This is a genomic window from Aeromonas sp. s4 (genome assembly GCF_040907855.1).
Classification (GTDB): Bacteria; Pseudomonadota; Gammaproteobacteria; order Enterobacterales; family Aeromonadaceae; genus Aeromonas; species Aeromonas caviae.
Map to the genome: position 1 here is coordinate 1 of NZ_JBFOCP010000001.1, position 55982 is coordinate 55982.

Below are 55982 nucleotides of genomic sequence, written 5' to 3' on the forward strand. Positions count from 1 at the left end.
GCGGTAGTTCAGTCGGTTAGAATACCGGCCTGTCACGCCGGGGGTCGCGGGTTCGAGTCCCGTCCGCTCCGCCACTAAATTGAAAGGCCTTCCCTGACGGGAAGGCCTTTTTGCTTTCTGACGTCTGGATAAGAGCTCAGAGCACAAGAAGCAACCACCAGGGCTGCGACTTGCCACTGACAACTCGATCCCGCTCTGTTGTCCCTTGTGCTTGAGCCGGACTTTGTCCGTCTCTGCGTCCGTTATGCCACTAACAAGAAGCCCAGTCGACAGACTGGGCTTTTTTTCGTCTCCACGGTCTCCTCTTCGATCTTCGCAGCAGAAGCATTGCCTTCTTGAGCCGTGAGCTTGCTAGTAATAGACGCAGAGCCAGACGGTTGTCTCGGTCGGATGGGTCCACTCCACCCGGTGCTGAAGGTGCGCCGGGATGTTGATGTAATCCCCCGGCCCCAGATGGACGCGTTCCTGTACCCCGGTATCCGGTGTGATGAAGACCAGGATGGCCTCTCCCTGCACCAGCAATACCCATTCGTGTTCATCCTGATCGAACCACTCTCCGGTAGGGGTCTGCTGCCCCTGGGAGAGAATGCGCTCGATACGAACATTGTTGGTACTGACCAGATCCGCGAACACTTCACTGGGCAGGGGGGAGGGGATCTGGCCAAGCAGGTTGCCTGTGTGCATGGGCTTCTCTCCGGTAGATGGGAACGTGGCTAGCTAAGAGTGTAGAAGCTTGGGATGGGCCGCTCTCATGGAAAATGAGGTCTCCATCGAGCCCCCTTATGAAAAACTTCGGGGAAATGGGGGCTTATCCGCTGCAATCTCGTCAAATTCTTGCTATTTTGCGCGCCAGCAAGCAAACGATTTCCTTCACACTTTCAGGATGAACTATGGCAACGCAACAAACGACGGCCCGCGCCGGCAATGGCGGGTTTCTGGATTCCTATTTCTCCATCAGCCAGCGTGGCAGCACGGTGCGACAGGAGCTGCTGGCCGGGTTGACCACCTTCCTGGCGATGGTCTACAGCATCATCGTCGTGCCGAACATGCTGGGCGCAGCCGGTTTTGAGCAGGGCCCGGTGTTTGTGGCGACCTGTCTGATCGCCGCCTTCGGCTCCCTGCTGATGGGGCTCTGGGCCAAGCTGCCGATGGCCATCGGTTGTGCCATCTCTCTCACCGCCTTTACCGCCTTCAGCCTGGTGCTGGGTCAGGGGCTGAGCATTCCGGTCGCGCTGGGCGCCATCTTCCTGATGGGGGTGCTGTTCACCCTGATCAGTGTCACCGGCGTGCGCCAGTGGATCCTGGACAACCTTCCCTCCGGCATCGCCCACGGTACCGGCATCGGTATCGGCCTATTCCTGCTGCTGATCGCCACCAACGGGGTCGGCATGGTGATCAAGAATGAAGGGGCTGGCCTGCCGGTGCAGCTCGGCGAGATCACTGCCTTCCCGGTCATCATGACGGTGCTGGGTCTGGCTGCCATCTTCGGCCTGGAGCGCCGCAAGGTGCCGGGCGGCATCCTGATGGTGATCATCGCCATCTCCATCCTCGGCCTCATCTTCGATCCGAAAGTGACCTGGCAAGGCTTCTTCGCCATGCCTAGCCTGAGTGGCGAGAATGGCTCCCTGGTGGGCAGCATGGATCTGCTGGGCGCCCTCAATCCGGTGGTGATTCCGACCGTGTTGGCGCTGGTGATGACAGCCGTGTTTGACGCCACCGGCACCATCCGTGCCGTGGCCGGTCAGGCTGGCCTCATCAACGAGCGTGGTCACATCATCAGCGGTGGCAAGGCCCTGACTGCGGACTCCGTCAGCAGCATGGTGGCGGGCGTGGTAGGTGGTGCTCCGGCAGCCGTCTACATCGAATCTGCCGCAGGGACCGCTGCCGGCGGCAAGACAGGTCTGACCGCCACCCTGGTCGGCGTGCTCTTCCTGCTGATGATCTTCCTCTCCCCGCTGAGCTATCTGGTACCGGCCTACGCCACCGCACCGGCCCTGATGTATGTGGGCCTGCTGATGCTGGGCAACGTCACCAAGCTGGACTTCAACGACTCGGTCGATGCCCTTTCCGGCATGCTGTGCGCCGTCTTCATCGTGCTCACCTGCAACATCGTCACCGGCATCATGCTGGGCTTCGTGGCCCTGGTGGTCGGCCGCCTGTTTGCCGCCGAGTGGAAGAAGCTCAACATCGGCACCGTCATCATCGCTGTGGCCCTGGTGATCTTCTACGCCGGTGGCTGGGCCATCTAATCCTCACGCTATCGAGAAGGGCCCTGCGGGGCCCTTTTTCATGGCTGTGAGGCGGCTAACACTTTCCCGGATCTTCCCCATCCGCTCGTTTCAGATTGAAACGTCAGGCTTCGTTTGTTGTTTCAGATCCGAACCGAAATCCCTGTCATTTTTATCCCCCTATGGCTCGCTAGACTGGCTGCATCAACCATCTGTCCACCCGTATGGTGGCAAGCCAAGGAGTGAGCCATGAAGAAGCTGATCAATGCTGTCGATGCCGTGGTCCGTGAACAACTGATGGGGATGGCTGCTGCCCACCCCGAGCTCAAGGTGCGAATCGAACCCCACTACATCACCCGCGCCGACGCCCCCGTGGCGGGCAAGGTGGCGCTGGTCTCCGGCGGCGGCAGCGGCCACGAGCCCATGCACGGTGGCCTGGTGGGCAAAGGAATGCTGGATGGTGCCTGCCCCGGCGAGATCTTCACGTCCCCGACCCCGGATCAGATGTACGAGTGCGGTCAGGCCGTCGACGGCGGCGCGGGCGTGCTGTTTCTGGTGAAGAACTATACCGGCGACGTGCTCAACTTCGAGACCGCGGTCGAGCTGCTTCACGGTGACGGGGTCAAGGTGGGCTTCGCCCTCATTGATGACGACGTGGCGGTGAAGGACAGCCTCTACACCGCTGGCCGCCGTGGGGTTGCCACGACAGTGCTGTGCGAGAAGCTGGTCGGTGCCGCCGCCGAGGCGGGCTACGATCTGGCGCGTTGTGAGGCGCTGGCCCGCCGGATCAACAACCAGAGCCGCACCATAGGCGTGGCCATGCACGCCTGCACCGTCCCTGCTGCGGGCAAGCCCTCCTTCACCCTGGCGGACAACGAGGTGGAGTTCGGCGTGGGCATTCACGGTGAACCCGGCATTGAGCGCCGTCCCTTCACCGACCTCAACGCCCTGGTGGACGACATGTTCAAGGAGCTGACCGACAACAGCCCCTATGGCCGCACCCTGCGCCACTGGGACAGAGCCACCGGCAGCTGGCAGGAAGAACACACCTTTATCGAACCGCTCAATGGGGGTGACCGGGTCATCGTCCTGGTCAACAGCCTCGGCGGCACCCCCATCTCCGAGCTCTACGGCGTCTATGGTCGCCTCGCCACCCTGTGTGAAGAGGCGGGCATCCACCTGGTGCGCAACCTCATCGGCCCCTACTGCACCTCTCTCGACATGACCGGCATCTCCATCACCCTGCTCAAGGTGGATGACGAGCTGATGACTCTGTGGGATGCCCCCGTTCACACCCCCGCCCTGCGGCGCGGCTGCTGAGGAATATTCATGTTAAGCAAGCATCAGATCGTCAACTGGCTGCTCGACTGCGAGCACATCTTCACCGAGCAGCGTGACTACCTCACGGCGCTGGATACCGACATCGGCGACGGCGACCACGGCCTCAACATGCAGCGCGGCTTTGCCAAGGTGGCGGAGAAGCTGCCCGCGGTGGCGGACAAGGACATCGGCCAGGTGCTCAAAACCACCGGCATGACGTTGCTTTCCTCGGTCGGCGGCGCCAGCGGACCCCTCTACGGCACCTTCTTCATCCGGGCGGCCGCCAGCAGCGATGCCTGCCAGAGTCTGACCCTCGGCCAGCTCGGCAAGATGCTGAGCGACGGGGTGGAGGGGATCGTCTCCCGCGGCCGCGCCGAGCCGGGTGACAAGACCATGTGCGACGCCTGGTGGCCCGCTCTGGCCGCCCTGCAGCAGGCGGAACAACAGGGCCTGCCGCTCCCCGAGGCGCTGGACAAGGCGGTGGCTGCCGCCGCAGCCGGCACCGAGGCCACCATCCAGATGCAGGCTCGCAAGGGGCGCGCCAGCTATCTTGGTGAGCGCAGCATCGGCCATCAGGATGCGGGGGCCACCTCGACCCTGCTGCTGCTGACCGCCCTGCGTGACAGAGCGAGGTTGTGACATGATCGGCATCGTAGTGGTCTCTCACAGCGCCATGCTTGCGGCCGGTTTGAAAGCCCTGGCCGATCAGCTGGGCAGCCCGGCGAAACTGTTGCTGGCGGCCGGGGTCGATGACCCCGCCCATCCCATCGGCACCGACGCCATCGCCGTGATGAGTGCGATGGAAGAGGCGGACGACGGCAGCGGGGTGCTGGTGCTGATGGACTTGGGCAGCGCCCTCCTGAGCGCCGAGACCGCCCTCGAGCTGCTGCCCCCCGAGCTGAGCGCCCGGGTGCGGCTCAGCCCCGCCCCGCTGGTCGAGGGCACTCTGGCCGCCGTGGTGGCCGCTGGCGCAGGCCTGACGCTGGACGAGGTCGCCGCCGAGGCGCTTGGCGCCCTGGGTCCGAAACAGGGAATGCTGCCTGCCAGTGCGGCGCAGGCCACCACGGAGGCAGCCCCTGTTGCCGATGACGGCTGGCTGCGCAGCGAGGTGGTGGTGGAGAATCCCCACGGCCTGCATGTGCGCCCCGCCGCCCGGCTGGTCGCGGCACTCAAGCCCTTTGCCGCTGAACTCAAGCTGCAAAAGGGGGACAAAGAGGCGAATCCCCGCAGCCTGAGCCGGCTCGCCATGCTCGATGTGCGCCAGGGGGACAGGCTCATCCTGCTGGCGCGAGGGGAGGATGCCGGGGCGGCGCTGAGCTGCTTCCAGCAACTGGCGCGGGATCGCTTCGGCGACTGAAACATTCCCCCATCCGGGCCCCGTCAAGACGGGGCCCGCTTTTTTGAGGGGCGTTCTGGTCAGTGGTGGTAGTCGGCGGGATCGATGTCGAGCAGTTTGAGCCGCCGCCAGAGGGTGGTGCGGCTGATCCCGAGCTGGCGCGCCATCTGGCTGACCTGGCCCTTGCTGGCACGGGCGGCCCGCAGGATCGCCTGATGCTCCAGCTCCGCCAGGGTGAGCAGCGGCTGTCCCACCACCTCGTCCGCCAGCAGGCAATGACCCTGGCGGATGGCGGCCGGGAGCGCCCGGGGCGGGATCTGTGCCTCACTGCAATGCAGCAGGGCGTACTCGATGGCGCTGCGCAGCTCCCCCAGGTTGCCGGGCCAGGGGTAGGCCAGCAGGCAGTCGAGGGCGTCAGGGGTGAACTGACGCCCCGGTTCGCCCCCCTGCACCGTCAGGTGCTGGCGGATGAGTCCGGGCAGATCGGCGCTGCGTTCCCGCAGGCTCGGCAGCCAGAGTTCGCACCCTTGCAGCGCATAGAGCAGCTGGCGGCCGAATCCCCCCTCCTGCACCCGCTGCTCCAGCGGGGCGCTGCTGGTCGCGATGATCCTCACCCTGAGGGGGAGGATGCGGGCGGAGTCGAAGCGCTGGATGCGCCCCGTCTTGAGCAGTTGCAGCAGGGCGGCCTGCATGGGGGCGGGCAGGCACTCCACCTGCTCCAGCACTAGCGTGCCACCGTGAGCCAGCTCGAACTTGCCTGCCCGCTCCTGCCCCGCCTCGTCGGACCCCATGAGTTCCAGCGCCATCCGCTCTCTCGGCCATGCCTGGCAGTTGAAGATGACCAGGGGGCCGGCGGCTCGCTCGCTGCCAAAGTGGATGGCCTCCGCCAGCTGGGCCTTGCCCACCTCCTCCTCCCCCCGCAGCAGGACGGGGCCCTGTCCCCTGGCCGCCTGGCGGGCGTGGCGCAGCAGTTTGCGCATGGCGCTCGACTCCCCCACCAGGGCGGAGAGCTCGGGCACCGTCTGGCGCAGTTGATGAATGGCGCGCAGCCGATCGGTGGGATGGAGCAGGACGATGAAGCTGACCCCGTCCGGCCCCGGCAGGGGCTTGAGGCTCACCAGGGCGTCGATGAAGGCCTCGCCCCGGGTCTCCCGCCGCTCCAGCGTCACCTCCACATGGCTCAGGGGGGTCATCTCCGCGATGGCCAGACGCAGGCGCTGGGGCAACAGCAGATGGTGATCGAGGGGCTGACCCAGACAGACAGCCGGGTCGAGTTGCAGCCGACTGGCCGCCAGGGCGTTGAGGTAGCGCAGCCGCCCCTGGGGATCCCAGGCCAGCACGCCGTCTTCCATGCCATCCAGCAGGGCATAGAGCTCGCTCAAATGGTGCTGGGACTCCTGCATCAGGCGCTCCATCTGCAGCAGATTGGCCAGCTCGCGGCCGGCGCTGACGGTGAGCGCGAGATCTCCCGGCGCGGCCTCCTCCACCCGGCAGATCAGGGCCACGATCGCCACCTGGCGACCGGTGCTGTTGTAGACGGGGCTGGCACAGCAGTGCCAGGGGTGGAGACGCTGGTTGAAGTGCTGGGGGCCGCTGACGCAGAGCGGTACCCCCTCCAGGGCCGCGAGGTTGACGGCATTGGTGCCGATGCGTCCCTCGCTGAAAAATGCGCCTGGGCCAAAACCGAGGGTCGCCAGCGCCTGCAGGGTATCGGGGTGGCCGGTCCGGGCCAGCAGGCAACCGCTCTCATCGGTGAGCAGCAGGGCGCAGGGGCGCCCCTCCATGAACTCGTAGAGATCCTCCAGCGCCATCTCGCCGGTGGTGAGCAGGTCCCGTTTGCGCTGGCGCAGGCTCTCCAGGGTCTGCCCTCTGGCGCAGTGGGGAGGATGCCAGAGGGACGCGCTGGTCTGGTGGGCACAGCGCAGCCAGGAGGCCTGCAGGTGCTCGGGCCAGGACGAGAGGGGCTGGGGAACGGATGGCATGGTCACGGCGATATCCGGCAAGAGGGAAGGGGCCATTTAATCACCCTTGCCGCCCCGATTCAGTGACCGCTCTCAGAGTGTCGCGTCCTGGTCCCGGGTGGCAGCCTCTGCGGCAAACTGCTGCTGGAGCCATTGGCTCACCGCGCGGCACTGGGGGCTGCCTTCGCTCTCCTGATGGGTCAGCATGTTCCAGTTCGGCCCGGCCACCCGGTGGGACGAGAGGGGCAGCAGCCACCCCTGTCGGCGTGCGTCGCGAGAGAGCAGCTCGCTCGCCAGCGCCACCCCGAGCCCGGCGCTGGCCGCATCCTGCAACAAGCCGGGATCGGAGAAGTTGAGCCCCTGGGTCTGCAGGTGCAGATCGTCGCCGCCCTTGAGGGTCCAGTGGTGCCAGTCCATCTCCCGCTCCCCGTGCAGGGTGGTGCGCTCATGCGCGGGCTGTGCCAGCACGGCCGGGCTCGCCACCGGCAGCAGCCGATCCGCCAGCAGCGGCTGATGGCGGCATTCCGCCTGGGGGGCCAGGCCCCAGCGCAGCGAAATGTCGATGGTCTGTTCGGCCATGTTCGGCGTGTCGTCGCTGGTGAACAGCCAGAGATCGATGCCCGGATGCTGACGGTGAAGGTCGGCCAGCCGGGGCAGCAGCCAGAGGCGGGCGATGGCGGTACTGGTGTTGAGCACAAGCTGGTTCGGCTTGCGGTACTGCTCGAGGCGCTGTATTCCCACCGCCAGTTGCAGCAGCACCTGCTGGGTCGTCTCCAGCAGATCCTGGCCCGCGTCGGTCAGGGCGACGGAACGTCCCTGGCGGTGAAACAGAGGCTGGCCAAGCAGCTCCTCCAGCGAGCGGATCTGCTGACTGATGGCAGACTGGGTGAGGTGCAGCTCCTGGGCCGCCTGATGAAAGCTGCCGAGCCTGGCCGCCGCCTCGAAGCCGCGCAGCACGTTGAGAGGGGGCCAGTGTTTGAACATCATTGATTAGCTCCGCTTATCACTTTTATCGAAAATCGATCGTTTGTTACCCATCAACGGGGAGAATAGTCTATTCCCATCGTCAATAACCTTAATAGTACCTAATCAGAGAGGCTGAGATGCGCGAGCAGGGAATGAGGGCTGTGGGCTGGCTCATGCCAGCGGAGTGGTGCCGGCACGCGGCGACCTGGATGGTCTGGCCGCACAACAAGGCGCTGTGGGAAAACGGCTGGGGCGTAACCCTGTCCCAGGTCCAGCAGGACTTCGCCCGGGTGGTCAATGCCATCGCCCGCTTCGAACCGGTGAACCTGGTGGTGGATCCCGCCGCACAGGCGGAGGCTCGCGCCCTGTGCGGCGACGGGGTGCGCTTCATTCCCCTGCCGGTGGATGACAGCTGGTGCCGTGACTCCGGCCCCACCTTCATCTGCCATCCCGAGCTTGGCACCGCCGGGATCAGCTGGCGTTTCAACGCCTGGGGCGGCAAGTCGGCCCACGGTCTGGATGAGGGGCTGGCGCGACGCGTTCTCAACAGCCTGGAGCTGGAGTGCATCGGCAGCTTCCTCGCCAACGAAGGGGGCGCCATCCATGTGGATGGGGAGGGCACCCTGATCACCACGGAGTCGGTGCTGCTCAACAGCAACCGCAACCCCGGCATGACCAAAGTGGAGATCGAACGGATCTTCAGCCGCCTGCTCGGCATCGAGAAGACTATCTGGCTGCCGGGGGATCCGGACCACGTCACCGGCGACATGACGGACGGTCATGTGGACGGGGTCTGCGCCTTCAGCCGCCCCGGCCACCTGCTGGTGGATGCCACCCTGGACGGGAACTCCACCTATGGCCGCGTGGTGCGGGAGAACCGCCGAGCCCTGGCCCTGGCCACCGATGCGAGAGGTCGCTCCTTCGAGTGCCTCGAGCTGTTCGAGGCGAGCGAGGCGGTGGACGCCGAGGCGGAAGTGTTCTGCGCCTCCTACACCAACTTCTACCTCGCCAACGGCGCCATCATCATGCCCGCCTACGGCGTAGGCGCGGACGAGGCGGCTGGGGAAGTGCTGAGGCGCGCCTTCCCGAACCGGCAGCTGGTGCCGGTGCGCATCAACCAGTTGGCCCACGGCGGGGGCGGCATTCACTGCATCACCCAGCAGCAGCCGGTCTGGCCGGTGCAGGGGTAAGCGTTTGGAGCGGCCTCGTCAGGCGTCTGCGAGGCCTCATGACGGGATCAGGGAGGAGAGATTCATGAACAAGGTCGTCGCAACCATGCAGTCTGCCTGTCAGGGGGAACGCGTGTCAGGGAGGGTATCCGGATGAGCAAGATCGTTGTCGCCACCACACAATTCGCTTGCAGCTGGGAGCTGGAGCGCAATCTGGACACAGCGGAGAGCCTGGTACGGGAAGCCGCCGCCAGGGGGGCCAACCTGGTGCTGTTGCAGGAGCTCTTCGCCACCCCCTATTTCTGCATCGAGCAATACCACGGCCATCTGGCGCTGGCGGAGTCGTTCGAGCAGAGCCGGGTGCTGCGCCGCTTCTCGGCGCTGGCGCGGGAACTGGGGGTGGTGCTGCCCATCAGCTGGTTTGAGCGCGCGGGCAACGCCTGCTTCAACTCCCTGGCGATGGCGGATGCGGATGGTCGCCTGCTCGGGGTCTATCGCAAGACCCATATCCCGAACGCCATCGGCTATCAGGAGAAGGAGTATTTCAGCCCGGGGGATACGGGGTTTCGGGTCTGGGACACGGCCGCTGGCCGCATCGGGGTCGGCATCTGCTGGGATCAGTGGTTCCCGGAGGCGGCCCGCGCCATGGCGCTGCAGGGGGCCGAGCTGCTGCTCTATCCCACCGCCATCGGCTCGGAGCCGGGGGCAGAGGGGCTCGATTCCCGGGATCACTGGCAGCTGACCCAGCGCGGCCACGCCGCCGCCAACATCATGCCGGTGATCGTCGCCAACCGCATCGGACGCGAGGTGGCGACCCGGGATCCCGAGTTGCAGATGCGCTTCTATGGCTCCTCCTTCATCACGGATCACAAGGGGGCCCTGCTGGCCGAGGCGGACAGGGATACCCCGGGCGTGCTGGTGCGGGAGCTGGATCTCGCCGCCATGGCCGAGGAGCGGCTGACCTGGGGCATCTACCGGGATCGTCGCCCCGAGATGTATGGCGCCTTGCTGAGCCTGGACGGACGCAGCCATCGGGGAGGGCGTCCATCATGAGCGCCTTGACCAAGATAGCCACGGCACTGGCCCTGCTGCTGGGTCTGGGGGCCCAGGCCGCAGAAGGGGCGGGGGAGGCGACAGAGGAGAAGGTGCTGCGCCTCTACAACTGGTCCGATTATTTCGCCCCCGATACCCTGAGCGAATTCACCCGGGAGACCGGGATCCTGGTCATCTACGACGTGATGGACAGCAGCGAGACCCTGGAGGCCAAGCTGATGGCGGGTCGCAGCGGGTATGACCTCATCTTCCCGGGGGACACGGTGGCAGAGCGGCTGATGCGGGCGGGCAGTTTACAGCCGCTCGACAAGGGCAAGCTGCAACACCTGGGGGACATAGACCCCGGCCTGGCGCGGTTGCAGCAGGCCTACCCCCATGCGAAGGAGGCCGTGGTGCCCTACACCTGGGGCACCATAGGGCTCACCTACAACGCGGACGCCATCCGGCAGAGGATGCCGGATGCCCCGGTCAGCAGCCTGGACATGCTGTTCAAGCCCGAGCTGGCGGCGAAATTTGCAGATTGCGGCATCTCGGTCATCGACTCCCCGGACGAGGTGCTGGCGGTGGTGCTGCACTATCTTGGGCGGGATCCCCGCAGCGGCAAGGCGGACGATCTGGAGGCGGCCCTGGCCCTGCTCAAGGGGATCAAGCCCTATATCCGCAAGTTCCAGTCCCAGCCGGTAACCCAGCTGGTGAACGGGGATCTCTGCCTCTCCCTGGGCTACAGCGGCGACATGACCCAGGCCAGGCGCGCCGCCGCCGAGGCGGGCAAGCGGGTCGACTTCGAATACCGATTGCCGAAGGAGGGGAGCACCATCTGGATGGACACCATGGCGATCCCGGCGGATGCCCCCCATCCTGACTATGCCTATGCCTTTATCAACTTCGTGATGCGCCCGGCCAACATGGCAGCCATCACCAACAGCACCGGTTATCCGACTGCCAGTGCCAAGGCCAGACCCATGGTGGATGCCACCATGACGGCCAACCCGGATATCTACCTGGACGAGGCCAGCTACCAGCGGCTCATTCCGGGTCAGGATATAGCACAATCCCAGATGCGTGCCCGCATGCGAGCCTGGACTCGCTTCAAGAGCAGCCTCTGAACCCAGGAGTAGAACGATGTTTTCCCGACGCCACGTATTGAAACAGCTGGTTGCCCTTGGCGCCATTGCCGGGTTTGGCAGCCTGCCCGGTGCCCGCGCGGCCTTCGCCGCCGGCGAGCCCGGCGCCGCCGCTCGCTACCACATGCCGGAGGAGTCCTCCCCCCAGGCCCTGGTGTGGGTGGCCTTCGGGGCCACCAGCGAGATCTGGGGTCGCCACTACAAGGAGGTGCAGGCCACCATAGGGCGGCTGGTGCAGGCCATGGTGCCCTACACCCGGGTCAACGTGCTCTGCCATGAGGATGACGAGGCGCTGGCGCGCCAGTTGTGCGGCGAGCGCAACACCCACTTCGTCCACGCCGAGATGGATGACATCTGGCTGCGGGATACCGGCGGCGTCTTCGTGCAGGACGAGCAGGGAGGGCTCGGTCTGATGGACTTCAACTTCAACGGCTGGGGTGACAAGCAGGAGCACAGCCATGACGCCAGGGTCGCCGCCCTGGTGGGCCGGCAGACGGATGCCTATTACCTGCAGAGCGAGCTCATCGGTGAGGGGGGCGGCATCGAGGTGGATGGCAACGGCACCGCCATCATGACCGAGAGCAGCTGGATCAACAGCAACCGCAACCCCGGCCTCACCAAGGCGCAGGTGGAGGCGGAGCTCAAGGCCAACCTGGGGCTGCGCAAGATCATCTGGCTGCCGGGGATCAAGGGCCGTGACATCACGGATGCCCACGTGGACTTCTACGCCCGCTTCGTGCGCCCCGGGGTGGTGGTGATCAACATGGACAACGATCCCGACTCCTACGACTACAAGGTGACCCGCCAGCACCTCGCCATCCTGCAGCAGGCGACGGACGCCGACGGCAACAAGCTGGAGCTGCATCAGCTGCCGCCGCCCCTGGGCGGGCGGGACAACAAGTTCAGCCGCAGCCCGGACTTTGCCGCCGGTTACATCAACTACCTGCCCATCAACGGCGCCGTCATCGCTCCCCAGTTCGGGGATGCCAGGGCCGACCGCCATTGCCGGGATCTGCTGGCCAGCCTCTATCCGGGGCGCAAGATAGTGCAGATAGACATAGACCCGGTGGCGGCCGGGGGCGGCGGCATCCACTGCATCACCCTCCATCAACCTGCCTGAACTTACGCGCAGGCCGCTCTGGCGGAGTGACGCAGGACAAGGGGCGCTTCGGCGCCCCTTGTCCTTGCTGGCGTTCCATGGCGCCTCGCTCAGATCCCCGTCATGCCGATCTCGTCGAGCTGGACGTGAGCGGGTTGGCGCAGGGTGTAGAGCACGGCCTCGGCCAGATCCTCCACCTGGAGCCAGCCGGGCTTGCGATCAGCGGCGCAAGCCGGGGGCGGCACCTGCACCAGGCCTGGGCAGAGGGTGTGGACCCGGACGCCCTGGTGTTGCACCTCTTCCCGCAGTGCCCGGGCGAACCCCAGCACCGCAAACTTGGCGGCGCAGTAGACGCTGGCCCTGGCATAGCCGTGCCTGGCGGCCTGGGAGGCGATGTTGATGACGGTGCCGTGGCGGTTTGCCAGCATGTCCGGCAGGCAGGCCCGGGTCAGCAGGAAGGTGCCCTTGGCACAGGTATCCATCACCCTGTCCCACTCCGATTCCGGCAGGTCCTGTACCAGGTGGTCGCTGCCGACCCCGCTGTTGTTGATGAGCAGATCGACGGGGCCGAGCCGCTCCCGGATCCGGGCATGGCCGTCCCGCACCTGATCGCCGTCGCACACATCCAGCGCCAGTGCCATGACTCGCACCCCGTATCGTGCCTCCAGTCTGGCCGCTTCCTGCTCCAGCAGCCCCAGGCGGCGGGAAGCCAGGATCAGTTCCACCCCCTGGCTGGCCAGGGCCTCGGCGATGGCCAGTCCGATGCCGCTGGCGCCGCCGCTGATGAGGGCCCGTGTTGCTCTCAGTTCGTTCATCTTGTCTTCTCCTCCAATGGTGCAGGCATTGTGGCGGGCGCCTTCGGCAGGGAACAGGGGAGGGGAAGGAGTGATTCGAACCCTGGTTCGTGTTTTGGCGTTCCGGTTCGAACTTTGGTTCTAAACGCCGCGACCGGCCGTCGGTTCGATTAGCCGTAAGGGGTAATCGGACGTTCGCGTAAATCAATTCTCCCGCTATAACAGCCATCCATATTTCCCTGCTGACAGATGCCGCTGATTCATGGACACACCGGACAGCGGCACCTCGATCGTCCGATTACGCTTCGCTAATCGAACCTACATGGGACGGTAATAAACAAAAGAGCCGCCCTGGGGCGGCTCTTTGCATCGGGGATGAATGAATCGTCACGGCGCCTTGGGCGGCTCCACCAGAGCGGTCGCCGGTTGGTCATCTTCCTTGATCCAGGCATCCAGCAGGGTGTAGCCCACCGCCAACACCACGGGGCCGATGAAGAGACCGATGATCCCCAGCGCCAGCAGGCCGCCGATGACCCCCACCAGAATGAGGATCAGCGGCAGGTCGGCCCCGCGCTTGATGAGGAAGGGGCGCAGGAAGTTGTCCATGGTGCCCGCCAGCAGGGACCAGACCAGCAGGAAGGTGCCCCAGGTGGTGTCCCCGCTCCAGTAGAGGTAGCCGACGCTGGCCAGCAGCACCGGGAAGGGGCCTATCTGGGCGACGATCAGCAGGAACATCAGCACCACCAGCACCATGACATAGGGAATGCCGGCGATGAGCAGGCCCAGGCCCGCCACCGAGGATTGCACCAGGGCGGTCACCACCACCCCCATGGCGACGGCACGGATGGCCTGGGAGGCGAGCACCACCGCATTGTCACCGCGCTGGCCCGCCAGACGGTGGGCGAAGCGGCGAATGCCTTCTGCCGCCTTCTCTCCCGAGTGGTAGAGCAGGCCGCAGATGGCCACGGTCAGCAGGAAGTGGACGAACAGCAGGCCGAGGTTGCCCGCCTGGGCCGCCAGCCAGCGGGCGGTCTGGCCGAAGTAGGGGGCCAGCTTGGTGAACAGCACCTGGCCGCCGCTCGCGAGGATCTGCTGCCAGAAGTCGTAGAGTTTGTCGCCCACCAGGGGTACTTGCTGCAACCAGAGCAGCTCGGGGGGCGGGGATTGGCTGAGCTCGGTGCCCAGCTCGATGAGCATGGGGGCCTTCTCCGCCACGTTGGCCAGCGTCATGAAGAGGGGAATGACGAAGATGAGCAGCAAGATGCTGGTCATCAGCAACGCCGCCAGGGTGCGTTTGCCCCACAGCAGGCGCTGGGCCATCTGCATCAGGGGCCAGGTGGCGATGGTGATCATGGTCGACCACACCAGGGCGGGCAGGAAGGGGCGCAAGACCATGAAGCACGAGATGATGAGCAGGCTGAGGAACAGCAAACCCAGGGTGATCTTGGCCAAATCCACTTTTTTCATATTCATGGCATTCCCTTAACGAGGGGTTGAGCGCCCGGTTCGGGCACCGTGACGGATAGCGGACAACGACCACCAGAGCCCGGCGCTGAGCCAGAACCCCAGGCAGCCAAAGAGCCACCCTTGTCCCGCGAGGATCAGCAGAGAGCTGCTGGTGAGCGCGGGCACCAGGAACAGGAGCCCTGCCACGACCAGTCCCCCTGCCAGGGTCAGCAGCGCGGCGGGCAGGGCGGGGGTGGGGCTCCGTTCGAGTGATAGCAGATTACCCGATACCAGCCCCAGGGTGAACATGGCAAGCCCGGCCAGGGCGGTGGACTGGGTGAGCCAGGCCGAGAGGGCGCTGGCGATGAGCAGCCCGGCCCAGGGGAACGGGCGTGCCGCCAGCTTCGCCAGCGGGGCGCGCAGTGCCAGCAGCAGGGCCCCCAGGGCAAGGCCGGCCACCACATCCGAGAGGAAGTGGACCCCCAGCCAGACCCGGGCCAGCCCGGCCACGCTGGCCAGCAACAGGGCCAGCAGGGCCCCCTGCCAAACCCGCAGCGCCGGCAGCCAGCCAAGCAGCAGGCCCCAGTAGAGCAGGGTCGAGGCGGCGTGGCCGCTCGGCATGCCGAAGCCCTGGGCACTCTGGCGGGCCAGCTCGGGTTGCAGGTGGAAGGGCCTGGGCCAGCCAATGCCCGCCTTGAGCAGGTTCACCACCAGGGTGAGCAGCACCATGGCAAACAGCAGGTGGCGCAGCCTGGACCAGCCGAGCAGGGGCAGCAGCAAGGGCAGCAGCGCCAGCTGGAAGGGGACCGAGCCCAGCAGATTGCCCGCCCTTGGCCAGAGCGCATCCGCCCCGAGCCATTGTTGCAGGCGCTGGATCAGCGGCAACTCGGCGCGGTGCAGCGCACTGGCCGCGTCGCTGAAATCCGTCACCCACAGCACCTGGCTCTCGGGCACCTCGGCCAGCCTCGGGGCTATCCAGTCGAGCTGCGCCGGGAAGCGACGCTGGTCAGGGGGCAGGTCGGCGGCCGCGATCAGCCTGGCGTTCAGGATCTCGCCACCGAGATCCGGGGCCTGGAGCAGGGAGACAAACCCCGTCCCCCGCTGGACCCGCAGGGGCTCCAGGGTCTGGCAGGCGAACACCCTGGCCCGTTGCCAGCGCCCCAGCTCGCCGGTGACGCGACCCTGGAGGCCGGTCTCCTCGAACAGCTCGCGCAGGGCCGCCTGCTCCGGGGTCTCCCCCCTGTCGATGTAACCGCCGCTCAGGCTGTAGCGCGAGGAGAGCCTGTCCTGCACCAGCAGGATCCCTTGCTGGTGGCGGATCACGCAGGCGGCCGCAGAGGGAGGGGATTCGGCGCGGGAGGCGGGCAGGGCACCGCCCAGCAACAGCAGCAGGCAGAAGACGACTCGAAACATGATGACACCCAGAGGCAAGGAGTGGGGACAAGGGTCACAGAAATCAGACGGCCGGGCAATGGCTTGCAGGGGGCACCGACCCTGTCGGGGACGCAAGGATTGCCGTCTGCGCGGGCAGTCCCTAGTATTGGCGGCTATTGTTCTTCTCATTCACTACATTGTGGGGCTCTTCATGCGACAGTTCGGTTTCTTTCTGGGGATTGCCATCGGCGTCATCCTGATACTGTTTGGCAGCATCGTCATCTTCCAGGCCCTGCCTGCGGCGCTGGACGTGCTGGAGATGCCGAGCCGGATCCCCTTCGTGCGCGAGGTGTACACCTGGCTGATGAGCAGCGCCAACGGGCTCACCGCCCAGCTGGAGCAGAACTTCCTGGAGGCCTTCCAGACGGTGCTCAAGCTGATCCTGCTCATCACCTTCATGTGGGTCTGCGTCAAGCTGGTCAACATGGGGGTGCTGATCATCCGGGCCGGCGTCGACCTTATCCGCACCGCCATCGAGCACAGCGAAGAGAAGGGTGCCAAGCCCACCGAGCAGGACCGCCATTTCTGATCTTCCCCTGCCACGGGTCAGATAAACAACAGGCCATCATGTGATGGCCTGTTTTTATGGTGGCATGACGCTTAAAAAAGTCAGTTAAGCAGTTTTTCCAGCTCCGCTTCGGCATCCGCCCTGGCCTGATCGCTCAGGGTGCCGGAAGTCGCTTCCCGCTTCTCGCCCTGTTGCTGCACCGCCTTGGCTGCTTGCTGCTGTGCACTGGTCGCGGCACTGATGGTCGCTGCGCTGCTGGCGGCCTGCTTGGCGCTGTCGCTCACCGCCTTGGCGGCTTGCTGCTGCGCACTGGTCGCGGTACTGATGGTTGCGGCACTGCTGGCGGCCTGTTTGGCGGTGTCACTCACCGCCTTGGCGGCTTGCTGCTGCGCCGTGGTTGCGGCACTGCTGACGGCCTGCTTGGCGCTGTCGCTCACCGCCTTGGCGGCTTGTTGCTGCGCCGTGGTTGCGGCACTGCTGACGGCCTGCTTGGCGCTGTCGCTCACCGCCTTGGCGGCTTGCTGCTGCGCCGTGGTCGCGGCACTGATGGCGGTGGCACTGCTGACGGCCTGCTTGGCGCTGTCGCTCACCGCCTTGGTGGCTTGCTGCTGCGCTGTGGTTGCGGTGCTGCTGGCAGCTTGCTTGGCGCTGTCGCTCACCGCCTTGGTCGCTTGTTGCTGCGCCGTGGTGGCGGCACTGCCGATCACCTGTCTGGTGGAGTCGGACAGGGCCTTGCTGGCGCTCTGTTGCAGGCCCCCCATCATGGTGCCCAGCAGAGAACTGCCAGCGCCCGTGAGCCCCTGACCGGCACCGGTCAGGGCCGTGGCGGCCGGGGTGGCCTGGGACTGCCAGCCCTGCATGGCGCTGGGCCAGGTCGGGGTTGCGGCCGTCAGGTTTTCCCCGAAGACTTGGGTCGCCCCGTCACCTTTTTGCACCATGACGGCGAGCTGGTTGGTGTCGGCGTTCCAGACCATGCCGGCCTGTTTGGCTACGTCCGGCACGGGGGCGTAGCGGGAGACCACGTAAAAGAGCGGCCCCTCCTGTTGCAGCTCGTCGGCGGTCTTGAGCAGTTGCATGGTGTTCTCGTAGTTGGGCCCCAGCATGGCGGTCATTCTGTCCTTGATCAGCGGCTGCTCGAACAGGTTGGCCTCGTTCGGATCGAAACCGACCAGCGGCTTGAGCAGGGCCCACATCAGCTGGCTGGTGGGGCTCATCATCAGCAGGGGGGCGACACAGGCGGACAACATCAGGCTCAGGCAGGCAGCCTTGAGCAACGGCATGATACGCATTGACAACATATCCAGTTAATTATCTGATTATTAAGGGTTATTCATTACCGCATCCCGGCGATGCCGGTGGGGGCCCACGGCAGAGCCCTGACAGGCCTTTGCGGGCGCAGGCAGGCTATCATATTGCTTCCGGAATGCCAGATGAGCCGACATTTATTGGTCAAGTCGAGGGCTCTGCTGGTCGCTTTACACTTTCACTCCCCCGTGACAGGAATTCCCATGATCCGTTGTGCAGGTTGTCTGCTGGCCCTTGGCTGGCTCTTCCCCGCGTTGGCCGCCCCGGCGTCCAACACCCTCAGCCACTCGGTGGGCACCGAGCTGGTGCTGCCCCTTGGTTCGCTGCCCGAGCGGGTGTGCTGGTATCAGGATCAGAAATACTCCCAGGGGGCCCGTATCCAGCAGGGGGAGCTCTGGCTGGAGTGCGCGCCGCAACAGGCGATGGAGACCAATGGTCCCCTGATCTGGCGAGAGGTGACGACGCCGTCACAGAGTGGTGAACCGGAGGGCAACCAGCGGACGATCCGGGTGGGCCAGTGAGCCTTTTCTTGATCCAGCTACAGACACGGGCGTGATCTCTATCGCATAATGCGGCTCTTTCTTCTCTTGACTGGGATCTAAGCAATGGCTCGTCGCTCTTCCAATGCACAACGTCGTCGCAGTAGCTGGTGGTACAAACGCTTGTTGGCAAGGGAGCGGGAAGAGCGCGAAGCGCGTTCCGTCCGGGATTGATACCGCATTGAACAACGGAGCCTCGGGCTCCGTTTTTATTGGTGACTAAAAGTGCATTACCGCAGGCAGGTTTATTACCACAGGTGAATAATGGTGCCGCTCTGCCAGTGCACAACGTCGTTGCCGCCGTGAGCTGGCGGTACAAACCCTTGTTGGCAAGGGAGGGAAGCGCGCGAGGGCGCTGCGTCCGGGATGGATACGGCATGGAAAAACGGAGCCTCGGGCTCCGTTTTTATGGGTGACTAAAAGTGCATTACCGCAGGCAGGTTTATTACCACAGGTGAATAATGGTGCCGCTCTGCCAGTGCACAACGTCGTTGCCGTCGTGAGCTGGCGGTACCAACCCTTGTTGGCAAGGGAGGGAAGCGCGCGAGGGCGCGGCGTCCGGGATGGATACGGCATGGAAGAACGGAGCCTCGGGCTCCGTTTTTATGGGTGACTAAAAGAGCATTATCGCAGGCAGGTTTATTACCACAGGTGGACAATGGTGCCGCTCTGCCAGTGGACAACGTCGTTGCCGTCGTGAGCTGGCGGTACAAACCCTTGTTGGCAAGGGAGGGAAGCGCGCGAGGGCGCTGCGTCCAGGATGGATACAGCATTGATCAACAGAGCCCTGGGCTGCGTTTTTCATTCATCAAAGACCGTCATGCGAGAACGGGGGCCATCAGGCCCCCGTTTTGCTTTTGCAGAGGTTGGCTGCCTGCGACTCAGCGTTGCAGGGCGGCCAGGGCCAGCTCGACCCGTTTGGCGTACTCGGGGTCGGCCTGCTCGAAGTGCCTGAGCTGGGCTGCGACGATGGCGTCATCCTCCACATTGATGAGGGAGCGGGCCAGGTTGGCGGCGAGGCGGGCGCGCTGTCCCTCGTCCATCAGGCGGAAGAGATCCCCCGGCTGGCTGTAGTAGTCGCTGTCGTAGTCACGAAAATCGTAGTGCAGGGCAGTCCCTTCCAGACTCAGGGCCGGTTCGTGCTGCTCGCTCGGCTGCTGGGTGCCGAAGCGGTTCGGTTGGTAGTTGGGGCTGGCGCCACCGTTGCTGTCCGCCCGCATGGCGCCGTCGCGGTGGGCACCGTGGTGGAACGGGCAGCGCGGGGCGTTGACCGGCAGCAGGCCGTGGTTGACGCCGAGGCGGTAGCGCTGGGTGTCACCGTAGGAGAAGAGCCGCCCCTGCAACATGCGATCCGGCGAGAAGCCGATGCCGGGCACCACGTTGGCCGGGGTGAAGGCGGCCTGCTCCACGTGGGCGAAGTAGTTGTCCGGGTTCTGGTTGAGCTCCAGCACGCCCACCGGGATGAGCGGGTAGTCCTTGTGGGGCCACACCTTGGTGAGGTCGAACGGGTGGATCTTGTAGGTCTGGGCCTCGGCCTCTGGCATCACCTGCACATAGACCTTCCAGCGCGGGAAGTCCCCCCGCTCGATGGCGTCGAACAGATCCGCCTGGCTGGTCTCTCTGTCCTGACCGACGGCGGTGGCCGCCTCTTCATCGGTGTAGAAGCTGTGGCCCTGCTCGGTCTTGAAGTGGAACTTGACCCAGAAGCGCTCGTTGGCCGAGTTGATGAAGCTGAAGGTGTGGCTGCCGTAGCCGTTCATCTCCCGCAGGCTCCTGGGAATGCCGCGATCGCTGAAGAGGATGGTGACCTGATGCAGGGATTCCGGGTGGCGTGACCAGAAGTCCCAGGCTGCGGTGGCGCTGCGCAGGTTGGTGCGGGGATCCCGCTTCTGGGTGTGGATGAAGTCGGGGAATTTCAGGGGATCGCGAATGAAGAACACCGGGGTGTTATTGCCCACCAGATCCCAGTTGCCCTGCTCGGTGTAGAACTTGAGGGCGAAGCCGCGCACGTCACGCTCGGCGTCGGCGGCCCCCTTCTCGCCGGCCACGGTGGAGAAGCGCAGGAACACCGGGGTCTGCTTGCCGACGGCGTTGAACAGGTCGGCCTTGCTGAAGGCGCTGATGTCGTGGGTCACGGTGAAGGTGCCGTAGGCGCCCGAGCCTTTGGCGTGCACCACCCGCTCGGGAATGCGCTCGCGGTCGAAGTGGGCGAGTTTCTCCATCAACCAGATGTCTTGCATCAGGACGGGGCCGCGGGGGCCGGCGGTGAGGCTGTTGTTGTTGTCGACGACGGGGGCGCCGTTGGCGCTGCGCAGGGTCTTGTCGGTCATGGCGGGTCTCCTTGTGATGAGTCGCCAGACTAGGTGAAGTGGGGGAGCGGCTCCAATGGAGTGTGCCTAACCCTTTGATTGGTTTCGCTGATGGGGGTGGAAACAGACGCCAGCCTTGCGGCAAGATGGGATTCAGCCAATCAGGAGGTCTCATGTCCATCACCATTCGCCGCGCCGGGCCGGAAGATGCCGCCGCCCTGCGGGATCTTCACGCCATGCCCCATGCCCAGGCGGGCACCCTGCAACTTCCCTTCCCCTCCCTGCAGCAGTGGGAGCAGAAGCTGACCCCGCGGGATGGCATCTACAGCCTGCTGGCGGAGTGCGAGGGGGAGGTGGCGGGTGCGCTGGTTCTGATGGTGGAGCCGGCCCCCCGTCGCCGCCACGTGGCGAGCATCGGCATGGCGGTACACGATGACTGGGCCGGGCGCGGGGTGGGCACTGCCCTGATGCAGGCTGCGCTGGATCTGGCGGACAACTGGCTCGGCTTGACGCGGGTGGAGCTGACGGTCTGGGCCGACAATCAGGCGGCCCTGGCCCTCTATCGCAAGGCGGGCTTTGTGGAGGAGGGCGTAGCCCGGGATTACGGCCTGCGTCATGGGGTGCTGGTGGATGCCCTCTACATGGCCAGGGTGCGCCGATGATCGACTATCGCGAGCGTCTGACGCCGGTGCTGCGGGCACTGGAGCAGGATCCGGATCTCTCCATCGAGGCGCTGGCGAGTCGCGCCTGCCTCTCCCTCTACCATTTCCACCGGGTGTTCACCGCCGTGGTGGGGGAGGCCCCCGGCGAGATGTGCCGCCGCCTGCGGATGCAGCGGGCGGCCTGGCAGCTCTGCTACACCGATGCCAGCGTCACCGCCATCGCTCTGGGGGCGGGACTTGGCAGCTCCCAGGCTTTCGCCAAGGCGTTTCGCCGTCACTATGGTTGCACCCCAGGGGCGTTTCGCCGCGACAAGGGCAAGAACGGACACCTGGATCGCAAGGAAGGACACGCATGGCAAGGGGCACTCCCTTATGCTGAAGGCCACTCATCAGCAAGGAGCAACACCATGAACACCGTCGAGATGGACGCCCGCACCCTGGCCTATATCCGCGTGACCGGCCCCTATGGCGAAGGGTATGACGCCGTCTGCCATCGCCTTCACCAGTGGGCCGCGCCCCGTGGCCTGGAAGGGGGAGAGTGGATCTTCATCTACCACGACAACCCCGAGGTGACGCCGCCGGCCCAGTGCCGCACCGACATCGGCATCAGCGTACCGGTGGGGACCCAGGGCTCGGGAGAGGTGGAAATTCAGCTCATCCCCGCCGGACGCTACGCCCAGTCCCGCTATCTCATCACGGATCGCAGCCAGTACGGGGAGCGCTGGCAGGAGCACATCGGCGATATCGTCGCGGCCGGGCTCGCCTTTGGGGACGGCCCCTGCTTCGAGCTCTATCACAGCGTGAGCAATGACCCCCTGCGGGATGACGTGAGCTTCTGCTCCAGCGTGCGCTAGGCAGGCGGCAATAAAACGAGGCGCCCAAGGGCGCCTCGTTTTATTTGGGGTCAATGACCACCGTAGATATCAGGGCTGGCTGGGCACCTTGTTGCGGCGGGACTTCCACCACCAGCGCAGGCGGATCTGGGAGATGAGCATCCCCGCCAGCATCAGGGCACAGCCGACCACGGCCCGTTCGTCCAGATGTTCCCCCAGCAGCAGGACACCGCCGATGGCGGCAAACACCGTCTCCAGGCTGAGGATGATGGCGGCATGGGCCGGATGGGCACCGCGCTGCCCCACCACCTGCAGGGTATAGCCGATGCCGACCGAGACCAGACCTGCATAGAGCAGCGCCTGCCAGCCCGCGACGGCACCTCTCGCCGTCGGTGTCTCGATGACGAAGGCCGTGGCCAGGCTGAGCAGGCCGCACACCACGAACTGCACCCCGGCAAGACGAATGGGGGCGACCCGGTTCGAGTAGTGATCCAGCACCAGCAGATGCACGGCCCAGAACAGGGCCCCGATCACTTGCAGCAGATCGCCGTAGCCGATGGTGAACTCCTCGGTGACGCTGAGGTAGTAGAGCCCGGCCATGGCGATGAGAGCGCCTACCCAGGTGTTGGCCCCGGTCTTGTGGCGCAGGGCCAGGCCGATGACGGGGACCAGGATGATGTAGAGGCCGGTGATGAAGCCCGCCTTGGCGGCCGTGGTGTAGAGCAGCCCCACCTGTTGCAGGGAGGCGGCGGAGAAGAGCACGGTGCCGGCGATGAGGCCCCCGGTCAGCAGCAGGCGGTGATCACCGGCAGGCTGGGGCGGCTGGCGTGACTTGAGCCACCACAAGAGCGGCAGCAGGGAGAGGGCGCCCAGCAGGAAGCGCAGGCCGTTGAAGGTGAAGGGCCCCATGTGATCCATCCCCAGACGCTGGGCGACGAAGCCCAGCCCCCAGATGGCGGCGGCCATCAATAACATCATGTTTGAACGCATACGGAATCATCCCTGAGAAAGAGTCTCGGCGGCACTCGGGCCCCGCCATTACGATACCTGCGAGAAGGGGCGTTTGTCGTCAGCCATTTGTTGCCGGGCGAGGGCAGGATCAGCGGCTGGCCAGCTTGGCGAGCAGGGGCAGCAGGGCGAGCAGCAGCAGGTTGCCCCTCAGGATCCAGATCACCCAGAACTGCTGCTGGGTGGAGACAAGGGGAGCCCGTCCCTGGCGCAAGGATCGGCGCCAGTGGTGGAACAGCCGGCTGGGGTAGCCAAAGCTGATGGCCATGGCGAAGAACATCAGCAGCTTGGTGCGGTAACCCGGATTGGCAAACAGGATGGCCGGTGGCTGGGGATGGGCGACCACCAGCAGCACGCCCGTGATGAAGATGAGCAGCAGGGCCAGGGCGGCCAGGCTGTCAGCCAGCAGCAGCTTGCGCACCTGCTCGATGGACATGCCGCGCCGGAACAGGAAATACTCCGAGGTGATGGCACCGGTCAGGGTGATCACGGCGCAGTAATGGAGGGCAGTCAGCAGTTCCGGTTTCAACATCCAGGCCAATTCCTTCTCGTTGGCCACCTGATGCGCTTCCCTTTGGACGCCATCAGGTGGGGCTGATATTCTGACACTACACGATGTCAGGGGATAGCATGGAGTCAGGGTTGGATAAGCGAGCAGTCTCCAAAAAGACCTGGTCCCTGGTGGCACGGATGCGCCTGGGCCTGCTTCTGCTCTTCATTCCCGTCCTGATGCTGGGCGCCATCTACTACCTGCACATGGAGCGCAGCCTGCAGCGAGAGCTGCAACAGCGCCTGCTCGCCACCAATCACCAGTTGCGCCACGTCTTCATCGAACCCTACCTGAACGAGATGGAGCGTCAGTTCTCCCTCATCTACGACCAGGTCAAGGTGGAGGACATCAGCGGCCCCCGTCTGCGCAACACCGACTCCTATCTCAGGGAGTGGCGCCTCTACAAGGGGGTGATGGCGGATCTCATCTACATCTATGTGGGCACCGCCGAGCGCCAGATGCTGATCTACCCCGAATGGCAGGCGGATGCGGACTTCGATCCCAGGGTGCGCCCCTGGTATCAGCTGGCCAGCCAGCATGTGGGCAAGATGGTCTGGACCGAACCCTACTACGACTACACCAATGGCACGCTGGTGATCGCCCTGGCGCGGGCCATCACCGACAAGGAGGGCAAGGTGCGGGGGGTCTTCGCGGTGGATGCCATCCTGGCCCCCTTCTCCGCCCAGCTGAACCGGCAGTGGAACAGCGGCTACCAGATGATCGTCAACCAGTCGGGCAAGGTGCTGGCCCACCCCGATCCCTCACAACTGCTCAAGCCCATGACCCACCCGACCTGGCTCTCCCGCTTCAGCGGGGAGGACGGCATCTTCCTGGATCAGGCGTCTCGCCAGTTCGTGGCCTACAGCCGCCTGCCGGACCACAACTGGGTGCTGATCAGCGTGTTGCCCGCCTCCAGCATCCAGGCGGTGGTGGCGAGCGCCTCCCTCAACGTGCTCGGGATCATCGTGCTGGCCAGCGTGCTCTACATGGTGCTGGCACTGATCTGGTCCCGTTATTTCAGGCGGATGCTGGACGAGATCTCCACCGTGATCCGGGCCAGCCGGACCCAGCCTGACGAGGTGCACCAGGGGGGGATGCGCGAGCTCAGGCACGTCTATGCCGAGCTGGCGGAGGTGAGCAAGGATTATCACGAGGTGCGCCAGCAGGCGAACCTCGACAAGCTGACCGGCCTTTACAACCGGCGTTTCTTCGACGAGCGGTTGAATCGGCTGCTGCTCGATCAGGACCGCTTCTGCCTGGCCATGATCGATCTGGACGGTTTCAAACGGATCAATGACACCTATGGCCACCAGACCGGGGACGTGGTGCTCAAGCGGGTGGCCAGCTTTGGCGCCAAGCTGCTGGGGGATCATGGCTGGGTATGCCGCTATGGCGGGGAAGAGCTGGTGGTGCTGTTCGCCAATCCGGATATCCACTTCTGCCAGATGCTGCTGGAGCAGTACAGGATTGGGGTGGCCTCCCTGCACTGGCGTGAACCCGGTCTTGGGATCACCTTCAGCGGCGGCCTGGTGGCGAGTGCCCCCGGGCTTGGGGCCAGGAGCCTGCTGACCATGGTCGATGCCGAGGTCTATCGCGCCAAGGGTGACGGCAAGAATCGCATCTACATGGTGGATCCCCTGGCTCCCCGGGACGACTCGCCCTCAGGGGATGGCATGTTGAGCAAAGAAGAGGCCTGAGGGCCTCTTCTTCATTGCGCGGATCAAGGGTGCAACTGCCAGGTCCAGAGGGGCCAGCCCAGCTCCTCGGCGCACTGGCGCAGGGCGGGGGCCGGATTGACCGCATGGGGATGGCTCACCGCCTGCAGCATGGGCAGATCGTTGTGGGAATCGCTGTAGCCGAAGCTCCCCTGCCAGAGGTGTTCCTTTCCGGCAAAGAGCTGGTTGATGCGGGCCACCTTGCCTTCGCGAAAACTCAGGGTGCCGCGGGTCTGGCCGGTCAGCATGCCTGCTTCCTCGTCGAGCAGGATGGCCACGCAGTGATCCATCCCCAGCATCTGCGCCATGGGGGCCACCAGATGCTCGCCGGAGGCGGAGATGAGCACCAGCTCGTCGCCACGCTGGCGGTGCCACTCGATGCGGGCCAGCCCCTGGGGGTAGAGGCGCTCCCGCAGCGCCTGCTCGGCAAAGCGGGTGCAGAGGGAGTCGAGCCACTGGCGCGTCCTGCCTGCCAGCGGTTGCAGGGTGAAGGCCATGTACTGGTGCATGTCCATCTTGCCCTGATGGTAGAGGGACATCATGGCCTGCTCCTCGGCCACCATGCCCGCCGGGGCCAGCTCCTGGGCCACCATGTACTCCAGCCAGAGGCTGGCGGAATCCCCCGCTATCAGGGTCTCGTCCAGATCAAACAGTGCCAGGGCCATGGCTGCTCCTCGGGTTGGCTGCCAGCATCGGGGAACTGGCTGAAAAATGAATGGGATTCATGGCGTTATGCTACCTCACAGAGTTGATCCCGGGCCACCACCAGGGTCACGGCGCTGCCCACCGGCAGCAGATCGCCGGCACGGCGGTTGAGGCAATCCACCGTCAACACTCCCGCCTCGCACTCCACCTGATAGCGGATGACGTTGCCGAGCAGCTGCTGCTGGCGAACGATGCCGGGCAGGCTGGGCTCGTGGCTGACCGCCCCTGCGGGCAGCAGGGTGATGGACTCCGGCCGCAGCGCCAGCTTGCCGCGAAAGCGCGGGCCGAACAGGGATTTGGCTTGCTCGCCACCCAGCAGGTTGTAGTTGCCGATAAAGCCCGCCACGAACTCACTGGCGGGGCGGGTATAGATCTGCTCCGGCGTGCCGCTCTGGACGATGGAGCCCTTGTTCATCAGGAAGATCCTGTCCGACAGGGTCAGTGCCTCCTCCTGATCGTGGGTCACGAAGATGGTGGTGAGCTCGAGGCGCTGCTGGATCGCGCGGATCTGCTGGCGCAGGCTGCGGCGGATGCGGGCATCCAGCGCCGAGAGCGGCTCATCCAGCAAGAGGATCCGGGGTTGCACCACCAGGGCGCGGGCCAGGGCCACTCGCTGGCGCTGGCCGCCGGAGAGTTCGCCCGGATAGCGGCGCTCGAAGCCGGTCAGCTCCACCAGCTCTAGCGCCTCCTGTACGCTGGCGGCGAGATCCCGCCCCGGCTGGGGCTTCATCTTGAGGCCGAAGGCGACGTTGTCCCACACCGTCATGTTGGGGAAGAGCGCATAGCTCTGGAACACCATGCCGATGCCCCGCTTCTGGGGCTCCTGCCAGGTAATGTCCTCACCGGCTACCCGCACCTGACCGCCATCCACCGGGGTGAGCCCGGCCAGCGCCCGCAGTAGGGTGGATTTGCCGCAGCCGGAGGGGCCGAGCAGGGTCACCAGCTCCCCCTTGCGGATGCCGAATTCAATTCCCTCGAACACCTTGGTGTCGCCGTAGGATTTGTGCAGTTGATTCACTTCTAGATGGAACATGTTGATTCACCGATGAAATCTGTTGGCCGCCCAGGTGAGCAGCAGGGTCAGCAGGAAGTAGCTCATCACCAGTGCGCTGGTGAAGTGGCCCGAGGTGGCACGCATGTTGTAGAGGTAGACCTGCAGGGTCTCGTAACGGGTGCCCACCAGCATGTTGGCAAACACGAACTCCCCGAGCAGGAAGGAGAGGGAGAGAAACAGCGCCGCCAGCAGCCCCTTGCGCAGGCAGGGGATCACCACCAGCAGGAAGGCGCGGGCACTGCTCGCCCCCAGCAGGTGAGCGGCATCCATCAGATCCTTCAGCGGCACCCCTTGCAGGCTGTTGGCCAGCGCCCGGTACATGAAGGGGAGCACCACGGTGAACCAGGTGCCGATCAGGATCCACGGCGTGCCGATAATCGGCAGCACGCCGTCAGCGTAGATCTGCAGCAATCCCACCGACGAGACCACCGGCGGCACCGCGAAGGGGAGCAGGATCAAGAGATTCATCCAGGGATCCAGCCTGGGGAAGTAGTAGGCCACCACCAGCACGGTGGGCACCAGCACCAGGGTGCCCAGCAACAGGGTGGCGAAGCAGACCAGGAGGCTGCGGCCAAAGGCCGCCAGAAAGCGCGGGTCGCCCCAGAGCTTGAGATACCAGTCGAGGGTGAAGCCATCCGGCAGCAGGGTCGCCCCCCAGCGGGTGGAGATGGAGTAGAGAAAGGTTGCCAGCAGCGGCAGCAGCAGGGTGGCGACCAGCGCCCCCAGCACCCATCTGGGCCAGCGCGGCGTCAAATCATGCATGGGATTGCCCCTTGTTCACATAGCTCTTTTTCAGCAGCCACTGGTTGGCGGCTGTCACCACCCCCAGCAGCACCATCAGGATCACCGCCAGCGCCGCCGCGAGATTCGGCTCGAGGAAGATGTCGCCGGAGACCAGGCTGGCCACCCGGATGGTCACCAGGTTGAAGTTGCCGGTGGTGAGGGCGTAGGCGGAGGCATAGGCTCCCACCGCGTTGGCAAACAGGATAATCAGGGTGCCGAGCAGGGCAGGAGTCAGCACCGGCAGCGCCACGTGCCACACATACTGCCCCTTGCTCGCACCCAGCAGGGCGGCGGCCTGGGGCCACTCATCCTGCAGGGCGTCGAACGCCGGGTAGAGCAGCAGCAGGGCGAGGGGGATCTGGAAGTAGGTGTAAATCAGGATAAGGCCGCTGCCCGAATAGAGGTTGAAGCCGTCGATGAGGCCCCAGGATTTGAGCAACAGGGTCACTGCACCATTGATGCCGAGCACGATGATGAAGGCGAACGCCAGCGGCACGCCGCTGAAGTTGCCGGTCATGGTGACGAAGGCCAGCAGCACCCGCTTGACCCGCTCGCCGCTGTGGCGCAGGGCCGCGGCCCCGAGGGTGCCGATGGCGAGCCCCGCCAGGCTGGCGATGCCGGCAATGCGCAACGAGTTGCCGAAGGATTGCAGATAGAAGGGGGAGCTCAAAATCTCCCGGTAGTGGTCGAGACCCCAGCCATCGGGGGTCTGGACGCTGCCCACCAGCACCCACACCATGGGGGCGAGCTGGAACAGGATCATCAAGAGGACAAAGGGCAGCAGCACCAGGACCGGCAGCCAGTGGCGGCGCTCCCGGCGTGGCTTCACCTGTTGATCCGCGAGGATCTCGGTGGTGGCAGGCATCATCAGTGCACCTCGCGCATAAAGGCCGCCTTGAGCAGCGGGGGGGCTGCCGGCTTGTCGTGGGGAACCCCCAGCAGATCCGCCATCAGGGCGCAGAGCTGGGTCTGGGCGATCACTACCCCATCCGGCCAGCGCTCGACGAAGGCATCGCCAAAGAGCCAGAGTGGCACGGTGCGCTCCTCGGCCAGGGTGCCGCCATGGCTGAGATCGTTGTTCATGCCGTGATCCGAGGTGATCACCACCTGATACCCCTCTGCCAGCCACTGGGGCAGCAGGTCGGCCAGCAGGCTGTCCATGCGGCGCGCCTGATTGCGGTACTGGCGGGAATCGAGGCCAAACTGGTGGCCAGCGTCATCCACCCCCATGGGGTGGATCAGCAGAAAATCGGGGTCGTACTGGCTGCGCAGCCACTCGCCGTCCATCAGCAGATGGCTGTCGGGGTAGCCGTCATCCCAGTAGAAGCAGCCGTGCTGGATGGGCAGTTGCTCATCGTGAGTGAAGCGATCGCGGGCCGCCAGCCAGGGGCTCTGGTTGTAGAGCTCGCTCACCCAGTGGTAGGCCGCCGCTGCGGTGCGTTTGCCCGCGGCCCGGGCCAGATGGAAGATGGCGTCGTGTTGGCTGAGGCGCGTCACTCCGTTGTGGGTGATGCCGCTCGCCACCGGCGGCACGCCGGTCAGGATGCACTCGTAGAGAGGGCGGGAGAGGGAGGGCAGGGCGGCACTCAGGGTCGTATGCAGGCCGCGCTCTGCCTCCACCATGCCACAGAGGTAGCCCATGCAATGGGCTACCTCTGCTGCCAGGCCATCCACAAGTACCACTATCACCTTGTATTGCACTGGCCACTCCTTACTGCATGTTGATCATGACGGTTTCCTGCCACTGGCGCGGCAGGGCCTTGGAGCTCTGCTCCCAGGCGGCGTGATCCTGCACCGGCTTGGCATTGGCATACTGCTCGGCCGGCAGCAGCTTGGCCTTGACGTCATCCGGCAGGGTCACGTTGCTGCGAATGGGGCGGGCGTAGCCACGGGCCAGGTTGATTTGACCTGCATCGGAGAGGATGTATTCCCGCGCCAGCTTGGCGGCGTTGGGGTTCTTGGCCCACTTGTTGATGATGGTGGTGTAGCCGGCGATGACGGAGCCGTCGCTCGGGATCACCACATCAAACTTCTTGGGGTCGATCTGGTCGCGGTAGTTGAGGGCGTTGAAGTCCCACAGCACCCCCACTTCCACTTCGCCTTTCTCGATGTTGGCGATGGTCGGGTCGTTCAGCGACAGACGGCCCTGCTTGGCCAGCTTGCCGAACAACTCCAGGGCGGGTTTCAGATTCTTCTCGCTGCCGCCGGTGGCATAGGCCGCCGCCAGCACGCCGTTGTTGGCCTGGGAGGCGACGCCCACGTCACCCAGGGTCACCTTGTAGTCGCCACCCAGCAGGGATTGCCAGCTGGTGGGGGCGGCCTTGACCAGATCCTTGTTGATCAGGAAGGCGATGGTGCCGGTATAGGCCAGCATCCAATGGCCATCCGCATCCTTGGCCCAGTTGGGAATGTCGGCCCAGGTGGAGGGTTTGTAGGGCTGGGTGACACCCTGCTTGACCGCCACCGGGCCGAAGGCGCCGCCCACGTCACCGATGTCGGCGGTGGCATTGGCCTTCTCGGCGGCGAACTTGGCGATCTCCTGGGCGGAGCTCATGTCGGTATCCTGATGCTTGATGCCGTAGATGCTGCCGAGCTGTTGCCAGGTATCCTTCCAGTTGGCCCAGCTGTCCGGCATGCCGACGCTCTGGAGCTGGCCTTCACCGCGGGCGGCTTTTTCGAGATCCGCGATGTTCTCGGCGGCAAACAGCGGTTGACTGATGGCCACCAGGGCCAGTGCACTTGCGATCATGCTTTTCATCATCCCATCCCTCTGGACTAGGTCAGTTAAGGTTCGAGAGGGATGCTAGAGGGGAAATATGACGGTGGCGGGGCGCTTTGATGGCAGTTTCGTGACAATCGCCCTGTCATGGCGCTGTCATCAGGGGCGGTTACAACTCGGGGTCGACAACCTCTGGTCTACTCCAGTGGTGTGTAAACCCGAATGACCGACAGGGATGTGACAGTGACAGAGCGATTGAGTGAACAGGGGATGGCCGATGGCCGCACACCCTCCAAGTGCGAACAGATTTGCCGGACCCTGCGCCGCTATATCGGCAGCGGACACCTGGCGGCGGGGCAGCAGCTGCCCGCCGAACGGGCGCTGAGCGAGCGCTTCGCCACCACCCGCATCACCATCAAGGAGGCGCTCTCCAGCCTCGAGGCGGACGGCCTCATCTACCGGGCCGAGCGGCGTGGCTGGTTCGTGGCGCCGCCTCGCCTCACCTACGATCCCGCCATCCACACCCACTTTCACCAGTGGATTGGCGAGCAGCAGCGCACCGCCGAGACCCGGGTGCTGGCTCATGGCAACCAGCTTGCCAGCAGCGAGTTGTGCCGCTGGATGGGTCTGGAACCCTTTACGCCGCTCTACGAAATCCGCCGCCAGCGGCTGATCGACGGTCGCCCCGTGCTCCACGTCAGCCATCACCTGCTGGCGAGCCGCTTCCCCGGCATCGCCAGCGCTCCCCTGGCCAGCTCCCTCACCGAACTCTACCGGCAGCGCTATGGCATAGGCCAGGGCTGGGCGAGCCTCGAGATCACCCCGTCGGCGGCCCGGGGAGAGATAGCCCGCGCCCTCAACCTGGCCCAGGGGAGTGCCGTGCTGCGGTTGGTGCGGGTCAATCATGACGAGGAGGGGAAGCTGGTGGATTGCGACATCGAGCACTGGCGACCGGATGCCATCCGCATCTGCCTGGATACCCGGGCACTGCAACCGCTCACCATCGGCGCGCGGCAGGTGCAGCTGGCAGAGTAGCGGCGTTCTGGCGACCTGACATGGCGGATCCCGCAGGATCCACCGGGATCAGTTGTCGATGTTGGGGATCAGATCGTCGAAGCTCTGGTAGCCGCAGTCCGCCAGTTGCAGCGACATGGTGTAGGTCTTGCTGCCCTCCCGCTGGCCGATGGCGGGGCGGTTGAGCTTGAGCTCCTGATGCCAGTACTCCTTCATGCGATCGATCAGCGCCATGGCCTCGCTCTCCCCCAGATGGAGCTGGCACAGCGCCATGTAGTTGTTGGGCCTGTGCATGTTCTCCACCAGATAGTCCCCCAGCACCGACATGGCCTGGCGCGCCTGCTGGCGGGCGAAACGGCTGTGCTGCTCGAAGCTGATGCGCTCGCTGATGAGGAAGTGGTAGCTGTTGTCGATGCCAAGCTGCAGGATGCCGAGCTTCTCCAGCTTGCGCAGATAGAGGTAGCAGGAGGCATCGGTCAGGCCGTACTCCCGCTTGAGATCGATGAGGGTCTTGTCGCGCCAGAAGATGTTGGCGAGAAAGGCATAGAGCCCCGGCTCCTTGTGAAACGCCTCGTCCTGCTCCTGGGTGAAGACGGCCCGGCGGCTCTGGGCATCCTGGGTCCGGTCCAGCAGCTCTTCGAAGGAGAGTCCCACCAGATGGCAGATCTCCAGCAGGGTGTCGAACGGCAGGGAGGGCTTGTTCATCATGCGCTTCACGGTGGCGATGGAAACCCCCATGGCTTCTGCCAGGGTCTGATAGCGGATCCCCTTGTCAGTCAGGGTTTTCTTCAGGGTGTCGAGGATGTGATTGGCCAGTGTCTGGCTGTAGGTCATGCAACTATTCCTTTATCTGCATTTTTAGTCGTGTCAGAAATTGAGTGGTTTGTCTGTATCGGGCTCAAATTTTGACACCTAGAAAAACCAGAGGAGGGTAACCCGGTGATAATGGCGGAAATGGCCTGACCAGTTGTGGTGCAAGGTGGCAGAAAATGACACTCGGTGGTGCATATCCTTCAACCTTTCAACATTTTGCTGGTGATGCATATTACATCGCACATAATTCAACACGAATCGGATTCAATACCTTCCTGGTTGAGAAAACGATTGTTTGCTTCCAATTTAAGGGTTTTTTTAACCGCAAGGTTTTATTCTTTCCTGGCATTGAGCGGAACTCGCAAGAGGTCCGCTTTTTTTCTTTTCTCCGAATCTGAGCCCGTCGTCAAGAATGGGGCGCAGTTTTGGTACTTCCTGCGCCACCGACCCCGGAAGGCAGTCCTTTATTCCCCCTGACCGGCAAACAGCTTGGGGATCTCCCGCACCAGCCAGCTCTTGGCCTTGCCCATGGTGTCTCGCCGCCAGGCCAGCACGACCTGGATCTGGTGGCGATACTCGGGACTGATCACCTTGAGTCTGCCCGCCTTGATGTCCTCTTCAATCCAGCGTTGCGGCATGGTGCCGATGCCGAGCCCCGCCAGCAGGGCGTCCCGCTTCTCCCCCATGGTGCTGACGGTCAGGCGCGGCTGCTTGTCGAGCAGGCGGTAGGTGAGCACCGGCTTGCGCAGCGCCGTGTCGGCCACCGCGATGGCGCGATAGCGGCGCAGGGTCTCGTCCGCCAGGGGCTCGGGTTCCTGATGCAGGGGGTGATCGGGATGGGCGACGTAGAGCATCACCTCCTCCCTGAGCACCTGGTGCTTGATGCCGGTCATGGCGATATCGGCATTGAGAGAGGAGATGAGCAGGTCGGCGCGGCCATCTTCCAGGCACTCCCAACTGCCCGCCAGCACCTCGGCGCGAAACCTCAGCCGGGTATCGGTCTGTTCGGCCAGCCGATCCACCAGGGGGTAGAGAGCCTGTACCGGCATCAAGGCATCGACGGCGATGGTGATGTCGGTCTCCCAGCCACGGGAGAGGGCCCGGGTCTCCCCCACCAGGTGCTCGGCCGCCTCCAGCAGCACCCGGCCCCGCTCCAGCAGCATGCGGCCCGCCGGGGTGAATTTGGTCCTGTGGCCGCTGCGGTCGAACAGCATGGCGTCCAGCTCGTCTTCCAGCTTTTGTACCGTGTAGCTCAGCGCCGAAGGCACCTTGCCCAGCTCGTCGGCCGCCGCCGCGAAGCTGCCACGACGGTCGATGGCGTCCAGCACCCGGATCGCCTCCAGGGTCAGCGCCCGCTCCTTGTTCGATTCCTTGGCCATATCCAACCTTCAATTTTTTTGAATGTGTTTACCAGATTATCTCGCTAACAACTTAGGGGAAGTCACTTTAATATTCAATCAACGCTTAGGCAGGAACGCCTGGCAGCCAAATAAAAGGTAGTTCCGGGCTGAGACATTCCCAAACACGATGTCTGATGTCAGCAAAAGAACAACATAGTATTTGAATGATCTCTTGCATGGATGCATTGATTCGGGCCCAAGGGGCCTTGGCAATGACATAAAACCCAAGAGAGTGAATGAACATGAAAAACGTAATCAAGATGCTGGCCGTTGCAGGCCTGATGACCGCAGGTGCCGCCCAGGCTTCCGTTCCCGCTGACTTCAATGCCGCCCCGGGCGTGCTGTTCGTCAACTGGAGCGCCACCGCCGCGATGGACGGCAAGGCCAACCCCATGCTGGAGGTGCGCGACGAGTCCGGTGATCTGCTGGCTTCTGTCCACGCCAACCTGATCGGCACCCAGCAGGTCGCCATCCCGAGCCGCACCCAGGGCAACCTGACGGTGAGCCTGGGCAACGAAAGCAGCAGCTACCGCATCCCCTTCGGTCTGGGTGACGGTCGCCAGCGTTAATGAACCAACTTGGTCAGTGAGGAGCACACCATGATGAAATTGAGAGCCGCAGAAGCACGGGGCAAGGCCAACTTTGGCTGGCTGGATGCCCGTCACAGCTTCTCCTTCGGTCACTACTATGACCCGGAATGGATGGGGCACTCTGCCCTGCGGGTCATCAATCAGGATCGGGTGGCGCCGGGTGGCGGTTTCGCGACCCACCCTCACGCCAACATGGAGATCCTCACCTGCGTGCTGCAAGGCACCATAGAGCACAAGGACAGCCTCGGCCACGCCGAGCAGATCCCGGCGGGGGATTTCCAGCTGATGAGCGCAGGGTCCGGCATCCGGCACAGCGAGTACAACCCCTCGCAGACCGAGCCGCTCTCCCTGCTGCAAATCTGGATCGAGCCGAATGAACACGGCACGACCCCGGGTTATCAGCAGAAGAAGATTGAAAACAAGCCCGGGATGACGCTGGTGGCGTCACCGGACGGCGAGGCGGGATCCTTCAGGATCCGCCAGCAGGCCCGCGTATGGCGGCTGCAGCTTGCCGAAGGGGAGACCCTCGAGTGGGTATTGCAAGGGCGTCATGGTTACCTGCACATGATTTCAGGGGAGCTGACCGGCAACGGTCTGGCTGCCCGACCCGGCGACGGGCTGCTCAGCCGCGACGAGTCGAGCTGGGTGCTCACCGCCTCCAGGGGGAGTGAAGCCCTGCTGTTTGACCTGCCTTGATAGAAAAATCTTGGCGAAATGAATGAGTTAACAATTAGCTTTTACACTGTAAATACCATGATGGTAAGCAAAGGAATATGACGATGGACAAGATGAAAGATGTGGCACTGCTGGTGGGTCGTGTACTGCTGGCGCTGATGTTCGTGATGGCTGGCTGGGGCAAGATCGGCGGTTACGCCGGTACCCAGGGTTACATGGAAGCCATGGGCGTGCCCGGGTTCATGCTGCCCCTGGTGATCCTGCTGGAGCTGGGTGGCGGTCTTGCCATCGTGCTGGGCCTGTTTACCCGCAGCCTCTCCGTGCTGCTGGCCGGTTTCACCCTGATGGCCGCCTTCATCTTCCACTATCAGCCTGCCGAGCAGATGCAGATGCTGATGTTCATGAAGAACGTCTCCGTGGCCGGTGGTTTCCTGGCCCTGGCGGCGGCCGGTGCAGGGGCTTTCAGCCTGGATGCCCGCCTCGGCAAGCACTGGTAATACCCTGACGTTTCAAGTTTTCCAACGCCTTTTGGCCGGTGCCCTGCACCGGCTTTTTTGTGCCCGCTTCCCAGGGATGTCATCGGTGTGACGGCGCGCAGTCCGGACGCCACAAGTGCCTTTTGCATCTTATCCCCCGATCCCCGACAATCCCGATTCGCGTGCCGTGACGGGAATGCCAGAGAGTGTCCCCCCGCGCACCCCCTCTTCATGAAATTGGCGGGAGTCGTCCATGTTTACCCTCTACCACTCCAATCAGCTGGATCTGCTCAAGGAGCTGCTGGTGAGCCGCATCCGGCAGGCTCCGCTCTCCCACCCCTTCGATCGGGAGCAGATCCTGGTGCAGAGTCCCGGCATGGCCCAGTGGCTCAAGCTGGAGCTGGCCAAGGCGTTCGGCATCGCCGCCAACATCGACTTTCCCCTGCCCGCGAGTTTCATCTGGGAGATGTTCACCCGGGTGCTGGCGGACGTGCCGCGCCAGAGCCCCTACAACAAGGGGGCCATGAGCTGGCACCTGATGACCATTCTGCCCACCCTGCTCGGCAGACCCGCCTTTGCGCCCCTCGCGGCCTATCTGGGGGGCAGTGACGGGGCGGTGCCGGAGCAGGTGCGGCTCTGGCAGCTCTGCCAGAAGGTGGCGGATCTGTTCGACCAGTATCTGGTCTACCGGCCGGACTGGATCGCCCGCTGGGAAGAGGGGGAAGGATTGAGCCAGGAGCTGGCCGGGGTGAGCGGTCAGGATTGGCAGCCCGAGCTCTGGCGAGAGCTGGTGGCCCGCACCCTGGCCCTCAGCCCCAGCGGCTACCACCGCGCCAACCTCTACGAGGCCTTCATCCACGAGCTGGAGCGCACCCGGGATCTGCCGGGCAGGCTGCCGCAACGGGTCTTCGTGTTCGGCATCTCGGCCCTGCCGCCCCGCTACGTGGAGGCCCTGCTGGCCCTCGGCAGCCGCCCCGAGGTGGAGGTACACCTGTTTGTGACCAACCCCTGCCGCTACTACTGGGGGGATTTGCTCGATCGCAAGACCCTGGCGCGCCTCGAAAACAAGCTCAAGCCCGGCACGGATCTCGAGACCCTGCAGGGCCCCGCCAATCCGCTGCTCGCCTCCATGGGCAAGCTGGGGCGTGACTACCTGCACCAGCTGATGGAGCTGGAGGTGCCGCAGATCGAGGCCTTCGTCGACATCGAGGATCGCGACGATGAGGGCAAGGTCACCTTGCTGCGGGCCATCCAGAAAGACGTGCTGGAGCTGGCGGAACGGGGGGCTGGCGAGTTCAGTCTCGATGCCAGCCATCACAAGAGCCCTGTCAGCCTGGATGACGGCACTTTGCAGATCCACGCCTGCCACGGCCCCATGCGGGAGCTCGAGGTGCTGCATGACCGGCTGCTGGCCCTGTTCGAGCAGGATCCCACCCTCACCCCCAAAGACGTGGTGGTGATGATGCCGGACGTCAACAGCTACGGCCCCTACATCCAGGCCGTCTTTGGCAAGGAGGGCGGCAAGGGGCGGGGCGGGGCCCGCGGCCAGATCCCCTTTGCGATCTCCGATCGGGCGGCGAGCCAGGAAAGCCCGCTGCTGCAAAGTTTCCTCGCCCTGCTCAGGCTGCCGAACGCCCGCTTCGGGGCGGGGGAGCTGCTCGCCATCCTGGAGGTGCCCGCCGTGCTGCGCCGCTTCGAGCTGGACGACGACGAGTTCAACGTGCTGCGACGCTGGGTGCAGGAGACCGGCATCCGCTGGGGGCTGGATGACGACTATCCCGAGCGCTTTGCGCTGCCGCGTCTGTCCGGCAACAGTTGGCTGTTCGGCCTGCGGCGCATGCTGCTGGGCTTTGCCATGGGGGACGGGGAGCCGGTGGCGGGGATCCTGCCCTATGCGGACATCGAGGGGCAGCAGGGGCTGATCCTCGGCAAGCTCGCCTGGTTCGTCGACTCCCTGGCGGAATTTCTGCCCCGGCTGCAACAGGCGCAGCCGCTGGCCGAATGGCACGCCTGCCTGCTGGCGCTACTGGAGCGCTTCTACCTCGCCGACGAGGATGAAGAGCGCCAGCTCCAGCTCATCCGCAGCCAGCTCACCGACTGGCAGGCCCAGCTCGGCGAGGCCCGCTTCGAGCAGGCCATCAGTGCAGACCTCTTGCAGGACTACCTCGGCAGCGTGCTGGGGGAGTCCCGCTCCAGCCAGCGCTTCCTCGCCGGTCAGGTCAACTTCTGCACCCTGATGCCGATGCGCTCCATTCCCTTCCGCCAGGTCTGCCTGCTCGGCATGAACGACGGCGTCTACCCGCGCACCCTGCCCCCCATGGGCTTCGATCTGATGGCGGTGGCCTCGCGGCGCGGGGACCGATCCCGCCGGGATGACGACCGCTACCTCTTCCTCGAAGCGCTCCTCAGTGCCCAGCAGGGGCTCTACATCAGCTATCAGGGGTTCAGCGCCCAGGACAACAGCGAGAAGGTGCCCTCCGTGCTGCTGGCGGAGCTCATCGACTATGTGCGCCAGGGCTTCGTGCTGGCAGGGGATGAAGATCTCGACGACGACACCTCGGGCCAGCGGCTGCTCGAACACCTGATCGTGGCGCACCCCCTCACCCCCTACAGCCCGGCCTACTTTTACCCCGAGCCCGGCTCCGGTCTCTTCACCTATGCCGCCGACTGGCTGCCGGCACTGAGCCCGGTGCGGGGTGCCGCCAACTTCCAGAGCGGCGATCTGCCCCTGCCTGCGGAGTGGGGCAGGGAGCAGGGGCTGGAGCTGGCGGAGCTGCTGCGCTTCTATCGCCAGCCCGCCAGGTACTTCCTCAACCGCCGCCTCAAGGTGTGGTTCGAGCTGGAGGAGGCGACCATCGAAGACAGCGAGCCCTTCGAGCTGGACGGCCTGCAGCACTATCAGCTCAAGGCGCTGCTGCTGGATGCCCATCTGACCGAAGGGGAGAGCGAGGCCCGTCGCCATCGGCTGCAACTCTCCGGCCTGCTGCCGCAAGGGTGGTTCGGCAGCCTGCTGCTGGAGGAAATCGACGGCGAGATGGGCAAGCTGGCGGCGCGGCTGCGCCCCTGGACGGGGGACAAACAGGCGGTGGAGATCGACATCGCCCTGGCCCAGGGGCAGCTTCAGGGCTGGATAGACACCCAGAAGGGACGAGCGCTGGTGGTCAAACCCGGCAGCTTCAACGGCAAGGATCTGCTGCTGGCCTGGATCCAGCACCTTTGCCTCTCATTGAGCAGCGCCCCCGGCGACACCCTGCTGTTCGATGCCAAACAGAGTCTGCGGCTGCCAAGGCTTGCGGCGGACGAGGCGCGGCCCAGGTTGGCGGCCCTGGTGGCCCTCTGGACCCAGGGGATGAAGCGGCCGCTGCCGTTCTTTCCGAGCACCGCCTGGGAGTGGCTCAGGGCGATCGAGAAGGATCCGGCAAAGCCGGAGGAGGCCGACAAGGCGGCGCTTGCCCGCTTCAACGGCGGCTACATGGTGACGGGAGAGGGGCAGGACGTCTATGTCGCCCGCTGCTTCCCGGAACTCGATGACGAGGTGCTGGCCCAGTTGCAGGGGCTGGCCCGTGAACACCTGACCCCGCTCCATCAGGCGCTGGAGGAGTTGCAATAATGGCTAACCCGCTCAATCCCCTGCGTTTTCCCCTCTATGGCGAGCGGCTGATCGAGGCCTCCGCCGGGACCGGCAAGACCTATACCATCGCCGGTCTCTATCTGCGTCTGCTGCTGGGCCACGGCCCGGTTATCGAACAAACAGGCGAGGAGGGGGGAGACGCCGGTCAGCCCTGTGCCCACGAGCGGCCCCTGTCGGTGACCGAGATCCTGGTGGTGACCTTTACCGAGGCGGCCACCGCCGAACTGAGGGGGCGGATCCGCGCCCGCATCCACGAGGCGCGCCTCGCCTTTATGCGCGGTCACAGCACGGATACCCTGCTGGCCCAACTGCTGGCGGAGGTGGAGGATCACGACCTGGCTGCCCGTCGCCTGCTGGCCGCCGAGCGGCAGATGGACGAGGCGGCGGTCTTCACCATCCACGGCTTCTGCCAGCGGATGCTCAGGCAGAATGCCTTCGAGTCGGGCGCCCTCTTTGAAACCGAATTTTTGACCGACGACAGCCGGCTCCGGCTGCAGGCGGTGAGTGACTACTGGCGCGCCGAGTTCTATCCGGTGGACCAGCCCCTGGCCCGGGCGGTGCGAAGGCTCTGGCCGAGCCCCGCCGCCCTGCTGCGGGAGATGGGGAGCTGGCTCGACAACGACGAGCTGGAGATCCGCCCGGTGGCGGGGGACGAGACCCTGGCGGCGCGGCACAGTGTCGCCATGGCCCGCATCGGGGCGGTGAAAGCCGGGTGGCTGGCGCAGACGGACGAGATCCGCCGCCAGACCGAGGGGCAGATCAGCCGTTACACCGGCAAGAACTACGAGGGCTGGCTTGCCAAGATTGGCGACTGGGCGCAGGACGAGACCAGCGGCTACGTCCTGCCCAAGGAGCTGGAGCGCTTCGGCCAGCAGGCGCTGGAGGAGAACCTCAAGAAGGGGGGAACGGTGCCCACCCTGCCGCTCTTTGGCGAGATAGACGCCCTGCTGGCGAGCCGACCCGGCATCCGGGATCTCGTCTTGCAGCGGGCGGCCAGGGTGGTGCGCAGCCGGATGCAGGAGAGCAAGCGCCAGGCCCATCAGCTCTCCTTCGACGATCTGCTGCGGGATCTCGACGGGGCGCTCGGCTCGGGCCTGGGGGAGCGGCTGTGCGAGCGCATCCGCGCCACCTACCGGGTCGCCATGATCGATGAATTCCAGGATACCGACCCCCAGCAGTACCGCATCTTCCATCGCCTTTACGGTGGTCACCAGGACACGGCGCTCCTGATGATCGGCGACCCCAAGCAGGCCATCTACGGCTTTCGTGGCGCCGATATCTTCACCTACATCCAGGCGCGGCGAAATGTGAGCGCCCACTACACCCTGGGGCGCAACTGGCGCTCAAGCCGCGCCCTGGTGGCGGCGGTCAACGGCCTGTTCGAGCGGGCGAAGGATCCCTTCATCTACGAGGCGGACATCCCCTTCCTGCCGGTGGAGGCGCAGGGCAAGAGCCGGGCACTGCTGATCGAGGGGCAGACCGCCCCCGTGCTGCACTGCTGGCAGCTCACCGGTCAGCCCACCTTCAACAAGGGGGAGTACCAGAGCAGGATGGCCCGCGCCACGGCGGCGGAGATCCATCGCCTGCTCACGCTGGCCCGGGAGGGCAAGGCGATGCTCGGCAGCGAGCCGGTCAGGGCCGGGGATATCGCCGTGCTGGTGCGCACCGGCGCCGAGGGCAAGCTGGTGCAACAGGAGCTGGCGCGCCTTGCCATCGCCTCGGTCTATCTGTCGAACCGCGAGAGCGTGCTGGCCCAGGTGGAGGCGCGGGAAATCCTGCTGATCCTGCACGCCTGCCAGAACCCGAGCGATGAGCGAAGCCTTAGGGCAGCGCTCGCCACCGGCCTGTTCGATCTCGATGCCAGGGCCCTGGACGCGCTGGCCTCGGACGAGCGGGCCTGGGAGAGCGCGGTGCAGGAGTTCATGGGATACCGCGCGGTCTGGCATCGACACGGGGTGCTGGCCATGCTGCGGGCCCTGATGCACGGGCGCAACCTCGCCGCCTCCTTGCTGGCGAGCCCCTACGGGGAGCGGCGGTTGACCAACTTCCTCCATCTCGGCGAGCTGCTGCAACAGGCGAGCGGCGAGCTGGACGGGGAGTACGCCCTGCTGCGCTGGCTCGGGGAGGCGGTGAGCCAGCCCAACGGCCAGGACGGGGAGCAGATACTTCGCCTGGAGTCCGAGCGCAAGCTGGTGCAGATCGTCACCATCCACAAATCCAAGGGGCTGGAGTACCCGCTGGTCTTCCTGCCGTTCATTTGCAGCCACCGCGCCGCCGACACCCCCCTGTTCCACGAAACGGGGGAGGCGGGCAATCGCACCGTGCTCGATCTCACCGGTGCCGAGGCGTCCCTGGCCGAGGCCGACAAGGAGCGCCTCGCCGAAGACTTGCGCCTGCTCTACGTGGCCCTGACCCGGGGGGTCTATGCCACCTGGCTGGGGCTGGCGCCGGTGCGCTCCGGGGCGGGCAAGTCTGAGAAGACCGACCTGCACCGCACCGCCATCGGCTACCTGCTGCAAAAGGGGGAGGAGGGGGACGCCGGGACACTGGCGACCGCCCTCACCGACCTGGCCCAGGCGCTGCCGGGGGTGGCCGTCGGTGAGCCCTCGCTCACCCGCCCGGCCCCGCTGCCCGCCGAAGCGGAGAAGCCGGGGGAGCCCAGCGTGCGCGCGTTCCAGGGGCAGCTTGAGCGGGACTGGTGGATCAGCTCCTACTCCGGGCTCGCGGCCCAGGGCAACGGCCACGGCAAGGGGGTGCTGGCCAACCCCGGCTTCGATGACGAGGTGGCCACCGAGGCCGCCGTCACCGTGCAGGAAGAGGAGGCGCCCGCCCCTTCCATCTTCACCTTCCCCAAGGGGGCGCGTCCCGGCACCCTGCTCCACAGCCTGTTCGAGACCATCGACTTCGAGCATGCGGGGGGTGAGTCGCTGGCACAACACATCGCCACCCTGCTGGCCCAGGAGGGGTTCGACGAAGGCTGGGCCCCGGTGCTGCAACAGCAGGTGGAGGCGGTGCTGGATACCCCCCTTGAGACCGGCCTTGGGGATCCAGTGCGGCTGCGGGATCTGGCCCCCGAGCGCAAACAGGTGGAGCTGGAGTTCTTCCTGCCCATGGGGCGGGTGACGGCACCGGCGCTCACCGCACTCTGCCAGCAGCACGACCCCCTGTCGCGGGGCGGCAAGCCGCTGGGCTTTGCCACGGTGCAGGGGATGCTCAAGGGCTTTATCGACCTGGTGTTCGAGTGGCAGGGGCGCTGGTATCTGCTCGACTACAAATCGAACCACCTTGGCATGAGCCCCGCCGATTACGGCCGCCCGGCCCTGGAGCGGGCCATGGTCGAGCATCGCTACGATCTGCAATACCAGCTCTATTCGCTGGCCCTGCACCGGCTGCTCGCCTTGCGGCTGCCGGGCTACGATTTCGACCGGCATTTTGGCGGGGTCTTCTATCTCTTCCTGCGCGGCATGCCCCAGGGGGGCATTTTCCATGCCAGGCCCAGCCGGGAACTGGTGCTGGGGCTGGACGAGTTGTTTAGTAAAGGTGTGACGTCTGACGATCATCGTTTAGAAAAATCGAACAAAGCAGAGGCATGAGGGGCGAGATGAAGGGCGAAACCATGATAGAGCGGCTGAAAGCCTTGGCGCTGGCGGGGCGCATCCGCCAGCTTGACCTGCAATTTGCCAGGCTGGTGGCCGACCTTGGCGGCAGCCCCGAGCTGGTGCTGGGGGCCGCGCTCGCCTGCCATGAGCTGGGGCGCGGCCATGTCTGCCTGCCGCTGGCGATGCTCGCTCAGGGCGGTGACGGGCAGGGATCCTCGCGCCCCTTCGGGCTGGATCCGGATCAGAGCCGGGATCTGCTGGCGGATCTCGCGGATCCCGCGAGCTGGCCCGCCCTCTTTGCGGCCAGCCCCCTGGTGGGGAGCGAACAGGAGGAGGGAGAGGCCCCCCGCTGGCCCCTGCGGCTCTGGGGTGATCGCCTCTACCTCACCCGCTACCACGACTTTGAGCTGGGGGTGGCCCGCCACCTTAGCGCCTTGAGTGAACGGGCCGAATGGCCGGAGATTGCCCCGGCCCTGTCACGCCTCTTTGCCCGCGACTACGGCCTGGTGTTCGGGGCCCTGCTCAAGGCCCGCCTCGCACCGGACTTCTCCGTCCGCCACTTTGTGGAGAAGTACCTGGATCTGGTCTTCCCCCATGAGGTGGAGTGGCCCGCCGTCGAGACCCTGCTAAAGAGCGCCCAGGCGGCCAGCGAGCTGGAGCGGCTGGATACCCTGGTGCCCGAGGCGCTCTGCTGCAACGGCCAGAAGCTGGCGGCGGCCACGGCGGCGGCGCGCCCCTTCGCGGTCATCTCCGGCGGCCCCGGCACCGGCAAGACCACCACGGTGGCCAAGCTCCTCGCCATCCTGGTGGAGACCGGCCTGCAAGGGGGCAAGGCCCCGGCTATCCGGCTGGTGGCCCCTACCGGCAAGGCGGCGGCGCGTCTGACCGAGAGTATCGGTGCTGCCCTGCAGGCCCTGGATCTGCCCCCCGAGTGGGTGGAGGCCATCCCCACCGAGGCGGGCACCCTGCACCGGCTGCTCGGGGTGATCCCCGGGCGCAGCCAGTTCCGCCATCACAGAGGCAACCCGCTGCACCTCGACCTGCTGGTGGTGGACGAGGCCTCCATGGTGGACCTGCCCATGATGGCGCGCCTGCTGGACGCGCTGCCCCGCCACGCCCGCCTCATCCTGCTCGGCGACAAGGATCAGCTCGCCTCGGTGGAGGCGGGGGCCGTGCTCGGGGATATCTGCAGCTTTATCGAACAGGGCATCAGCCCCGCGCAGGCGGATTGGCTCTCTCGCCAGACCGGCTATCGCCTGCAAGGCACGCCAGCGGGGGCCAGCGTGCGCGACAGCCTCTGTTTGCTCTCCAAGAGCTGGCGCTTTGACCAGCATTCGGGCATCGGGCAGTTGGCGCGGGCCTGCAACAGCGGCGACGGGGCAGCGGTGGAGGCGGTCTGGGGCGCAGGATTTGGCGACATCCGCCTGCACCCCTGGGCGGGGGAGGCCTACAACGCCTTGATTGCCCAGGGGGTCGCCGGTTACGGCAGCTACCTCAAGGCGGCCCGGGCCAGCGAGGATCCGGCGGCGGTGTTCAAGGCATTCAACGGCTTCCAGATCCTCTGCGCCCTGCGGGACGGCCCCTTCGGGGTGACGGGGCTGAACGAGCGGCTCGAACTGGCCCTCGCCAAGGCTGGGCTGATCCAGCGTGACGGCGACTGGTATGCGGGCCGCCCGGTGATGGTGGTGCGCAACGACCACGGGGTCGGCCTCTACAACGGCGACATGGGGCTCTGCCTGCCCGATGACACCGGCCGCCTCAAGGTGTGGTTCGAGCAGCCGGACGGTACCCTGCGGGCTTTGCTGCCCAGCCGGTTGCCCCCCCATGAGACGGTCTACGCCATGACCATCCACAAATCCCAGGGCTCGGAGTTTGCCCATACCGTGCTGGTGCTGCCCGACAGCCCCAGCCCCCTGCTGACCCGCGAGCTGGTCTACACCGGGATTACCCGCGCCAAGGCACGCCTCGATCTCTACGGCGATCGCGCCCTGCTGGCACAAGCCGTGCGGAAAAAGACCGAGCGGTATTCGGGGTTGGCACAGAGGTTGGGGGAGTGAGCGATGGTACGGCGGTGAAGGGATTTACCGGTGTTTGATTACGTTTCACTCATAAGAACTAAGAATATCTGGGGTTATTTTTGATGAAAATTAAAGAATTAAACTTTTTTGAAGACTATCTGATGACAGTTCAGTTTGAATTGGATGGTGATGAATATGTTGGTTCATTAGTAATAGGTAAATCAAAGGCCCCGACGCTACAAATAAATACAAATAACCCTGCCATTCTGTTTGATGAACGCAGATTCATTTCTTCACCAATAACTTGTAAAGAGGTTGGAACAGGAAAGGTTTATAGACTTCATGATTCATCATTGTGGAGAGGTATCATATATTCAGAGTTCGTCGAGTCCATAATTATGGACGCAGAAAATCATGATTTTTATGATATCATTGAAATATCTCTTACTGGAATATCTGAACAATGCGAAAGCTGGCGCACCTATGAGTTATCTCAAGATGAATTTAAAAGAGAGTTGGGTGTAGATAAATTCTCAATTGAATTTTCCTTTAAAGGGAATGGTTATACTATAAATAACACCAGAAATGTTTCAGTTGAGCAGATTGGTCTCGCAGAGCAGGTAATAAAGATACAAGATGGATTCGTTATAAAGAAAATAAATGCTGGTTTTTCACTTAACGAAACAAAAGATCTTGCACAAGAGATTAGAAATTTATTTTCTCTCATTTTTGGCGGCGCCCTTTCAATCAGGTCAATATACCTTTCGTCATCTTTAAAAAAGGGTTTTTATAGTTCTTTGATATTTCCTTGCATAACATATAATCAAAATCCAATGGGTCGTGTTCGTCAAGCTATATGTGACTTTAGCAACATATTTAGGTGGCAGCTATGGGATACGATATTTAATAACTATTTCAGTAAAAAATCATTCAGAGATATATGGTGCCGTATAGTGCCATCATTATCCGATAAACTTATTGGATATTGGGAGCACAACATATTATCAGTGGTGGTTACACTAGAGATGTATTGTGAGTTGACATCTAAAGGGCATGGACACAAGTTAAACTCTGCGCAGTTCAAAGCATTGAAGGAACAGCTCACAGAGGTACTAACTAATTTTGAAAAGACAGAAGAATTGTCCGTTGATGATATAAGTCTCATTCATAATTTGGCGGGGGCCATTAAACACTTAAAAAATACATCACATGCAACGCTACAGAATAAGTATGACTTTTTAATGGAGCACACATCACTGCAAATTAGAGACGTTATTGGTTTTAGTGAGGTTGACTTCAATATAATTAAAAAGCTAAGAAATAGTGTGGCTCATGGAACGATATATAAGGCGGTAGAGGAAGGTGAGATAACCAAAGAGCTTGAAATTAAGGATAAACTGTTAGTGTTGCTTATGTATTTTGTTTTTAATGAATTAGGATTTAGTGACATACAAATCGCCCAGTTATTTGACAGAACTAGAAATGAAATAATTATGCGGGCTGGTTTGAATGAAAAAGCAAGGGATAGAATTACTGGGAATGCAAAATTTATAACGTTAGCTGGCATGGCAAGTATTGATGGATTGAAATATCATCAACCTATAGTTATTCTCTATAATCAAGATGACGATGAATATCATCTTGACGATCGACTTACTCATAAGACTCAGAATGAGTGGCATAACAGTGGATTTAGTGATGTGCGTGATTTCGTGAAATCTTTAATATCAAAAGATCAATATTCAAAGTTAGAGTACTTGAACAAAATCTATCTTGTGCTTCAGGGGCAGGAGCATCTTTTTATGGGCGCAATTTTGTTAACTAAATAATTTTTATATCTTGCAGGTTGGATGTATCTCATATGCTGGGCTTCTCAGGCTCAACACCAACCTACGGATTGTGTAGGTTGTGGCTGAGCGTAGTGAAGCCCAACGTTTACCGTGTGTTCTATTTTTCCTTCCCCTCATCCCCAGCCCTTCTCCCGCAAGGGGAGAAGGGGGCAATGCCGTTACCTTCGTCCGATTACGCTTCGCTAATCGAACCTACGTGGCTGCCACCTCGATTATTTGCCCCGTCCAGACAGGGGCCGCTTGATTGCCCCTCCCCCTGCCAAGGGGGAGGTTGGGAGGGGGTCATGGCCCCATCCGTCAGCCGGCATGGCAAACCCCGCCCCTCCCCTTGCAAAGGGGAGGGGCAAAGCAGATGGCTCACCGGCTGCTTGGCATAGTGGCATCACTCGAACCCTCCCCTTGGGTTAGATGGTCAGCTCCAGCCGATTGCCTTCGGGATCGAGGAAGGTGCTCTCGTAATAGCCATCGCCGGTCCAGCGGGGGCCGTCCAGGTGTTTCACCTCGGCGCCCTTGAGCAGCTTGAGGCGGGCTGTCATCTGGTCCACCGCATCCACGCTGCCGAGGGAGAAGGCGATATGGGCCAGCCCCTGCAACGGGTGCGGTAGATGCAGATCCGCCGGAAACAGGATGGGGGTATGCATCAGCTCCAGGCTGGCGCCTCCCTCGAAGCGCACGAAGTAGGAGCTGAACTGCTTGCTCGGGTTGTGGTAGCGCTCATTGGCCTGCCCGCCAAACAGGGAGCAGTAGAATGCCTTGAGTGCCTCCAGATCCTGCGCCCAGATGGCGACGTGATGTATGTGCATGGCTGGTCTCCTGTGACTCGATGCCCTTGATGCTATGCTGGGGCCTGTCCCTTCGACATGGCTGAGCCCGTCCTGATGATGTCTGAAACTGCCAATCTTGAAGTCATTGACGTCTCCCTCGACTGCCGCGAGCAGATCTGTTGCGACAGCCTGCTGCCGGCCCTCGCACAGGAGCAGGTGTGGCTGGCGGGCTATTCCTGTCTCAAGACCCGTTATCGCATTTCCCGCCGCTTTGCCGATGTGCACTGTTTTCTGCTGACTCTGGGGGGCGAGGGGGAGGTGCAGGTGGGGGATCGCCGCGAGCGGTTGCAGGTCGGGGAGTGGGCGCTGATCCCGGCCGGGGAGCCGCTCTGCTACCAGCTTAGTGAGCAGTTGAGTGAGCAGCTTAATGAGACGTTGAACCAGCAGGTGAATAAGGGTGGTGAGTGGGAGCTGGTGTGGCTGCTGTTGCACAAGGATTCCCCCTGGGATGCCTTCGCCAGCCACCCCCGGCTCGGCTGCACCTCCCAGCAGGCCACCCTGTTGCGCACGATCGAGAACCTCTATGCGGAGCAGGAGCGCCATCAGGACCCGCTGCTCAGCGCGCTGCTGGTGGAGCAGCTCGGTTTCTACCTGCGCCGCCTGCTGCAAAAGGGAGAGGGACAGAGCCGCGGCGAGCGGCTGGCGCTGCGCCTCGAATTGCTGCTCAAAGAGGCGCTGACCGAGCCTTGGGACATTGCCCGCATGGCCGGCGCCCTGCACTTCTCCAAGCGTCAGCTCCATCGACTCTGTCAGCAGCATTTCGCGCTGGCGCCCATGGCGCTGCTGCAACGGTTGCGGTTGCAGCGGGCGGCGCTCTTGCTGGCGAGCCGGGCCGACCCGGTGAAGCAGTTGGCCGAGCAGTGCGGCTTCAAGAACGAATACCACTTCTCCACCGCTTTCAAGCGCCAGCATGGGCTGGCGCCCAGTCACTATCGCCGGTTGCATCACCCCGCCTTCAAGGGGCGCTGAGGGCGCCCAAAAAAACGGGGCCCGAGGTGTCCCCCGGGCCCCGCAAGCAGATGGCGTGCTTAGATGCTGGATTTGACGCTGACGAACTCGGGGTAGGCATCGATGCCGCACTCGTGGACATCCACACCCATCATCTCTTCCTCTTCGCTGACCCGCAGGCCCATGGTGGCCTTGAGCAGGCTCCAGACCACGAGGGAGACGACAAAGACCCAGCCGAAGATGGTGGCAGCACCCAGCAACTGGGCACCGAAGGTGGCGCTCGTGTTGGAGAAGGGCACCACCATCAGGCCGAACAGGCCGCAGACGCCGTGTACCGAGATGGCACCGACCGGATCATCGATCTTCAGGCGATCGAAGGCGACGATGGCGTAGACCACCAGGGCACCGGCCAGGGCGCCGATCAGGCTGGCGAACAGCGGGCTGGGGGAGGCCGGGTCGGCGGTGATGGCGACCAGGCCGCCGAGGGCGCCGTTGAGGATCATGGTGAGATCCGCCTTGCCCCAGGTGAGCTTGCTGACCAGCAGGGCGCCGACCACACCGGCGGCCGCGGCGGCGTTGGTGTTGACGAACACGGTGCCGATGGCGGTGGCGTCAGCGGCGCTGGAGAGCGCCAGTTGGGAGCCACCGTTGAAGCCGAACCAGCCCATCCAGAGGATCAGGGTGCCCAGGGTCGCGAGCGGCAGGTTGGAGCCGGGGATGGGGTAGATCTCCCCTTGCTTGCCATATTTGCCGCGACGGGGGCCGAGCAGCAGCACGGCGGCCAGGGCAGCGGCAGCGCCCGCCATGTGGACGATGCCGGAGCCTGCGAAGTCGGAGAAGCCCGCCTCTTTCAGGAAGCCGCCACCCCAGCTCCAGTAGCCTTCCACGGGGTAGATGAAGCCGGTCATCACCACGCAGAACAGCAGGAAGGACCAGAGCTTCATCCGCTCTGCCACCGCACCTGAGATGATGGAGGTGGCGGTGGCGACGAACACCACCTGGAAGAAGAAGTCGGAGTGCAGGGAGTGGCCCGCGTCGTCCGCCTGGCTGCCCATCAGGCTGCCAAAGCTCGGCAGCCAGCCGCCGGCGCTGTTGTCCACGTACATGATGTTGTAGCCGACCAGCAGGAACATGATGCAGGCGATGGCATAGAGCAGGATGTTCTTGGTCAGGATCTCGGTGGTGTTCTTGGCGCGGACCAGGCCGGCTTCGAGCATGGCGAACCCGGCGGCCATCCACATGACCAGCACGCCGGAGATCAGCAGGTAGAAGGTGTCGAGTGCATAGCGCAGCTCGCTGACGGATGTGATCAACTCTTCCATGTCGTATTCCTCAGTTCCAGTCGTATCAAAGGGCGTCTGCGTCGGTCTCGCCGGTGCGGATGCGCACGGCGGCCTGCAGGTCATAAACGAAGATCTTGCCGTCACCTATCTTGCCGGTGTGGGCGGCCTTGCTGATGGCTTCGATGATCTGCTCGACGTTGTCGGCCAGGGTGGCGATCTCCAGCTTTACCTTGGGCAGGAAATCCACCTGGTATTCGGCACCCCGGTACAGCTCGGTGTGCCCCTTCTGGCGGCCAAACCCCTTGACCTCGGAAACCGTCAGCCCCTCGACGCCGAGGTTGGCGATGGCTTCGCGCACGTCGTCGAGTTTGAACGGCTTGATGATGGCGGTGATTAATTTCATGCAATATCCCCAATCCTTGTGGTTCACCCAGATAAAGGCAAATATTGCGCCAGAAAAGTATTTTTCTTTTTATTCATAGGCTTACTTATTAATCGCAACCCTGGTCAGCGAGGCTTGCCCAATATGGGCAGGGCTGCGCCAAAGGTGTGCACCGCCGTGGTGCAATCTGGCCGGCAGAAGAACGGAAGGGAGCGTGACGGCGCGCAAGACTCGAAAGTGTGCGGGCTGCTACTGTTGTTCAACAAGAGGGCAACCTGGCCGATAACCAGTCATGACGGGGTGTCGAGGCCAGTCGCCCCCTTGAAGGCTCGACCGGCAGGCCCGGTTTTCCCGCCAGGTCAACAAGCGGATCCGTGGCGCCGAGTAGCAGAACAAGGAAGGTTTTCATGCTGCATGACAATGAGATGACAAGGCTACCGGCCCTCGACGAGGCCGTGATGAGCGGCATGCTGGAGGTCGTGAGCGACGGTCTCTGGGACTGGAATGCCAACACCGGCTATGTCCATCGCTATCCCGGCTGGTATCAGATGCTGGGGTATGAGCCCCACTCCCTCGACAACACTGTCTTTACCTGGGAGAACCTGATCCACCCGGACGATCTGGCGCAGGTCATGGAGAGCTTCGATGCCTGCCTGAGCGGGCGGGCGGCGGACTACCGGGCCGAATACCGCTGCCGTTGCCGTAACGGTGACTACCTCTGGGTGGCGGATTGTGGCCGCATCGTCGCACGCAACCCGGACGGCAGTGTCGCCAGGATGGTGGGGGCACACCGCAACATCCACGCCCAGCGGGAACTCTACGCCAGGCTGGAGCTGCAAAACCGCACCCTGGAGCAGCAGGTGGCGCAGCGTACCGCCGAACTGGAGCGGCTCAACCAGGCATTGCAGTTCCAGGTAGAGGAGAACCGCCGCCTGGCGGAGACGGACTCCCTGACCGGCGCGGCCAGCCGCTATCGGCTGGAGCAGGCGGTGCGGCTGGAGCATGAGCGCGCCAAGCGCTTCAAGGAGCCCTTTGCCGTGATCGCCATGGACGTGGACGACTTCAAGCAGATCAATGATCGCCATGGCCACGGGGTGGGGGACCAGACCCTGATCGATATCGTGCAGCTGACCCGGGGCTGCATCCGCGAGATCGATCTGCTGGCCCGCTGGGGGGGTGACGAGTTCATGCTGGTGCTTCCCAATACCCGGTTGCCCGACGCCCGGGTGGTGGCCGAAAAGCTGAGGCAGCGCCTGAGCCATGCCAGGGTCAAGGGGATCGAGCCCGTGACCTTGAGTTTCGGGCTGGTGGAGTCCGACCCCGACGAGCAGGTGTCCCACCTGATGGCACGGGTCGACAGGGCGCTCTACCGGGCCAAGCTGGCGGGCAAGGACCAGCTCAGCGGCTGACAAGGGCACTGGTCGGAGCCGCTACGGGGCTTTTCCCCCCCGAATACGGCTTGACCAAGGGATTTTCTTGACTCCAATTCATCCCGCTGGTTTCATGCGCGCTCTTTTCATTCTTGCGAGATGTATCTTCATGAAAAAGTCCTTGCTGATTGCCCTGACCGCCCTGCCTCTGGTTGCCCACGCCGGCCTGATGGATTCCCTGACCGACACCGTGACAAGCAGCGTCACCAGCACCGCCAAAGAGATGGCTGGCAACGCCATGGACACCGCTTCCAACGAAGCGATCAAGAAGGCCCTGGACATCAAGGAAGGCGGCTCCAACAAGCAGGCCATCAAGGACAAGCTGGGCGCCCCGGCCAGCACCAAGACCGACGCCGGTCTGGAAGTGTGGACCTATGACCTGGACGCACTGAACAAGGCCTCCCCGCTGCTGGCCGAGACCACCAAGTCCCTGCTGAAAGACTCCGAAGTGGCCCAGAAGAACGTGGTCATCAAGTTCGAAGGCGAGACCGTGAAGACCCTGAACCTGGCCAACAAGGCCTGAGTCCTGGCAAAGTGAATGAAAAAGGGGCCCGCGGGCCCCTTTTTGCTGTCTGGTGTTCAGGCTCACACCTTGAAGCGGTGTACCAGTGCCAGCAACTGGCGATTGGACCCCAGCAGGGTGGCGGCGCTCTGCTCCGTGTTGCCGCCGTTCTCCACCAGGAGGTTCAGCATGTCGCGAATGCTCACCATGTTGCGGTTGATCTCCTCGGTCACCCGGCTCTGCTCCTCGGCAGCGGTGGCGATCTGGCTGCTGAGATCGTGGATCTGCACCACGGCGTCGGCCATGGTGTCGAGCCCGCCGGTGACCTGCCCCGTGGTGTCGGCCGCCGCCTGGCAACTGCGCTTGGTCTGCTCCATGGCGACCACGGCCTCGGCGACCCCCTGGGTGAGCCGTGACAACATGCTGCCCACTTCGGCGGTGCTGTTCTGGGTGCGTGCCGCGAGGGCACGCACCTCGTCGGCCACCACCGCGAAGCCCCGGCCCTGTTCACCGGCCCGGGCCGCCTCGATGGCGGCGTTGAGCGCCAGCAGGTTGGTCTGGGCGGCGATGCCGCCGATCACCCCGAGTACGCTGCCGATCTGCTGGGCATCTTCCTGCATCTCCAGCACCTTGGCGGCGGCGAGATCCACCTCGTCGATGAGGGCCACCACGCTGGCGGAGGCTGACCCCACCACCTTGCGGGAGCTGGCCGCCTGACCGTTGGCGGCCTCGGTGAAGCTGGCGGAGTCGTTGGCGTGGCGGGCAACGCTGTCGGCGGTGGAGCTGAGTTCGTTGAGGGCGGTGACGACCTGATCGGTTTCGCTGGCGTGTTCCCCCAGGATCCGCCTGGCCTGCCCGGTCTGTTGATCGAGCTGGGCCAGCTCGCGGGTGATGAGGTCGGTGGCGGCGGTCACCTGCACCATCATCTGTTGCAGGAAGGCGATGAAGCGGTTGACCGACAGGGCGATGTTGTCCAGCTCGTCATGTCCTTTGACCTGGATGCGGGCGGTCAGATCGGCGTCGCCGGCGCTGAGGGCGTCGATGTTGAGCTTGAGGGTCTGCAGGCGGCTGCCAAGCTGGCTGATGGCCAGCACCATGAGCACGAACAGCAGCCCCGCCAGGGGGAGCTGGATGCTCGCCAGGGTGGCGAGCACATCCCGGCTGTCCTGGGTCAGGGTGCGGGTCGGCAGGGCGGCGGCCAGCAGCCAGGGGGTCCCTTCGATGGCCTCCATCAGCAGGGTCTGTTCCTCACCCTGATCCTGGAAGGTGGTGCGAAGCTGCCCCTTGCTCGCATCCTGGCCCAGCAGGCCGCTGATGGCGAGGGCGAAGGGATAGTCGGCGTGGGCGGAGAGGTTGCCGAGCACCACATCCCCGGTCAGACGGGCGTTGCGGCTCAGGATCTTGCCGTCAGCCTCGATGATCATCACCTGACCGCCGATCTCCTGCTCTTTCTTGGCCACCAGGTCGTTGAAGAAGCCCAGGGTGACGTCTATGGTCGACACCCCGTAGAGGGCGCCATCCTGGTAGATCCCCATGGCGCAGTTGGTTCTCGGCTGCTGGCTCGCGCCATCCTTGTAGGCGGCGGCCCAGGCACAGACGCCACGGGGCGCCTGCTGACCGGCCTTGTGCCAGGGCTGATCGAAATAGTTGGGCGCCTCTGCCGAGTTCCAGTAGGTGTTGGGAATGAGGGCGTTGGACGCATCCCGGTGGAAGAAGGTGCTGAACTTGGCGCGTCCCGCCTCCCGCTTGTCCGGCAGGGGCCAGATGCCGCCACCGAAGACCATGCCGTTGCCGTACTGGTCGATGAGGGCCGGGAGCTGGGCATCTATCTGCTCGCTCGGCAGTTGTGCCACCAGCTGGGTGATGCTGCGCGACTGGGTCTGCACCCCGTTGAGCTGGTCACGGATATCGGTCGCTATCTCGCCGACTCGCAGCGCCACGTTCTCCTCCCCCGCTTTTTGCAGGGCGGGGGTGATCCAGATCTGGATGCCGATCACCGTCAGGGCGCACACCAGCGCCATGAAGCCCAGAAAAACGGCGGTATAGCGCCCCTTGATTGTGCCCAGATTCCATCCCATAACGACTCCTGTCCACTGTGTCCGGGATCGTGCCCGCGTCTGTTGTGTGAGGGACCATTATGATTTATTTCGAAAGTGAAACGTTTGTTATCGCTCACATAACATGATGCGGCCAGGTAGGAAAAGGTGAAAAAACTGGGAGGTGGAGACAAAAAAGGGTGGCTTGCGCCACCCTGTCGTTTTCGCCGGTGTCGGGGCAGGGCCCCGCCGGATCACGGGTCTGCTTCGGCAAACCGCTTCATTACGTCGACTTACTGGTTTGCTTATGCGAACTGCTTCATCACCTCGACTTACTGGTCTGCTTCGGCAAACGGCTTCATTACTTCGATTTACTGGTTTGCTTCTGCGAACTGCTTCATCACTTCGGCATGCTTGATCATGCCGTCGGCACGCAGACCAAGGTTCTTCACGAACTCCGCCTTCTTGGCCGGATCTTCAATCTTGTCGTAGCGCTGTTGCAGATGGGCCTGGATCTGTTCCGGGGTCATGTTCTTCATGCGGGCCATCTTGTCGTGGCGGCCGCCATGATGCTTGCCGCCCATCATGCCGGTACCGTCCATGGGGCAACCGGTCGCCGTGGCCTGGGTCGGTTGCGCGGTGGAGACCGCCTCGCTGGCGGCATAGGCGCCCAGCGGCAGGCCGAGGATCAGGGTGGCGGTCAGCAGGGTCTTGGTCAGCTTTTTCATGGGTAACTCCTGTCGGATGTGTACGGGTAGAGGCTCTTTCGCCTTGGTATCCAGTAAACACCGTGGAAGTGTCTGAAATTTGCCAGTAGAAGCCTATTTTGTAGCAGAGTGTGGCACAGGGGCGTGCTGGCACACTTTGACACAACCCGCCCGGTTGATTTTCGTATAATCGCCCCAGCCCGATAACGGAGAAATGATGATGAACCAAGGCAGCCCTCATATTCTGGTGGTCGATGACCACAGCGAGATCCGCGATCTGCTCAAGCGCTTTCTGGAGCAGCATGGCATGCGCGTCAGTTGCGCCCGGGATGGCAAGGAGATGAAGCGGCTGCTGGATGAGCGGGAGTTCGACCTGCTGGTGCTGGATCTGATGATGCCGGGGGAGGATGGCCTCACCCTGTGCCGCGAGCTCAGGGTCAAATCCCGCCTGCCGATCATCATGCTTACCGCCATGGGGGAGGAGACGGACCGCATCATCGGCCTGGAGATGGGGGCGGACGACTACCTCTCCAAGCCGTTCAACCCGCGGGAGCTGCTGGCCCGCATCAAGGCGGTGATGCGCCGTACCCAGGCGGAGAGCCTGCCCGTGCCGGAGACCCTGACCCGGGATCTGCGCTTCGATCGCTGGCTGCTCGACGTCAATCGCCGCGAGCTGGTGGACGAGGAGGGGGTGGGGATGAGCCTCTCCACCGCAGAGTTCGATCTGCTCAAGGTGTTTCTGGAGCGGCCCCAGCGGGTGCTGAGCCGGGATCAGTTGCTGGATCTGGCCCGTGGCCGGGAGGCGGTGGCCTTCGATCGCGCCATCGATACCCTGGTGAGCCGACTGCGGCGCAAGCTGGAGCGGGATCCCAAGAATCCCGAGCTCATCAAGACCATCTGGGGTGGCGGTTACCTGTTCGCCGCCGACGTGACCCAGGAGTGAGGCCGACATGATCAAGCGCGTCTTCGCCAGGCTGCTGCCCAAGGGGTTGACCGGCCAGATAGTGCTGGTGGCCCTGGCGGGGCTGGTACTGATCCAGCTGCTCAGTATCCAGATCTACCGCTCGGACAGGGAGGAGGCCCTCGGTTACGTCAACAGCCGCAACGCCATGCAGCGCATCATCTCCGTGGTGCGCCTGCTCTCCCTCTCTCCTCCTTCCCTCTATCACGAGATCCTCAAGGCA

At 63.9% G+C, this 55982-nt stretch carries 49 protein-coding genes (1 of these 49 running past the window's edge); 26 read left to right on the forward strand and 23 right to left on the reverse strand.

The features are described from left to right. Positions 1 to 351: 351 nt before the first annotated feature. Entirely contained in the window at positions 352 to 684 is a 333-nt protein-coding gene (locus tag AB5Y89_RS00005; RefSeq protein WP_010675945.1) for a cupin domain-containing protein, read from the reverse strand. A 206-nt stretch (positions 685 to 890) separates the two neighbouring features. Here AB5Y89_RS00005 and AB5Y89_RS00010 point away from each other — a divergent pair, with 206 nt between their 5' ends. The 4 genes from AB5Y89_RS00010 to dhaM all read left to right on the forward strand — a co-directional run bounded on the left by AB5Y89_RS00010 (position 891) and on the right by dhaM (position 4905). Then, positions 891 to 2249 (forward strand): NCS2 family permease, encoded by a 1359-nt coding sequence (locus tag AB5Y89_RS00010; RefSeq protein ID WP_010675944.1) that lies wholly within the window; start codon positions 891 to 893, stop codon positions 2247 to 2249. A 228-nt stretch (positions 2250 to 2477) separates the two neighbouring features. After that, positions 2478 to 3548 carry a dihydroxyacetone kinase subunit DhaK gene (dhaK, locus tag AB5Y89_RS00015; RefSeq protein WP_323922411.1) on the forward strand — a complete coding sequence of 357 codons (1071 nt, stop codon included), beginning with the start codon at positions 2478 to 2480 and terminating at the stop codon, positions 3546 to 3548. Positions 3549 to 3557: 9 nt separating this feature from the next. After that, positions 3558 to 4187 carry a dihydroxyacetone kinase subunit DhaL gene (dhaL, locus tag AB5Y89_RS00020; RefSeq protein ID WP_005306235.1) on the forward strand — a complete coding sequence of 210 codons (630 nt, stop codon included), beginning with the start codon at positions 3558 to 3560 and terminating at the stop codon, positions 4185 to 4187. Position 4188: 1 nt separating this feature from the next. After that, entirely contained in the window at positions 4189 to 4905 is a 717-nt protein-coding gene (gene dhaM / locus AB5Y89_RS00025; protein ID WP_336574401.1) for a dihydroxyacetone kinase phosphoryl donor subunit DhaM, read from the forward strand. Between the two features lie 59 nt (positions 4906 to 4964). On the opposite strand, the gene dhaR is transcribed toward dhaM, so the two are convergent. Together dhaR and AB5Y89_RS00035 are read right to left on the reverse strand one after the other, a co-directional pair. Next, complete coding sequence (gene dhaR, locus AB5Y89_RS00030; RefSeq protein ID WP_368222626.1) at positions 4965 to 6866, reverse strand: dihydroxyacetone kinase operon transcriptional regulator DhaR; 1902 nt, start codon at positions 6864 to 6866, stop codon at positions 4965 to 4967. 72 nt (positions 6867 to 6938) lie between these two features. Continuing rightward, positions 6939 to 7832 carry a LysR family transcriptional regulator gene (locus AB5Y89_RS00035; protein ID WP_368222602.1) on the reverse strand — a complete coding sequence of 298 codons (894 nt, stop codon included), beginning with the start codon at positions 7830 to 7832 and terminating at the stop codon, positions 6939 to 6941. Between the two features lie 152 nt (positions 7833 to 7984). On the opposite strand from AB5Y89_RS00035, the gene AB5Y89_RS00040 reads away from it, so the two are divergent. The 4 genes from AB5Y89_RS00040 (at position 7985) to AB5Y89_RS00055 (ending at position 12277) form a co-directional block, all read left to right on the forward strand. Continuing rightward, entirely contained in the window at positions 7985 to 9001 is a 1017-nt protein-coding gene (locus AB5Y89_RS00040; protein WP_368222627.1) for an agmatine/peptidylarginine deiminase, read from the forward strand. A gap of 132 nt (positions 9002 to 9133) precedes the next feature. Further along, positions 9134 to 10033 (forward strand): N-carbamoylputrescine amidase, encoded by a 900-nt coding sequence (gene aguB / locus AB5Y89_RS00045; protein ID WP_368222603.1) that lies wholly within the window; start codon positions 9134 to 9136, stop codon positions 10031 to 10033. Beyond that, positions 10030 to 11139 (forward strand): extracellular solute-binding protein, encoded by a 1110-nt coding sequence (locus AB5Y89_RS00050; protein WP_368222604.1) that lies wholly within the window; start codon positions 10030 to 10032, stop codon positions 11137 to 11139. The genes aguB and AB5Y89_RS00050 overlap by 4 nt, the downstream gene beginning before the upstream one ends. A gap of 16 nt (positions 11140 to 11155) precedes the next feature. Further along, entirely contained in the window at positions 11156 to 12277 is a 1122-nt protein-coding gene (locus AB5Y89_RS00055; protein ID WP_202044929.1) for an agmatine/peptidylarginine deiminase, read from the forward strand. 89 nt (positions 12278 to 12366) lie between these two features. Here AB5Y89_RS00055 and AB5Y89_RS00060 read toward each other — a convergent pair whose 3' ends face one another. The 3 genes from AB5Y89_RS00060 to AB5Y89_RS00070 form a co-directional block, all read right to left on the reverse strand. Beyond that, the gene (locus AB5Y89_RS00060; RefSeq protein WP_052816535.1) at positions 12367 to 13071 is read right to left on the reverse strand and encodes an SDR family oxidoreductase; all 705 of its coding nucleotides are present in this window, start codon (positions 13069 to 13071) and stop codon (positions 12367 to 12369) included. 366 nt (positions 13072 to 13437) lie between these two features. Next, complete coding sequence (gene ydiK / locus AB5Y89_RS00065; protein WP_164882905.1) at positions 13438 to 14523, reverse strand: AI-2E family transporter YdiK; 1086 nt, start codon at positions 14521 to 14523, stop codon at positions 13438 to 13440. 9 nt (positions 14524 to 14532) lie between these two features. Beyond that, positions 14533 to 15909 (reverse strand): bifunctional NUDIX hydrolase/phosphatase PAP2 family protein, encoded by a 1377-nt coding sequence (locus AB5Y89_RS00070; RefSeq protein WP_368222606.1) that lies wholly within the window; start codon positions 15907 to 15909, stop codon positions 14533 to 14535. A 172-nt stretch (positions 15910 to 16081) separates the two neighbouring features. Here AB5Y89_RS00070 and AB5Y89_RS00075 point away from each other — a divergent pair, with 172 nt between their 5' ends. Beyond that, positions 16082 to 16459 (forward strand): hypothetical protein, encoded by a 378-nt coding sequence (locus AB5Y89_RS00075; RefSeq protein WP_010675931.1) that lies wholly within the window; start codon positions 16082 to 16084, stop codon positions 16457 to 16459. Positions 16460 to 16539: 80 nt separating this feature from the next. On the opposite strand, the gene AB5Y89_RS00080 is transcribed toward AB5Y89_RS00075, so the two are convergent. After that, positions 16540 to 17727 carry a hypothetical protein gene (locus AB5Y89_RS00080; protein ID WP_368222607.1) on the reverse strand — a complete coding sequence of 396 codons (1188 nt, stop codon included), beginning with the start codon at positions 17725 to 17727 and terminating at the stop codon, positions 16540 to 16542. A gap of 219 nt (positions 17728 to 17946) precedes the next feature. On the opposite strand from AB5Y89_RS00080, the gene AB5Y89_RS00085 reads away from it, so the two are divergent. Continuing rightward, positions 17947 to 18264: a DUF1496 domain-containing protein gene (locus AB5Y89_RS00085; protein ID WP_039040821.1), complete on the forward strand. Its 318-nt coding sequence runs from the start codon at positions 17947 to 17949 to the stop codon at positions 18262 to 18264. 899 nt (positions 18265 to 19163) lie between these two features. Here the strand turns inward: AB5Y89_RS00085 and AB5Y89_RS00090 are convergent. Continuing rightward, positions 19164 to 20612 (reverse strand): catalase, encoded by a 1449-nt coding sequence (locus tag AB5Y89_RS00090; protein WP_368222608.1) that lies wholly within the window; start codon positions 20610 to 20612, stop codon positions 19164 to 19166. A 152-nt stretch (positions 20613 to 20764) separates the two neighbouring features. On the opposite strand from AB5Y89_RS00090, the gene AB5Y89_RS00095 reads away from it, so the two are divergent. Together AB5Y89_RS00095 and AB5Y89_RS00100 are read left to right on the forward strand one after the other, a co-directional pair. Then, positions 20765 to 21253: a GNAT family N-acetyltransferase gene (locus AB5Y89_RS00095; RefSeq protein ID WP_128296524.1), complete on the forward strand. Its 489-nt coding sequence runs from the start codon at positions 20765 to 20767 to the stop codon at positions 21251 to 21253. After that, positions 21250 to 22107 (forward strand): helix-turn-helix domain-containing protein, encoded by an 858-nt coding sequence (locus AB5Y89_RS00100; RefSeq protein WP_319873117.1) that lies wholly within the window; start codon positions 21250 to 21252, stop codon positions 22105 to 22107. The genes AB5Y89_RS00095 and AB5Y89_RS00100 overlap by 4 nt, the downstream gene beginning before the upstream one ends. 69 nt (positions 22108 to 22176) lie before the next feature. On the opposite strand, the gene AB5Y89_RS00105 is transcribed toward AB5Y89_RS00100, so the two are convergent. Both AB5Y89_RS00105 and AB5Y89_RS00110 read right to left on the reverse strand, forming a co-directional pair. After that, positions 22177 to 23076, reverse strand: coding sequence for a DMT family transporter (locus tag AB5Y89_RS00105; protein ID WP_202040461.1), 900 nt, complete (start codon positions 23074 to 23076; stop codon positions 22177 to 22179). A 109-nt stretch (positions 23077 to 23185) separates the two neighbouring features. Further along, positions 23186 to 23626: a DUF2214 family protein gene (locus AB5Y89_RS00110; protein WP_029314852.1), complete on the reverse strand. Its 441-nt coding sequence runs from the start codon at positions 23624 to 23626 to the stop codon at positions 23186 to 23188. 110 nt (positions 23627 to 23736) lie between these two features. Here AB5Y89_RS00110 and AB5Y89_RS00115 point away from each other — a divergent pair, with 110 nt between their 5' ends. After that, positions 23737 to 25341, forward strand: coding sequence for a sensor domain-containing diguanylate cyclase (locus AB5Y89_RS00115; RefSeq protein ID WP_010675921.1), 1605 nt, complete (start codon positions 23737 to 23739; stop codon positions 25339 to 25341). Positions 25342 to 25364: 23 nt separating this feature from the next. Here AB5Y89_RS00115 and AB5Y89_RS00120 read toward each other — a convergent pair whose 3' ends face one another. The 6 genes from AB5Y89_RS00120 to AB5Y89_RS00145 all read right to left on the reverse strand — a co-directional run bounded on the left by AB5Y89_RS00120 (position 25365) and on the right by AB5Y89_RS00145 (position 30659). Then, positions 25365 to 26024: an HAD family hydrolase gene (locus AB5Y89_RS00120; RefSeq protein ID WP_319907776.1), complete on the reverse strand. Its 660-nt coding sequence runs from the start codon at positions 26022 to 26024 to the stop codon at positions 25365 to 25367. Positions 26025 to 26089: 65 nt separating this feature from the next. Then, entirely contained in the window at positions 26090 to 27097 is a 1008-nt protein-coding gene (locus AB5Y89_RS00125; RefSeq protein WP_368222609.1) for an ABC transporter ATP-binding protein, read from the reverse strand. A gap of 6 nt (positions 27098 to 27103) precedes the next feature. Next, positions 27104 to 27880, reverse strand: coding sequence for an ABC transporter permease (locus tag AB5Y89_RS00130; protein WP_039040132.1), 777 nt, complete (start codon positions 27878 to 27880; stop codon positions 27104 to 27106). After that, the gene (locus AB5Y89_RS00135; RefSeq protein WP_275872848.1) at positions 27873 to 28769 is read right to left on the reverse strand and encodes an ABC transporter permease subunit; all 897 of its coding nucleotides are present in this window, start codon (positions 28767 to 28769) and stop codon (positions 27873 to 27875) included. Before AB5Y89_RS00135 ends, AB5Y89_RS00130 begins: the two co-directional genes overlap by 8 nt. Beyond that, positions 28769 to 29602, reverse strand: coding sequence for an alkaline phosphatase family protein (locus AB5Y89_RS00140; protein ID WP_368222611.1), 834 nt, complete (start codon positions 29600 to 29602; stop codon positions 28769 to 28771). Before AB5Y89_RS00140 ends, AB5Y89_RS00135 begins: the two co-directional genes overlap by 1 nt. A gap of 10 nt (positions 29603 to 29612) precedes the next feature. After that, positions 29613 to 30659, reverse strand: a complete 1047-nt coding sequence (locus AB5Y89_RS00145) for an ABC transporter substrate-binding protein (RefSeq protein WP_319859423.1) — start codon at positions 30657 to 30659, stop codon at positions 29613 to 29615. A gap of 183 nt (positions 30660 to 30842) precedes the next feature. Between AB5Y89_RS00145 and AB5Y89_RS00150 the strand changes: the two genes are divergently transcribed. Then, positions 30843 to 31655: a UTRA domain-containing protein gene (locus AB5Y89_RS00150; protein WP_180344788.1), complete on the forward strand. Its 813-nt coding sequence runs from the start codon at positions 30843 to 30845 to the stop codon at positions 31653 to 31655. A gap of 48 nt (positions 31656 to 31703) precedes the next feature. Here the strand turns inward: AB5Y89_RS00150 and AB5Y89_RS00155 are convergent, their stop codons facing one another. Both AB5Y89_RS00155 and AB5Y89_RS00160 read right to left on the reverse strand, forming a co-directional pair. Further along, positions 31704 to 32468, reverse strand: a complete 765-nt coding sequence (locus tag AB5Y89_RS00155; protein ID WP_010675913.1) for a helix-turn-helix transcriptional regulator — start codon at positions 32466 to 32468, stop codon at positions 31704 to 31706. 443 nt (positions 32469 to 32911) lie between these two features. Beyond that, a complete protein-coding gene (locus AB5Y89_RS00160; RefSeq protein ID WP_010675912.1) occupies positions 32912 to 33826 on the reverse strand; it encodes a LysR family transcriptional regulator in 915 nt (304 codons plus the stop codon). A 257-nt stretch (positions 33827 to 34083) separates the two neighbouring features. Here AB5Y89_RS00160 and AB5Y89_RS00165 point away from each other — a divergent pair, with 257 nt between their 5' ends. From AB5Y89_RS00165 to AB5Y89_RS00195, 7 genes are all read left to right on the forward strand, one after another. After that, positions 34084 to 34416 (forward strand): hypothetical protein, encoded by a 333-nt coding sequence (locus tag AB5Y89_RS00165; protein WP_053288810.1) that lies wholly within the window; start codon positions 34084 to 34086, stop codon positions 34414 to 34416. 30 nt (positions 34417 to 34446) lie between these two features. Beyond that, positions 34447 to 35133 carry a pirin family protein gene (locus AB5Y89_RS00170; protein WP_263309491.1) on the forward strand — a complete coding sequence of 229 codons (687 nt, stop codon included), beginning with the start codon at positions 34447 to 34449 and terminating at the stop codon, positions 35131 to 35133. Between the two features lie 83 nt (positions 35134 to 35216). Further along, positions 35217 to 35609 (forward strand): DoxX family protein, encoded by a 393-nt coding sequence (locus AB5Y89_RS00175; protein ID WP_043154976.1) that lies wholly within the window; start codon positions 35217 to 35219, stop codon positions 35607 to 35609. Between the two features lie 232 nt (positions 35610 to 35841). Continuing rightward, entirely contained in the window at positions 35842 to 39198 is a 3357-nt protein-coding gene (recC, locus tag AB5Y89_RS00180; protein ID WP_368222613.1) for an exodeoxyribonuclease V subunit gamma, read from the forward strand. Then, a complete protein-coding gene (gene recB / locus AB5Y89_RS00185) occupies positions 39198 to 42812 on the forward strand; it encodes an exodeoxyribonuclease V subunit beta (RefSeq protein ID WP_368222614.1) in 3615 nt (1204 codons plus the stop codon). Before recC ends, recB begins: the two co-directional genes overlap by 1 nt. 8 nt (positions 42813 to 42820) lie before the next feature. Beyond that, positions 42821 to 44875 (forward strand): exodeoxyribonuclease V subunit alpha, encoded by a 2055-nt coding sequence (gene recD / locus AB5Y89_RS00190; RefSeq protein ID WP_368222615.1) that lies wholly within the window; start codon positions 42821 to 42823, stop codon positions 44873 to 44875. Positions 44876 to 44958: 83 nt separating this feature from the next. After that, positions 44959 to 46665: a hypothetical protein gene (locus AB5Y89_RS00195; RefSeq protein WP_203763409.1), complete on the forward strand. Its 1707-nt coding sequence runs from the start codon at positions 44959 to 44961 to the stop codon at positions 46663 to 46665. Positions 46666 to 47090: 425 nt separating this feature from the next. On the opposite strand, the gene AB5Y89_RS00200 is transcribed toward AB5Y89_RS00195, so the two are convergent. Beyond that, a complete protein-coding gene (locus AB5Y89_RS00200; protein WP_368222616.1) occupies positions 47091 to 47489 on the reverse strand; it encodes a VOC family protein in 399 nt (132 codons plus the stop codon). Positions 47490 to 47564: 75 nt separating this feature from the next. Here AB5Y89_RS00200 and AB5Y89_RS00205 point away from each other — a divergent pair, with 75 nt between their 5' ends. Continuing rightward, positions 47565 to 48479 (forward strand): AraC family transcriptional regulator, encoded by a 915-nt coding sequence (locus AB5Y89_RS00205; protein WP_368222617.1) that lies wholly within the window; start codon positions 47565 to 47567, stop codon positions 48477 to 48479. A 59-nt stretch (positions 48480 to 48538) separates the two neighbouring features. Here the strand turns inward: AB5Y89_RS00205 and AB5Y89_RS00210 are convergent, their stop codons facing one another. Both AB5Y89_RS00210 and glnK read right to left on the reverse strand, forming a co-directional pair. Further along, positions 48539 to 49780: an ammonium transporter gene (locus AB5Y89_RS00210; RefSeq protein WP_042864817.1), complete on the reverse strand. Its 1242-nt coding sequence runs from the start codon at positions 49778 to 49780 to the stop codon at positions 48539 to 48541. A gap of 25 nt (positions 49781 to 49805) precedes the next feature. After that, the gene (gene glnK / locus AB5Y89_RS00215) at positions 49806 to 50144 is read right to left on the reverse strand and encodes a P-II family nitrogen regulator (RefSeq protein ID WP_010675904.1); all 339 of its coding nucleotides are present in this window, start codon (positions 50142 to 50144) and stop codon (positions 49806 to 49808) included. Positions 50145 to 50530: 386 nt separating this feature from the next. On the opposite strand from glnK, the gene AB5Y89_RS00220 reads away from it, so the two are divergent. After that, the gene (locus AB5Y89_RS00220; RefSeq protein ID WP_039040121.1) at positions 50531 to 51532 is read left to right on the forward strand and encodes a sensor domain-containing diguanylate cyclase; all 1002 of its coding nucleotides are present in this window, start codon (positions 50531 to 50533) and stop codon (positions 51530 to 51532) included. A gap of 130 nt (positions 51533 to 51662) precedes the next feature. Beyond that, positions 51663 to 52076, forward strand: a complete 414-nt coding sequence (locus AB5Y89_RS00225; protein ID WP_010675902.1) for a hypothetical protein — start codon at positions 51663 to 51665, stop codon at positions 52074 to 52076. A gap of 62 nt (positions 52077 to 52138) precedes the next feature. On the opposite strand, the gene AB5Y89_RS00230 is transcribed toward AB5Y89_RS00225, so the two are convergent. Together AB5Y89_RS00230 and AB5Y89_RS00235 are read right to left on the reverse strand one after the other, a co-directional pair. Next, positions 52139 to 54133, reverse strand: a complete 1995-nt coding sequence (locus AB5Y89_RS00230; protein ID WP_039040120.1) for a methyl-accepting chemotaxis protein — start codon at positions 54131 to 54133, stop codon at positions 52139 to 52141. 329 nt (positions 54134 to 54462) lie between these two features. Beyond that, on the reverse strand, positions 54463 to 54819 hold the full coding sequence (locus tag AB5Y89_RS00235) for a hypothetical protein (RefSeq protein WP_010675900.1): 357 nt from the start codon (positions 54817 to 54819) through the stop codon (positions 54463 to 54465). Between the two features lie 199 nt (positions 54820 to 55018). Between AB5Y89_RS00235 and AB5Y89_RS00240 the strand changes: the two genes are divergently transcribed. Then, on the forward strand, positions 55019 to 55741 hold the full coding sequence (locus tag AB5Y89_RS00240; protein ID WP_010675899.1) for a response regulator: 723 nt from the start codon (positions 55019 to 55021) through the stop codon (positions 55739 to 55741). A 7-nt stretch (positions 55742 to 55748) separates the two neighbouring features. Further along, a protein-coding gene (locus AB5Y89_RS00245; protein WP_368222618.1) for an ATP-binding protein crosses the window boundary here: on the forward strand, positions 55749 to 55982 show its beginning. 1152 nt of this gene lie beyond the right edge of the window; 234 of the gene's 1386 nt are visible here — the first part of the coding sequence; the start codon lies at positions 55749 to 55751; the stop codon falls past the right edge of the window.

What these genes read in the sequence shown, in the direction of transcription:
- AB5Y89_RS00005 (WP_010675945.1), bottom strand. Translation starts at nt 684, where the DNA reads ATGCACACAGGCAACCTGCTTGGCCAGATCCCCTCCCCCCTGCCCAGT.
- AB5Y89_RS00010 (WP_010675944.1), top strand. Translation starts at nt 891, where the DNA reads ATGGCAACGCAACAAACGACGGCCCGCGCCGGCAATGGCGGGTTTCTG.
- dhaK (WP_323922411.1), top strand. Translation starts at nt 2,478, where the DNA reads ATGAAGAAGCTGATCAATGCTGTCGATGCCGTGGTCCGTGAACAACTG.
- dhaL (WP_005306235.1), top strand. Translation starts at nt 3,558, where the DNA reads ATGTTAAGCAAGCATCAGATCGTCAACTGGCTGCTCGACTGCGAGCAC.
- dhaM (WP_336574401.1), top strand. Translation starts at nt 4,189, where the DNA reads ATGATCGGCATCGTAGTGGTCTCTCACAGCGCCATGCTTGCGGCCGGT.
- dhaR (WP_368222626.1), bottom strand. Translation starts at nt 6,866, where the DNA reads ATGCCATCCGTTCCCCAGCCCCTCTCGTCCTGGCCCGAGCACCTGCAG.
- AB5Y89_RS00035 (WP_368222602.1), bottom strand. Translation starts at nt 7,832, where the DNA reads ATGATGTTCAAACACTGGCCCCCTCTCAACGTGCTGCGCGGCTTCGAG.
- AB5Y89_RS00040 (WP_368222627.1), top strand. Translation starts at nt 7,985, where the DNA reads ATGCCAGCGGAGTGGTGCCGGCACGCGGCGACCTGGATGGTCTGGCCG.
- aguB (WP_368222603.1), top strand. Translation starts at nt 9,134, where the DNA reads ATGAGCAAGATCGTTGTCGCCACCACACAATTCGCTTGCAGCTGGGAG.
- AB5Y89_RS00050 (WP_368222604.1), top strand. Translation starts at nt 10,030, where the DNA reads ATGAGCGCCTTGACCAAGATAGCCACGGCACTGGCCCTGCTGCTGGGT.
- AB5Y89_RS00055 (WP_202044929.1), top strand. Translation starts at nt 11,156, where the DNA reads ATGTTTTCCCGACGCCACGTATTGAAACAGCTGGTTGCCCTTGGCGCC.
- AB5Y89_RS00060 (WP_052816535.1), bottom strand. Translation starts at nt 13,071, where the DNA reads ATGAACGAACTGAGAGCAACACGGGCCCTCATCAGCGGCGGCGCCAGC.
- ydiK (WP_164882905.1), bottom strand. Translation starts at nt 14,523, where the DNA reads ATGAATATGAAAAAAGTGGATTTGGCCAAGATCACCCTGGGTTTGCTG.
- AB5Y89_RS00070 (WP_368222606.1), bottom strand. Translation starts at nt 15,909, where the DNA reads ATGTTTCGAGTCGTCTTCTGCCTGCTGCTGTTGCTGGGCGGTGCCCTG.
- AB5Y89_RS00075 (WP_010675931.1), top strand. Translation starts at nt 16,082, where the DNA reads ATGCGACAGTTCGGTTTCTTTCTGGGGATTGCCATCGGCGTCATCCTG.
- AB5Y89_RS00080 (WP_368222607.1), bottom strand. Translation starts at nt 17,727, where the DNA reads ATGCGTATCATGCCGTTGCTCAAGGCTGCCTGCCTGAGCCTGATGTTG.
- AB5Y89_RS00085 (WP_039040821.1), top strand. Translation starts at nt 17,947, where the DNA reads ATGATCCGTTGTGCAGGTTGTCTGCTGGCCCTTGGCTGGCTCTTCCCC.
- AB5Y89_RS00090 (WP_368222608.1), bottom strand. Translation starts at nt 20,612, where the DNA reads ATGACCGACAAGACCCTGCGCAGCGCCAACGGCGCCCCCGTCGTCGAC.
- AB5Y89_RS00095 (WP_128296524.1), top strand. Translation starts at nt 20,765, where the DNA reads ATGTCCATCACCATTCGCCGCGCCGGGCCGGAAGATGCCGCCGCCCTG.
- AB5Y89_RS00100 (WP_319873117.1), top strand. Translation starts at nt 21,250, where the DNA reads ATGATCGACTATCGCGAGCGTCTGACGCCGGTGCTGCGGGCACTGGAG.
- AB5Y89_RS00105 (WP_202040461.1), bottom strand. Translation starts at nt 23,076, where the DNA reads ATGCGTTCAAACATGATGTTATTGATGGCCGCCGCCATCTGGGGGCTG.
- AB5Y89_RS00110 (WP_029314852.1), bottom strand. Translation starts at nt 23,626, where the DNA reads ATGTTGAAACCGGAACTGCTGACTGCCCTCCATTACTGCGCCGTGATC.
- AB5Y89_RS00120 (WP_319907776.1), bottom strand. Translation starts at nt 26,024, where the DNA reads ATGGCCCTGGCACTGTTTGATCTGGACGAGACCCTGATAGCGGGGGAT.
- AB5Y89_RS00125 (WP_368222609.1), bottom strand. Translation starts at nt 27,097, where the DNA reads ATGTTCCATCTAGAAGTGAATCAACTGCACAAATCCTACGGCGACACC.
- AB5Y89_RS00130 (WP_039040132.1), bottom strand. Translation starts at nt 27,880, where the DNA reads ATGCATGATTTGACGCCGCGCTGGCCCAGATGGGTGCTGGGGGCGCTG.
- AB5Y89_RS00135 (WP_275872848.1), bottom strand. Translation starts at nt 28,769, where the DNA reads ATGATGCCTGCCACCACCGAGATCCTCGCGGATCAACAGGTGAAGCCA.
- AB5Y89_RS00145 (WP_319859423.1), bottom strand. Translation starts at nt 30,659, where the DNA reads ATGAAAAGCATGATCGCAAGTGCACTGGCCCTGGTGGCCATCAGTCAA.
- AB5Y89_RS00150 (WP_180344788.1), top strand. Translation starts at nt 30,843, where the DNA reads ATGACCGACAGGGATGTGACAGTGACAGAGCGATTGAGTGAACAGGGG.
- AB5Y89_RS00155 (WP_010675913.1), bottom strand. Translation starts at nt 32,468, where the DNA reads ATGACCTACAGCCAGACACTGGCCAATCACATCCTCGACACCCTGAAG.
- AB5Y89_RS00160 (WP_010675912.1), bottom strand. Translation starts at nt 33,826, where the DNA reads ATGGCCAAGGAATCGAACAAGGAGCGGGCGCTGACCCTGGAGGCGATC.
- AB5Y89_RS00165 (WP_053288810.1), top strand. Translation starts at nt 34,084, where the DNA reads ATGAACATGAAAAACGTAATCAAGATGCTGGCCGTTGCAGGCCTGATG.
- AB5Y89_RS00170 (WP_263309491.1), top strand. Translation starts at nt 34,447, where the DNA reads ATGATGAAATTGAGAGCCGCAGAAGCACGGGGCAAGGCCAACTTTGGC.
- AB5Y89_RS00175 (WP_043154976.1), top strand. Translation starts at nt 35,217, where the DNA reads ATGGACAAGATGAAAGATGTGGCACTGCTGGTGGGTCGTGTACTGCTG.
- recC (WP_368222613.1), top strand. Translation starts at nt 35,842, where the DNA reads ATGTTTACCCTCTACCACTCCAATCAGCTGGATCTGCTCAAGGAGCTG.
- recB (WP_368222614.1), top strand. Translation starts at nt 39,198, where the DNA reads ATGGCTAACCCGCTCAATCCCCTGCGTTTTCCCCTCTATGGCGAGCGG.
- recD (WP_368222615.1), top strand. Translation starts at nt 42,821, where the DNA reads ATGAAGGGCGAAACCATGATAGAGCGGCTGAAAGCCTTGGCGCTGGCG.
- AB5Y89_RS00195 (WP_203763409.1), top strand. Translation starts at nt 44,959, where the DNA reads ATGAAAATTAAAGAATTAAACTTTTTTGAAGACTATCTGATGACAGTT.
- AB5Y89_RS00200 (WP_368222616.1), bottom strand. Translation starts at nt 47,489, where the DNA reads ATGCACATACATCACGTCGCCATCTGGGCGCAGGATCTGGAGGCACTC.
- AB5Y89_RS00205 (WP_368222617.1), top strand. Translation starts at nt 47,565, where the DNA reads ATGATGTCTGAAACTGCCAATCTTGAAGTCATTGACGTCTCCCTCGAC.
- AB5Y89_RS00210 (WP_042864817.1), bottom strand. Translation starts at nt 49,780, where the DNA reads ATGGAAGAGTTGATCACATCCGTCAGCGAGCTGCGCTATGCACTCGAC.
- glnK (WP_010675904.1), bottom strand. Translation starts at nt 50,144, where the DNA reads ATGAAATTAATCACCGCCATCATCAAGCCGTTCAAACTCGACGACGTG.
- AB5Y89_RS00220 (WP_039040121.1), top strand. Translation starts at nt 50,531, where the DNA reads ATGCTGCATGACAATGAGATGACAAGGCTACCGGCCCTCGACGAGGCC.
- AB5Y89_RS00225 (WP_010675902.1), top strand. Translation starts at nt 51,663, where the DNA reads ATGAAAAAGTCCTTGCTGATTGCCCTGACCGCCCTGCCTCTGGTTGCC.
- AB5Y89_RS00230 (WP_039040120.1), bottom strand. Translation starts at nt 54,133, where the DNA reads ATGGGATGGAATCTGGGCACAATCAAGGGGCGCTATACCGCCGTTTTT.
- AB5Y89_RS00235 (WP_010675900.1), bottom strand. Translation starts at nt 54,819, where the DNA reads ATGAAAAAGCTGACCAAGACCCTGCTGACCGCCACCCTGATCCTCGGC.
- AB5Y89_RS00240 (WP_010675899.1), top strand. Translation starts at nt 55,019, where the DNA reads ATGAACCAAGGCAGCCCTCATATTCTGGTGGTCGATGACCACAGCGAG.